A 55,503-nucleotide genomic window follows, 5' to 3' on the forward strand; every position below is an offset into this window, starting at 1 on the left:
GTAGGCGCCGGAACGATTGGCATCTGTGTAGTAGCCGCCCTTCGTGCACTGGATATTGCATGTAAAATCGTTGTTGTATCCAAATACGATGTTCAGACGAAATTAGCCCTTCACTATGGCGCTGATGAAGTCATTGGTTTGAAGGGAAAAGATTACAAAAGTATTTATGAAATTGCCGAAGCTCTAAAGGCAAGGGTGTTAAAACCGGTCATCGGACCCCCCGTCATTCAGGGAGGAGCTCATATCGTTTATGAATGCGTAGGAAACAGCCGAAGCGTCCATGATGCGCTGCGCTTTGCCCAAAGCGGAGGCAAGGTGGTTCTTCTAGGCTTGGCCGGAATTCTGGACCACATCGACTGGACAACGGTTTGGCTGAATGAATTGGATGTCAGGGGAAGTTTTGCATATAGTACGGAGGAGTTCAACGGAAAACGGATGAGAACCATGCAGATTGCCATAGAGTTAATGAAGTTGGGAAAGGTGGACTTGTCCCCTTTGATCACTCATCGGTTTCCCCTTGAAAAATATAAAGACGCTTTGTCCACAGTTGTAAACAAAGGCAAAGAAGCTTGTTTGAAGGCGGTGTTCGAACCTTAGAACAGATGCAGGTATGGGATGTCAGGAGGGAATATGAAATGGAGAGTTTTACTATTTATGGAAGTTACAACAGTTCCTTTCTTGAGCGGTTGGCGCAGGGGATAAAAAACAAGTTTCAATCGGAAGGGTATCGGTATTACTCCGAACCGATTGATCACATCCGGTTGGTATTCAACTTCATTGACCCCGACCATCCCCGGCCCTTTCGCAGGAAAGCACAAGCTACTTTTGTCGTTTCCATTATGGAAGGTCATAAAACAGAGGAACCGGTATTAAAATCCGCTTATCCTTATCTGGTCCGTTCGCTGTCCAACCATCTGGTCTACATATGTCACGATCATGAAAATACCGATGTCTATTTTATTACCCCTGAGCAGGGATGCTACAAAATTAAATATCATCCGGGCGAAGAAGATTCCTTTTACCGTAAGTTCTATGAAAGGCTTGATCCGCTCGCATCTTCGCAGCTTGTGATCAATAATCAGTTTTACGATGATTTGCCTGAACAACTGTGGAAGGGGGACGAGAACACAGAAAAACTGAGCAAGGCCGGAAAACGGTTGGATCAAATGAATTTACTTCCGGCTCCCTTTCCCATTCAAGAATATTTATCTTCCCGCGATCTCAAGCATTTAAAAAGGCTTTACGGCATCGGAGGTTTAAGCTATGGAAATCTGAGCAGCCGGAAAGATAACCGCAGCTTTTGGATGAGTGCCGCGGGGTGCAATAAGGCGAATTTGAAAAAAATCGGTCAAGATATTCTGCTGGTAAAGGGGTATGATTCCGATTCAAAAGCGATGCAAATCAGTGTTCCTTCAAATCTTACTCCCAATCGGGTATCCGTCGATGCGATTGAACATTGGATGATTTATTCCGAGCATCCGGACGTCGGCGCCATAATTCATATCCACGCATGGATCGATGGGGTCAAGGCAACGGAAATCAATTATCCCTGCGGTACCATTCAACTCGCTCAGACCGTGGCAGAATTGATTAAACAAGAACCTGAACCTGCCAGAGCGATCATCGGTTTGAAGAATCACGGCCTCACCATCACAGGCCCTGATTTGGACGATATTTTCGAACGGATTGAAGGCCGGGTTATGCCTCAGGTTCCGATGGTTTAAACAGAGTACGGAGATGCTGGTTCGATAGAACCTTTTTCATAATTCCATCGGATCGATTCGATATCAGATAAAATCATCCAACATCACTTTCCTTTTTTTGCGATCATGGTTTCTGCTCATTGACCATTTTTTTTGCTAGCTCTCTTGCGAGTCGGATAAATTCGTCATGAGTGATCTCGCCATCGAAGCTCTTTGAAACGATTTCTTCTTCCTCTTTTGTGAGGTATAACCCCTCCATCGCCAGACTCGCTTTCGCATTTTCCATCGCCTTCTTGAGATCAAATTTCATCCCGTTTCACTCCTTGCCGAAGTCTCTCTACTCCCGATCCAGCGCCCGGTATTGGATCGCTTCCGCCACATGGTGGGGATGGATCATGTCGCTCTCCTCCAGGTCGGCGATGGTGCGCGCCACCTTCAGGATGCGGGCATGGGCCCGGGCGGATAAGCCCATCTCCTCAAAGGCGTTCCGGAGGAGTCGCTCCCCTTCCCGATCCAGGCGAGCATATCGTTCGATCTCCCTTGCCCCCATCTGTGCGTTAAAAAGAATCTTCATCCCCCGATACCGTTCCCGTTGTATCTCTAAGGCCCTCATCACCCGTGCCCGTATCTCCCGGGAAGATTCCCCTTCCTCCTTCTTCTCAAAGACTTCATAATGCACCCGTGGAACCTCCAAATGAATATCGATCCGATCCATGAGCGGTCCGGAGAGCCGCCCCCGATAACGATGCACCTGGGTGGAACTGCAGGTACAGCTTCTTTCCCCATCCTCGAATCCGTAGAAACCGCACGGACAACCGTGCATGGAATAACTCAGATATTTTTGTAACCCGTGAGACAAGTTTGACTACAACGAAATGCGTTTTAAATGCCGATACACCCGGAAAAAGATTGCGAAAGGCAAGGCTTGAAAAGAACATGACGCACCGCGAACTGTCTGATGCTACCGGATTGTCCGTCACAGCTATTAGTAATCTCGAAAGGGATAGATTTAAACCCACCATGCCGAATCTCCGTAAGCTATCCACTGTATTAGGCGTGCCGATTTCCTATCTTGGGTGCTTTGAAACCCTGCCTGAAAATACGCTTGGTGAGCGGATCAGGAAAGCACGGTTGTATCACGGGTATTCCAAGAAAGAGTTTGCAGAGATCATAGGGGTGGATGTTAAGTCTATTCAATCTTGGGAAAAGGATTTGCGCATACCGATAGATGAGTATCTATCCAAAATCAGAGAATATTTTGTGATATTGGATCGGCCATTTCAATAGATTTTTTATCCGCATCCCATCGAATATATCCTTTTTGTTGCAGGCTTTCCAACGCATTCAAAATTTTTTCCATACTTCTCCCTGTACGGTACTGTAGTTCTATAGCGGAGGGAAAACGGCCTTTAATCCGAAAGATATTTCGGATGACGATGAGTATCTTTCTTTCTGTATCGGTTAACATTATTTATTCCTCTTTCACAATGGAAATGATCCGATCCTGAAACAAAATCTGGGCAGAATATCCTTCCGTGGTGCTCACCTTCACAACATCCCCTACAAACAAAATTTGGGCGGCAACTTTCATCCCGACGAGCACGATTACTCGTCCCATTCCTTCTCCTTCAAACACCAGTATTTCTCCGTTAATTTTGGTGCCGATCTTCCAGTTAAATGCTTTGGTTTCTCTTTCGTTTCCATACATAACAATCCCCTCCACTTCAGTATTCGTTAGATACTATCCAATATCCTGCTTTATTTGGGACGGGGGTTTAATTATCGTAATTGTCCTCGGAAGAGAGGGTTCATATGTGATTATCCCCTTTTTCTTAAGCCTTTCTAGGTGCCCATGTACAGTGCTGGACGAACTCAACCCCACCATCTCCCCGATTTCCCGTACTGTTGGCGGGTAGTTATGTTTTTCGATGTACGTTTGGATAGCTAGCAAGACTTCCTGCTGCTTAGCGGTTAAATTCTGTTTTGTTGTGCGCATGGTAACCCTCCTATGCAGAACGTTTGTTTTCATTATAGATTATTTTTTCACAAATTGCAATCTACATCTTCTCCAACGCCCTCATCTGTTCTTCGTGTGAAGGATCGATGTAGATCGCCGTTGTCTGGATGTTCTCATGTCGTGCCAAACGCCGTATTGTCTCTATGTTCACACCTGCATTCGCCAGGTTCTTGCAAAAAGAGTGGCGGAAACGGTGTGGTGTGATCTTCTCCATGCCAGCGAGTCCGGCGTATTTGTTGAGCATAACCTGAATTCCCCTTGCCGTGAATTTCCCGGAGCGTTCCGATACAAAAAGATATGGAGAAGATCCCTTTGGATGAGTGGAACGGATTTTGAGCCACTTCTTCAAGTTTCTGCTGTATTTTTTAATCAGTACAACCGTCGCATACTGTCCTCCTTTTCCTTCCCGGATGGTAACAATAATGTCTCCATCTATTTTCACATCCTCGACCTTCAAATCCACCACTTCGGATACCCGAAGGCCTGCATATAGCATGAGATCAATAATGGCTAGATTCCTAATCCTCTTCCATTCGTTCTTCTCTAATTCCACGTAACTGATGTAACGTTCTTGCTCCTCTTTTGTAAGCCATTTGGGCACCCCCTTCTCTCCCATCTGGTCCGCTAATCGTACCTTTTGAATCTTGATTCTTACCATGGGATTATCTTCAACAACTCCCGTTTCCACCAGATATGCAAAAAAGGTTTTCAGTGACGCTATGGCTTTATTAACCGTCGCTTTCTTTCGATTTAAGGTATGAGTTAAGTATGATAAATACTCTTTAACCGTGATCGGCTTGATCGAATCAATAGTTACCTCTCCCTCGGTATCCTTAATCCATACCATAAACTGTGTGAGAACCGTCTTGTATGCGGCAATGGTTTTTACGTCCTTTCCTTCGTTATGAGACCACTCAAGGAATTCTTTTACAATCGAATGGGTTTCCATACTATCCCTCCCGAATATTAAGGGTATTCTACGAAGTGTAAAACACAGAGGTAAAAATGGATTCTACGAATAATTAAAAGGTGATTTGTTAGGATTGTTCTAAGACGGTATGTTCTGCGAACAAAAAAATACCCCTCACTTTTTTAGGCGAGGGGGGTCTCATCAAATCGCATCAAGAATAATCTTTGATTCGATCTCCTTGGCGAGCTCGTCTGCTGCTCCGAAATCTTCTTTTTCGATTAAAGCAATCATCCTTACGGCTTCTTCCTGGAAACCTTTTTTCGCGGAAATTGCCACCATCCTAATATATTTCAGGTCCGGAGCGTTTTTGGGACGGAGATAGTATATGAGATTATGGTTTCCCAAGCTATCTGTAAATACATATACGGGTTGGTATACCATTCCTTCTTTTATTGCCCGTTTGATCATGTTGTTTAATGACTGCATCACTTTTCTTTCATAATCCAATCTTACACACACTTCTTTTATGATTTCATAACTGTACAAACCTCTGGGACTAGACATCTTTTCGAACATTTTCTTCTGCCATGATCCGCGAGCTATTTTCCCCATATCATCCCCTCCGAATCAAATCGCATCAAGAATCATCTTAGACTCAATCTTCTTCGCAAGTTCATCCGCGCCTTCCAAGTCTTCTTTTTCGATTAAAGCGATCATCTTAAAGGCTTCCTCCCACAAACTTTTTTTCACGTAAATTGAAACCATCCTAATATACGGAATATCTTTAGCATTTTGAGGACGGATATAGTGAAGAAGCTCATAGTTTTTCATATCATCTTTAATTAAATATACTGGATATACTGGGTTGTATACCCATCCTTCTTTTATTGCCCGTATGATCATATTGCTTAGTGAATGTATTTTTTTTTCGTAGACCCGCATCGGGATTACTTTGCCAGATTTTGTTGTAGACAGTTCTTTTAAGATTTCTGAACTGTACAAACCTCTAGGACTAGACATCTTTTCGAACATTTTCCTCTGCCATGATCCGCGAGCTATTTTTCCCATATCATCCCCTCCAAATCAAATCACTTCAAGGATCATTTCAGCTTCAATATCTTCTAACAGTTGTTCCGCCGATGCCAATTCACCTTTGGCTATTAAAACCAATACATTCTCGCTTTTCCTCAGATATTTTTCGTCCTGGTGTCGAAGTTTCCACCTAATAGATTTTATAAAAACTGGGGTAGCTTTGTTAAGAATTGGAATATCAGGAGAATCCGGACGCCTTAAATAGTGAACGGAATACTCCACTATTTTTTGTTGCCTAGGATATATGTGAACTTGTGGATAGGGGATTCTTAGATATATCCATCCCCTTTTTTGAGCACGCTCGATTAGTTTCTTGAACTTTCGAGAATTAGAAAAGAAAGTTTCACCCCAATATGGTTCATCCCAATCAAATTCCGCCAAGCCATAAGGACTTGTTAATTTTTTGAACACTTTCTTCTGCCAAGGTTGCCAAAGCAGCCACAAATTAATCCTCATTGTTTTACCTCCTATTTCTTATTTTCTTATATCGAAGCCTGGATCAGCAGAGCTTCGATCTTTTTCATGGCGTCTTTTCCGTATGGTACGCGCTTGACTTTTACAAACTCCCTAAATGCCCGGCGGGCATAAAAAGTGTCCATACCGACTTCATATTTTCCGTATGGTGTATAAAGAATGTGCTTTTCAGTTGTGCCAACCAGAAGAAACGGTTCATCAAAGTCGATGAACTCGATATGGACATATCGATGATAATAGTCAGACTTCAAAATCTCCTTCAATTCATCGACATCAATCCCGCATTTTGCAGCTTTAAGAAGTTTTTGCCTCTTTTCTCTGTATTCAAGATAATTTTTTAACCGAAGAACACGTTCTGGACCAATCATTAAGATCAGAACATCTTTTAGCCTCCATAAAAGATCAAGATCGATCGTTTTTCCCTTTATTTTTTTTCTTGTATTGGATCTTACCTGTGAACCTTTACTCCACCCGGCACTAGTGTACACAAGAACTTTCATGGCAACCACTTCTTTTCTGTGGATGAAGGAAATCTGTACGAATAATCCATCTTTTTGATTACTATCGCATTTTCCATGGATCGACACGCGACCGTATGCTTTTTTTTTAATAATTTTTATCGCTTTCTGAACATGGACTAGTAGGTTTGGGCAAAGGTTTGTATTTCTCTGGTAGTTTGCTAAATTCTTTAATAGTTTTTCACCAAAATCTTCAAGTTGTGTCGTTTCCACAACGTGGTCTGTTGCTCTCAAAAGGCTCATTACCAAATCCTCCTTTTTTTAAAGTTTTTCTAACATTTTTTTACTTCAATCTCCGCCTTTAAGTCCATCATGAATACTCCCGCCACTTATAGAAGTGGGGGTTTCAGGTGTGTCGAACGGGATTACCGAACGATTAACACCTGTGGAGTTGACACGTTGACGGACTGGTTACCGTCTAACCCCTCTATCCCATTCGCGAAGGCATTTGGGACTACTTTTCGCATGATATTCGCCGAGCCATTCACATCTGCATTGATGATGATGTTTTGTGCGGAACGATACAGTCCTCGGCTGATCCGCCCCTTTTATGTTTTTAGAAAATGCGATTCATCCCCTTCTTATAGAGGAAGGGGTCTTCTCGCTAGAGATGATAAAAACCCTTAAAATGTGTTTTAAAAAAAAACCACTTCTCTTAAAACAAAATTCGTTTTAAAAGAAATGGCTCTTATTTTTGAATTACTAATTCCTTTTGTTTTTCTTCTCCCTGTGTTAGGAGAAAAAAATAAAGAGAATTAACGTTCCTCTCCCCGGTGTGGGAAAAGAAATAAAAGAATAAATTATATATACTAATTCTACCTCATCTAATATCTGTTTTCAAGCGAAATGTTTTTTTGAACGCTTCTTTTTATTTCCTCGTATTCCACTCAGTTAGGTTTGATTTATTCTTTTCTAAAATCCTGAGCATATTGAACGGCTCTTTCAACAATGCCATCTCGCTGTTATGATTTATACTCTGCAAAACCCCGTTTTCATACCTTGAAAGGGTAGCATGACTCCATCCCAATGCTTTTGATAACTGTCGTTGGCTTAACCCGTACATTTCCCTAATCTGTTTTATTTCATCGGGAGTTAATAAATTCTTTCTCCTCCTATATTCGGAATACAATCTGTCATAATTCCGTTCCTGCATTTTTCTGTCCGGAATGATTTTCTCACAGAGGTTGCACTTAAGATACTCAGCTTGAATAGTTATTTTCTCACCTCTTACGTCATATGTTTTTTCTTTCAAAACTGGAACACATTCAGTGAAATTAAGACATTCCGGGCAAAATTTTTCTACCATTTCGATCGCTCACATCTTTTAAATCAAAGTCTGGATCATCAAAGCTTCGATCCTTTCCATTGCATCTTTTCCAGTAGGAACATGCCGTGCTCCGGTAAGATCCTTAAAAGCACCACCAGCACTAAAAGCATTTCCCTTATATTCTAATTTCCCAAATGGTGTATAAAGTAATTTTTTCCTTTTTTTCTTGGCAATCATCTCTTTGTCAATAATTTCTACTAAAAGCAAACAGGGGCTTTTAAAGTCTGAGGATTTTACGCCATCTTCTCTGAGGTCGCTTACATCAATGCCGCATTTTTTAGCTTTCCGCAAACTTTCCCTTATCCGGCGGTGCAAAATATAATCCTTGATCTTTCGAAACCGCCTTTCTCCGTATATTCGTGACATATGATCGTTCCAAGGAAAAGTATTATCAATGTCCTTGGGTTGATAATCAAAAGGGAAAAAATTAAAGCCCCAAGGAAAATAATTAAATAAGAATTTTATATAATTTATTTCTTTAACAGAAATATTTTTACCTTCTCGAACCTTTTCTACAGGTTCTACAGTCAATAAAACATTCATAGATATTATATCTTTTCGGTGGATGAAATCAAATTCAGCGCACGTTCTTCGCTTTGCCCTTGCTGAATTACCATGTGCGCCTCTAACTCTCACTTTACGCGCACCTTCCTTTTGGATGATTTTCATGACTTCATCTACGTCATCAGTCGTAATTTCTAATATTTGTCGTTTTCGTTGTTCGCACTGAAATGCTTCCAGTTCATCAATTATTGCTTTCCGCACATCTTCAAGTTGAAAGCTCTTTGCCATGAAATCTTTCCATGCCATCTTTATCTCCCCCATTTTTTTAGTTTTTAGATTTTTAGTTTTTAGATTTTAAATCGAAGCTTGAATAAGCAGAGCTTCGATCTTTTTCATAGCATCTTTTCCATAAGGAACTCGCCGCGCACCGGTGAGATCCCTAAATGCCGCACGCGCATCATAGATGCGGTTTTTACTCTCGAAATTTCCGAATGGTGTATAAAGAATCAACCTTTCGGGAGGTCCATTGAAACCAATCAAAAGAAGACATGGTTCCTTAAAGTCTACAAACTTGATCCCGTCTAACAAGGGAATACCTTTAATTCTCCTTTTGATCTTTAAGGATTTTTTTAGTTCGCTTATGTCAATACCGGATTTTGCGGCTTTAAACAGCGTCTCTCTCTTCCATCTGAATATCAGATAATCTCTTATTTTATTGGCGCGATTTGCACCCAACATATCCATCATCACGTCCCAGAAGTTCGAATCCCAGAAGTTCGAATTTTCGACAGTGAAGATAATTTTTCTATTTAAATGGTATTGATTTCTGGAGACTCTTGTGGGCCATCCACCTTTGGAATTCAGAAATGCTTTAACTGCAAATCTTTCTTTTCGGCGAACGAACCAGATATCAGCCCTCATCTTAATAAGATTTTGTCCGTTATCACATTTTCCGTAAATTGTTAAATGTCCGTTCTGGTTCTCTCGTATAATTTTAATGATTTTGTTTATATCTTTATCCGTTATCGGGCAAACATTAAGTCCATCTTGATAAACGTTTAACTCTCGAATCAGTTTATCCCAGAATTCATTTAGTTGGGTGATTTTCCCTACGTACTTTATCTCCTCCGTTGTTTTGTTGGGGAATGGTACAGATTTAATAATCATCTTTTCAACTCCTTTAAGATTCCACTAGGAGCTTTCGTAGATATTGATAAGCTCCTAGTTTCGTTTTTTTTATTTAATTTTTTAAATCGAAGCCTGGATCAGCAAAGCTTCGATCTTTTTTGTGGCATCTTTTCCACGCGGCACGCAACGGGCGCCTGTGATATGCCTAAATGCCACACGCGCATCATAGATGTGCTTTTTACTCTCGTAATTCCCAAATGGTGTATAGAGAATCCATTTTTCGGTAGGCAGTTCAAAACCGATAAGAAGAAGACATGGTTCCTTGAAGTCGATAAACTTTATTACGTCTGATATGCGAACGTTGTCTTTAATTCTCCTTTGGATCTTTAAGATTTTTTTTAATTCGCTTATGTCAATACCGGCTTTGGCTGCTTTAAAGAGCATCTCTCTTTTCTGCCTGAATAAAAGATAATCGCTTATTTTGTTTATGCGTTTTACACCAAAGATTTTTTTCATCAAATATAAAAAGTCTTCATCATCTATGCTCCTAAATACATTGGATGTCAATAAAAGAGACAAATCAAAATGTTTATTTAAATATTTTTGACTTTGGGCAAATATTTCCGGCGATTTTATTTGGATAAATACTCGAACCGCAAATCTTTTTTTTCGGCGAATAAACCAGACTCCAACCCTAATCTTCCTAAGTTTTTCACAACCATTACTTTCACCATAAATAATTAAATGCCCATTCTGATTTTCCCGGATTATTTCTATAATTTCTTTAACCTCTTTTTCCGTTATCCTGCAAACATCAGGTTTGTCTTGAAAAACGTTTATCTTTTGTATCAGCTCATCTCCGAACTCGTTGAGTTGAGATTCTTTTCCTACATATTCTATTTTCTCCCATGTTTTGTTAACAAATGCCTCTGATTTATTCATTTTTTCACTCCTTTTTTTTAAAAAAAATTCTATCAGGAGCTCCTGGAGATATCCAAGAGCCCTTACTTTTAATTTAAATCGAAGCCTGAAGTAACAGGGCTTCAATTTTCTTCATGGCATCTTTTCCATAAGGCACACGTTTGACATTGACTAACTCCCTAAACGCCTCTCGTGCATAGTGAATCTCCATACTGGCTTCGTATTTCCCGAAAGGAGTAAGAAGAATGTGCTTTTCGGGTGTGCCAACTAAAAGAAACGGTTCTTCAAAGTCGATAAATTCAATTCCAGATCTAATTTCGTCGTTAGATTCAATCTCAGGATGACACTTATAAAAATAATCGGACTTCAAAACTTCTTTAAATTCGCCTACATCAATCCCACACTTAGATGCTTTAGTCAGTTTTTCTCTTTTTCTCCTGTATTCTAGATAATTTTTTAATCTAACGAAACGTTCAGAATCAATCATCAAAATCAAAACATCTCTCAATTTCCAAATAAGATCCGGATCGATCGTTTTGGCCATTATTTTCTTTCTGGTACGCGATCTTACCAATGAACCTTCACTCCAACCGACTTCATTGTACCCGGAAACTTTTACAGCAACAATTCCTTTTCGGTGGATAAATCTAATCTGAATAAATAGTTTGTCTTTTTGGTAATCTTTGCATTTACCAGTGATTGATATACGACCATACGATCTGTTTCGGATGATTTTAATTGCTTTTCGCATATCAATTGACTGTATTTGGCATTGATATGTGTTTTTATAGTAAACTGCTAAATCTTTTAATATTTTTTCGCCTAAATCTTCTAACTCCGTTACTTTCACAACGTGGTCTGTTTCTCTCAAACGGATCATTATCAAATCCTCCTTTTTTTTAAAGTTTTTCTAAAATTTTTTTCGCTTCAATTTCAGCTTTTAAGTCTATCAAAAAAGAAATGATTCGGCGGAGCGTTTCATTTTTTTCTTCCGAATCTGCGAAATCATAAGAGTGGATATTATCACACAAGCGTTTCGCATGGAAGTACATATCCAAAGGGATGGGATCGGGGTATTCAGGCGTTTCGACTGTTCCTCCTTTATATCCATCGACCATTCCTTTGATGTGTCCGTCATTAACTATCCATTCCCCGAATACGGTTACCCCATATTCGAGTTGTGCAAGATTTCCTTCCCAAGAAACATCTTCTATCCGCATGAATATTTCGCCTTCTGTCGCAAAAGGTATATCTTTATATAGATTTGTTCTGAAAATTTGATATACCTTTCCTGTCCAACTACCGGTAAGAAGTTGCATTGATATTACATCTGCTGTTTTTATGGCTATTTTGCCCTGCCTGATCCACTCGCCATTATTTATACTGATGGCGATGTTTTTATGCTGAGGTCTCCATCCAGCTACAAATTCCCCATTTTGAAAACCTTCTACTATCTTTTTGATCTTAAAATTTCTTTTGGGAAGATGAAGAATTAGTTCCAGGTTAGCTGCTTTGCCTCTCATTGTTTATTCCTCCTTTTTTTTTAAAAAAAAATAAAATATTAAAGTTTAGGGCTGGGGAAGATGGCCAGCATCAGTTAGCGCGTATGATATTTTGGTATGCGCATACCATCATCCTTAAAATATATTTTAAAAAATAAAAAAACCACTCCTTTTAAAATAGAAACGTTTTAAAAGAAATGGCTTTTGTTTTTTCTTCTCCTTGTGTTAGGGGAAGAAAAGTGGGATTTAGCGATCTTCTCCCGGTTATAGGAGATGATTATTAGAAGAATTAAATAAACCGTTATTATTAATATACTTTACCGGACTTTTACCGTCAAGTTTTTTTTTTAAGAAAACCTCTTGAGAAAAAAGAAATGCGACATTCCTCCCCAGCCTACTAAGACTAGAGATTTCTGCCGCATTAAGATGATTATTAATTATATTAATTATAACGAAGCCTGAAGCAACAAGGCTTCAATTTTCTTTAGTGCATTTTTACCCGATGGCATACGGTTGATATTAACAAATTTTTTAAATGCCTCCCGAGCACTGGTAGTATTACGGTTAACGTTATGCTTCCCGAAAGGGGTGTAAAGGATGTTATTTCTATAACCTCCCACCAAAAGAAACGGCTCTTCGAAGTTTATAAAAGTAATTTCTTTTTCTTCGGGAAAATAACCATCAAGAAAATATTTCTTTAGATTCTCTTTTAGATTCTCTTTTATTTCGCTAACATCAATTCCCCATTTGGCCGCTTTAAACAATTCCTCCCTCATTATACGATATGCAAGATATATTCTAAGCCTATGGAAGCGATCATAACCAAGCATCAATTCCACAACGTCTTTTAATTTGTAATTATAAAATAGATCCGTGTATATTTTATTTCCTATAATTTTCTTTCTTACAAAGAAAGTTTTTCGCGTGAGTATACTTCGCACGTAATCAACATCTATGCGCACTTTCAATGCAACTTTCCCCTTCCTGTTGATAAAGTCGATCTTCATAAACAGAGTCTTTTTTTGATTAACATCACATTTGGGTTGGACTGAAAAACGCCCGTATGCATTTCTACTGATGATTTCTATAGCTTTCTGTATATCCTCAGATGTGAATTTACAAATATCGGCATTTCTCTCGTGGTTTGATAAATCTTTTAACATTTTTTTACCAAAATTATCTAGTTCGTTGACCGGAATAACTTTTTTGATTTTATTTACAAAACGAATCATAGAATATACTCCTTTCTTTTTTTATTTAAGTATAGGCACGTTCCGTCTGATACATCTTAAGATGTATAGAATGGAACGTGCCCATTTCATTTTTTTAGATCTTTTTTTTAGATCTTTGTCATCGTTAATATCGCGGCGATTTCTTCCGGTGTTTCAGGTATTTTTTCCCCGGTTGCATTCTTAAATATTTCTTCTATTTTTCTCTCCGCAGGAAAAATCCATCCTTCAAACCGGAACGAACCATACGGCTTTGGGAGAATAAAATACATGACATATTTTCCGTTATTTATTTCTGATCCCCTTATTACCACTAGCGGACAGCCGCGACGGCATATGGCGGTTTCAATCAGGAAATCGTTACGATGGAACGGAAGAACGAATTCCCATTGTTTTAAAACATTGCGGATCTTTTCCCTAACTTTACGGAAAAAGATATATCGAATGACCCTTATTTGCCTTTTGAGCCCCACGAAGCACTCGTATAACGACATGATGTCGCAGTCATTATAGGAGATCAAAGGGAGTTCCTTGAATCTCCGGCGAGTGATCACGCCATGCGAACACACATTTTTTCGCGTTACTTTGACGCACACTGCCGTTTTCTCTTTCCGACGAAGGAAGGCGAACTGAACGAACGTTGAAACTGCACGGTATTTGTATGCGGTAGAAACCGCCCCGCCGATAAGTTCAATTTTTCCGCTTTGATGTTTTTTCATTTTTTCGATGGCCCATTCGACATCTGCTTCGTCCAAAAGACGCACTCGGGCGCGCTTTTGGACTTGGTTTATGGAATCCATCAGGTCTGTTTTAATTTGGCTTAGATTATCGTATATGCTTTTATATTCCATTTTTTTCTAATCCCCTTTCTTTTTTCACGACATCAAAGCCATGACCAAAGCCGCTTCGACAGCTTCTTCGTCATCAGAAAGATCCATGCCGGTTAAACTCAGGAAAAGTTTTTTTGGATCATCAACAAGCATCGACATTCCTATTTCTCCGCGTTTCGGAAGTTCATAAACTTTTCCCGAACGCAATACAACAATCGGTCGCAAATCATGCCATATTTCTTCGCTTTCTTTGTTGACTTTTTTTAAAATGATCGCGCACGCTTCAGATATCGAAATCTGGTCTCTCCGAAATTTCAACATTCCTTCGTATCCCATTTTTCGCACGTAATCTCTGTATTCTCTAAACTGAATATACAAATAAATTTTAAACTCTCGTTCGTCATCGGTTACCAGCTTGTGATGTGACGTTTGTTTCATCACTATCGTTTTATATTTCTGGGGAACTGTTTTCGAAAAGATAGAGCAAACATATGAACCCCAACGCTTACGGTATTCAACTTTGATTTCGTTTTGATCAAGCGGTAAATATACACGCGCCGAATCATGGCGAAACAACCAACGAAGGCGCAAACGAAGACCTAAAGCCCGCAAAGAGTACGGCTTGGCATAGCCAATATTATAGGCCATCCTCATAATAGATTCGTTAATTTCCTTCTTACTCTGCATGTTTCGTAGATATGAACCATGACAATCTTTCGTCATTTTTTTTACCTCCTTTTTCTTCTTTTTAAACAAGGTTCTAAATCGAGGCCTGAAGCAATAAGGCTTCGATTTTCTTCATTGCGTCTTTTCCACGAGGAATTCTCTTGGCCCCGGTGATTTCTTTAAAAATGCGTCTAGGGCTACAATCCAACTTATTTTTAAGTTCAAATACCGCAAATGGCGTATAAAAAAGACACTTATTCTGATATCTCATCCAATTGAATTGCAGTAAAAGAAAGCAGGGTTCTTCAAAAACTATATAATCTATTTCATGGTATTTTTTTTCAAGACTGCTCACTTCGATCCCATGTTTGCGAGCCTTGTCTAACGTGTTTAAAACAAAAGAGTGTAGATAGAGAGTGTCATCGCGATAGAAAAATTCCACTTCTTTCTCCGCCTTCCTCTCTTTAAGAAGAATAAAAGGACAGACCGAGGCCCGTCCTTTTTATTCAATCTTCACTTTTTTCGCCCATGCCGGTACATTCGCCCACACATCTTTATTAGGACGAATAATACCTACCACCATTGGGACGGGAAGGGGTTGATCCGGCCAAGGAGTTAAACCGTCGGTCAAGACAACAATTACGTCCGGTCTGGGCCGAAGCTTAGCCGCCGCTTTGGCCGATTCCCCCATGTCCGTTCCTCCTCCACCGCGGGCATCTTTCAACGCGCGACGGAAAGCTGATTTACTGCTGTCCGTAATCTTATGCGCACCGTATGCCGCCGCGTCAGCATATACCAATGATAAATCCGCAAACTTAAGAAGCCCCTGGACTTCACTCAAAAGCTCCTCGAGCTCTCTGTCGGATACGCTACCGCTGGTATCTACTACAACCGCAACATTTGGACGGCGCCGGATCATCCCGGGAAGCAGGTATTCTGTCGTCCGGATTCGGCGGTTCGGTCGCTGTAAGGAATAATCCTCCGCACCGCTTTTCGTCGCACCCGAACGAATGAGATTTCGCAGCATGAGCCTCCAATCCACTTTCGGAGGCTCAAGGACAGTTTCTACCCACCGGATCAACCCGCCGGGCACGTCTCCACGCCCCTTTGCCGCTTCTGCAATTGCGTGGGCAACCTCCCTTCGGATCACCTCAAGCCGTCCGGGGGTAAGTTTCCCTTCCGATTCGGCATTCTCCCAAGGGGCAGTGCGACCGGTTGCGGCGGAACCGCTCACCCCAGCCCCTGGTTTCGCCCCTCCAGTGCTGGCTGGGCTGGAAGATTGGTCTCCTTGGTCTACCGACTGACCTCCACCTTGCTGACTTCCACCTTGCCCCGAGGTGCCGCCAGATTGATTTCCGGATTGACCCCCCTCTTGTCCAGAGGTGCCGTTGGATTGATTTCCGCCATTACGCAAAATGGCGTTTTTCATAATCCATTCGGCGTACTCCTCTGCCAAGAGATTCTTCGGGAATCCGAAGGGCTCAGGAAAGAGGGCTTCCTTTCCGTCGATCTCAGGGAGTTGAAAACCATCTTCTCTGAGAATCTGGTTGATTTCCAGATCCCCCGCAATATTTGCCACTTCATGCGGGTATTCTTTGAGCCGTACGAAGTGGACCTGCAAAAGATGAAGGATTTCGTGGTAAAGTACCGCCGAAATCTCTTCTGTTGTCCATTTTTCGACGTTCTTAGAGTAATAAAGAACACCCGTTTCCGATACCGCCATCGTTTCTACGGTTTCACTCTCTATAGGGAGGAGAGAGTATACTGCCGAAGCAAAGTACGGACGTTTTTTTAGCAGTCTAAAAATGGCTGCGTCTAATTTTAAATTCATTCTTATCCTCCTTTTTTGTGTATTCGGGTTTTATGATTGAAATAGACGAATCATTTTCCAGTTAAAATTCATAAATTTAATTTCACAAGTCGCCAGTTTCAATAAATACGTTCAATGCATTGACCAATTCCTTCGCTTGTTTTCTTGTCAAATGCATCCTTGTATAAAGCATTACATCGTCGGGGATGTCGTATCGCACCCAACCAGTTCCACCTTGAGGTGTCTTGCTTGCCATAATCTTCGGGTCTGCATCATCGACACCTAACCAAATAGCATCTTCAGTCGCCAATGATGATTTTTGCAAGGAGCATTTTACCCCGTACAAATCAGTAAAACTAATGATTGTGAATCCTCTGTTCGTTACGCTTTTTTCCATTACAAACATCTCCCTGCCACGTTTTATTAGATACCATATTCTGGTTATTATGGATGCTCGAATTTTCATTCCGACTCAATAATCGAAATAGCATATTTTTAAAATCAAAAGCCCCCGTTTTCGAGGGCTTTTTTTGTTAATTCATCATCCCGGCTTCTTTTAGAAGGGGGACGAATTTTTGGAGGTGCGGAAGGATGTCTTTGAGATGTTTGTTCATTTCAGACTTTAGATTCCCTTCCGCCTTTGACTGCCAGGCTTTCAAAGCCTGTGCACCTGAAGCCCCGATAGCAGGGCTTCCTTGCTCAGCGGTTCTCCCTAAAACCTCCCATGCGGCCATCCAGGACTTAATATTGTTATGCCGGATTGCCGCAGCGACAACCGAGTTTACGATCGCATAATCCCGATCGCCTCGCCCGGTAAGATGGAATGTCTTCGGATCGCGGAGAAACTGATCGGGATCGGGGAGATCCACCTCCCTTACGAAAGTGAAAAATTCCAGCGCAGTTCCGCGCCCAACGGCGCCGGATGCCGCGACAAGCATTTCGTCTTCACCCATCTCGGCGGCTTCCAATGCCGCTAAGGCAGGCACTAGAAGCGACGCCCAAGATCGCGGCGTAGGAAACGAAGGAAACGCCGGATTTTCAATTTTTGTTTTTGAAAGGAGGTCGGGACGGCGTTTGATAAAAGCGGACACAAGGGCGTTGTACTTTCCTTTGCCTGCTTCCCATCCTTCCGGCAACACGGGCGGACGATAAAAAAATCCGCTCATGATTCCGTCGGCAAACTCGCTTGCGTCCATGTTCCACTCGACATGAACAAAGCGGTTCGCCATAGGTGGGTCGAGCTCGTAACCGCCAACAGCTTGATCCGGGGGGTTTGCTGCCGCCACGACACGAACGTCGGTGGGAAGCTGCATGTCTCCCAGCCTCTTATTCAGCACCAATTGTAGGAGTGGCGCCTGTACGGCTGGAGGGACGGTTGTAAGCTCGTCCACGAAGACAATTCCCTTCCCCTTTTCAATGAATTCTTTCGCCCACGCCAACGGGGCGTGGCGGGTGAATTCCCCTTCGAGCCGTGGAAGACCCATTACATCTGTCGGGTCCATAGAGGACCCAATGAGGGTCTTTACGGGGATTCCAAATTCCTCCCCGAGACTTTCCACGAAACTAGATTTTCCGACGCCCGGTTCTCCCCACAGGAGAACCGGGATGTTGGCCTGCAAAAGAATAGAAACAAGATTCTTTTTCATTTAAATCCTCCTTTTTTTATTTAAATTTTCATCATAATCTCCCTGGCTCGGGAGATTTTTTCAATATTTTCTTTTAACCCGGACGTTACTCCGGGCTGTTTCCAATCCTCAAAATCACCATCCGAGACGGCTAAACGAATTCCCTCTTGCACCATCGCGGGGTATTCGTTTACCATCTCAGCAACAATCGGGACGAAATCCCCTAGCCAACCGGTGAAAATGATGTCCCAATTTAGCCTCTCATACATCGAGACGTGAATCACGCCTCCTGTACGAAAATAGCCGAAGTTTTCATCCTCCAAGTAACGGAGCCTGAAATCTTTGGCTCCGCTTAACCCTCTATGGACGGTGATTTTCCAGGGATTAATCCTTCCCCGGTGAAGCTTTTCCCCTTCTTTTTTCCAATCCGGATAAGCCGCATCCATGATTGGAAATAGAAGAGTTACATCGGGGGATTTTCCCCCGAGCTTTTTGATAAGGAGTCTATCATTGTCAATAGAGACTCCAACAGACCCCTCTCCATAAAAAACTATTTTTTTCATTTTTTTGGGACGCTTGAAGCGCCACTTCACCTCCTTTTTTTTTAAAAAAATAAAAAAAGCCACTCCTCTTAAAACAAAATGCGTTTTAAAAGAAATGGCTTTTGTTTTTTTACACTAAAATGAACTTTGTTTTTCCTCTCTCTGTAATGAGAGAAGAAAAGAAATGAATGACTATCCTCTCCTCGAATGGGAGAAGAAAAAAATGGTCTAAATCCTATACTTTAATTTTATTATATTAGTTAGCTGTTGTCAAACAAAAAAGAGCAAATAGCTCCCGGAAAGTTATGGTTATTTATTTTTTTTAAACAACTTTTTCTATAACGAAGCTTGGAGCAACAGAGCTTCGATTTTTTTCATAGCATTTTTGCCGTATGGTACACGACGGGCTCCTGTTACTATTAAGAAAGCATTTCTTGCGTCTTTTGTGAATCTTTTTATTTCAAATTTTCCATACGGTGTATGAAGAATCCGCTTTGTGATTGTACTAACTAAAAGGAAACACGGTTCTTTAAAATCAACTAAGTGCTTTTCTCTAATGTTTGCTCTCAATTCGTCTACTTCAATACCGCATTTTGCGGCTTTTAACAACATTTCCCTTCTCTTTCTGTACGATAGATAATTTCTGATTTCTTCTGAGCGTCGTAATCCCATTACATCTCCTATAACTTCCCACATATCTTCAAAGGATTTTCTATTTGTAAAGAAAACGGTTCGATTTACGCACAATCCTTCAAAGATGTAAAAGTACGCTCTTACCCCAATTTTCCTCTTCCGTCGAAAAAACTTAAAATCTACGTTTACCATTTTGATAATCTTTCCTTTATCTTCCTTACCACATTTTCCTAATATTTTTACATATCCGTGAGTATTTTCCCGAAAGATGTTCATTACTTTGTCTACATCTTTTGGCATAATACGACGAACATCGGTTTCAGTCTGGTAAGCGTTTAATTCTCTAAAAGTTACAGTCTGGTAGGCATTTAATTCTCTGAGCAAGTCTTCACGAAATTCATTAAGCTGTGAAATATCACCGACAAATTTCAGTATCCTCCATGTTCCCATTTTTAATCCCTCCATTTTTTTAAAGAAAACAGGGACTTTCGCCCCTGTACTGTTGTAATAAAATAATCAGGGTGGTTTCTGATTGTTCCTTCGAATAATCTTGTGAATTGCATGATGCTATCCCTGAACATTTTACTCTAACCCGTGTTATACTTTAAGTGGTTGACGTTCTCCCCAGCCCTAAAGGGCGGGGATTCTTTCTCGCTTATCACGAGCTACACCACATATGCGGCTGATACCGCACACCGATGGGGGACGCCATTACCCCAACTACTGGGCCTAAGCCCAGATACTTGCGCCGGATATTGATTGCACCAACGCCATCCCGATGGTAGGAAAAACCGCATGTGCACTTGAACTCCCTGCCTTTCGGTTTGTGTCTAACCCCACATACCGGACATTCCTGTGAAGTGTAGGATTCATCCTGCAATACGGTTTTTAACCCTAACCTTTCGGCTTTGTATTGGATGAAGTATCTTGTCTTCCCAAAAGCCCATTGGTGCAGTTTCTGGTTTGCGACCGACCCATAATCAATATCCTTCCGAATATCCCGCACATCTCCGATCACTACCGTCTGAATCCCTTCTCGATACAGGATTGAGACAAGTTTGGTAGTCTCTTTGTGCAGAATATCATGGATTTGGTTTCTTATCTTTGCAAGCTGTTTCGCCTTCGAGCGAATCAATCTCCTCCAGCGACGAGAACCTTTCTTTTTCTTGTCGATTTTGCTTTGCAAAAAAGCTTTTAACTTGTTTTGGTATCTTCGTTTCGATCTAAGAAGCCTGCCGTTAAAGATATAGCTTTGCTCCCCATTATAAACAGCTGCGATATGAATTTCGCCCAAATCAATTCCTGCCGTTTTATCGCCTTGAGTCTGTTTTAGATTTGGCTCATTCAGATATGTCGCTCTTAATTCGTATTGTTTTCCATCCCAACCGATTTCGACAAGTTTCGGCTTTTCGAATTGCCACGGCAAAACAAGCGGGTTATTTCCTTTTCCGTTGGAAAGATAAAGAAGTCCATCTTTGATCCGGATGGCATCTTCTTTCCATTGGATTCGAAAATATCGTCTACGTCGTTTTGGTGGCTTTGCTTTTAAATCCGTTTTTCTTCGTTCTCTCCATGATTTCAGCGAAGCAAAGAAAGTTTGAACGATGGCTTGCGTCGATTGAGAGTGTAGATTCCGATTCTTAACCATTTTCATCATCGCATTCGGACTCAGCCATATTCCTTTTTTCCGAACAACACGCCAGAATCCTACCAATACTTTCGTGTAGGTTTCTCCGGCGTTCCTAGCAAGATTATCTAACTCTTTGGTTTTCCCTATTTTTAACTTCCTAACAATATACATTTTTACACCTCCTTTCGTGGCAGGCGCCTTATATCCCCAGCCCTAAAGGGCGGGGCTTTACGGCGCATTTGGTAAAGGTGAGAAAGTTTAACCTCAACATTCTCGTATCCATCCGGCAACATATGGGTATCTTTTCCGTAGCCAAATGTTCCCGGTACCCTTAGCTCTTCGTCCCGCGGTGAAATCAAATGCCCGTCGGGTGTTTTTACCATGGTAGCTGTTTCGTTTTGATACTTTTCCAGATACTCTCCTTCAACTTCAAAGAATTCCAGGAATTCCCTTGGGCAATCCTCCCCGTTGTTTTCCTGATAGGGGGCAAGTAGAGTTTTTACCTGATCCGGAGACTTAGAGATAACCGCAACCTTAAAATGACTCATCTAACATCTCTCCTTTTTTTGAATTTTAAATATAAAAAGGCGATTCCCGCCTTTAGCAGAAATCGCCATTTTCAACACAATAAGGGTCTAAACTATCAGACCCGTTTTTACAAAAAAAAGTATGCGCATACCACCGTGTTTGTGGTATTTCTATAATTCCTTCTCCCGGTGGTGGAAGAAGGAAAGGTTACACTATTATCCTCTCCCTGTGATGGGAGAAGAAGAATTAGAGCTCAAACTACTGTAGTATTATTATAATCTTTCTCAACTTATATTGCAAGCTTTGTTATACAAACCAAAAGCCTCCGCCGATACTGGCGAAGGCTTAGCATATCGTTATATATTATCCAAAATTTGCTTAGCTTGATACAGGTCTTCTCTTTCTTTATTTATTTTCATTAACACTTCGAGGATGCGGCGAAGCGCTTCTTCTCGCTCTTCGGGATGTTGGTAGAATGGGTTTTTGTGAAAATCTACAATCTCCACGGCACGATCAGCAATTTCGTAGATTTTCCACGGTATCGGCTTATGATACAGATTTGTTTCGACGATCCCTGAAGAACCGTCTACTTCCCAAATGCCAAGACCGGACACTCCTGTTACCAATGTATTGTATGCTCCTTCCCAGGTTGCATTTACGATGTGGATGTGAATGTCCTCTTCAATGCCTATATTGCCGATATATTGTACTTTTCCAACCCAATTTCCTGTTGGGGTGTAATGCGCTAAAATATCTCCTGTTTTTATGGAAATTTCTCCTCTATACTTTAACAAATCTATTCTTTCTCCTTGATTAACCGAGATACTCGTTATAAATCTTGTGCTGAAAGGGAACCAATCGATAATTAATTCCCCTGTGTTCCCGAAATCAGCGAAGCCTTCCTGAATTTTTCTTATCGTTAGGATGTGTTTTTTAGGGGTAAAAAGGTTTAGGTTTAAATTATAGCCCTTTATCATCAATATTGTGCGGCGCGGTGACCCCAACCTCTTAGGGCTGGAGGCGCCTTTCCTCCTTTCTTTTTTTTTGGTAGATATACTGTTCCAAGAGCCTCTACTTTAACTAGTGAGGCTCTTGGGATTTTTTTGACCTCTAACACCTTTTTGATTGTTATAAGGCCTTTTATCCAGAAGATTTTTCACTGAATTGACCTTACCTGTTAATCTTTTTCTCGGCGGCTTCCAGCGCCTTTCTGTACCTGTTAACTTTGGAGCGAAAATAGCGTCTAACTTCGCCAAACGGTATCCATATTCCACGCTCCTCTATTTGCGCGTAGACCCTATTTAAAACGATTTCATATTTATCCTTCTGAGGAGGGTGCCCCAATTTTTGACCAAGACGTATATACTCGCTTCTTAAAAGTTCAGCAATCCAAACTTTCTGCCGTTCCTTCAGATGCGACCAGGTTTTGTTTGTTTGAAGCAGCCGTCCGTTAACCCAAACGTGATTTTTCATAATCTACCTCCAATAACTGTTAAATTAATGCGCTTTAAAGTTATACAACGGTCGAATTACATCCACAATATCCAAAGTATCTTTCGTGTTGGCGATAATCTCCTCCATCGGCTTATAGGCAAATGGGGATTCATCAATCGTTGTCTCGCATACGGATGTGGAATAGATCCCCTTCATCGCCTCTTGGAATTCTTGCAATGAAATTTTCTCCCTGCTGGCGGAACGGCTAAATAGCCGTCCTGCTCCGTGTGGGGCGGAATAATTCCAGTCCGGATTCCCTTTTCCGATGGCGATAAGGCTTCCGTCACGCATGTTCATCGGGATAATCACTTTTTCCCCTTTTCTTGCGGAAATGGCTCCCTTGCGAAGAATCATGTTTACTGTGTCAATATAGTTGTGGATGGTAGTGAATTCTTCAACAAGCGTTAATCCCATTGCTTTAATAATTTCATCCGCCATCGCTTTCCGGTTAATCTCCGCATACATCTGGGTAATTCTCATGTCGTGAATATAGTCCCGAAAGGATTCCCCCTCCAAATAGGCAAGCTCTTTATTGACTTTTGCAGGTTGCAATTTCTTAAGCTCCGTTTGAATCTCCTTTTCCCTACCTTGCGCCTTTAATTCTTGAATCAAGGTTTCTTTCTTATTTTTGAGATTCATGAGCTCCTTATATGCGACCTCCTGGTAGTATTCTGCCACTTGTTTCCCAAGGTAGCGGCTTCCGGAGTGAATCACCAAATACAGGTTTCCATCTTTATCTCGATTTAGTTCGATAAAGTGATTCCCTCCCCCGAGCGTTCCCAAGCTTCGTTTTGCCCGATCCATATCGATATGACGCCTGCTCTTTAATCCTGCGAAATTGATGTGTTCTTCGTATGGGTGCGCTTTGTTGCGAATTTCATAGCCACTAGGGATTTTCTCGTGTACAATTCGGTCCAGTCGCTCCAGATCCACATCTTTCTCTTCCAATTTGCTTACATGCATTCCGCACCCGATGTCTACACCAACCAGATTGGGAACAACCTTATCCTGGATGGTCATGGTGGTGCCGATCGTGCACCCTTTTCCGGCGTGTACGTCCGGCATAACTGCGATACTGGCACCTTTCGTGAATTCCTGGTTGCATAGCTCGATAAGTTGAGCCACTGCCTTCTCTTCGATTTGGTCTGCAAACACCTTGGCTTGATTATGTTTTCCCTGTAAAATTATCATTTTAATCTCTCCTTTTTTTGAACTGTTATTTTGTTTTAAGAAATATAGTTCCAGGAACCCTTACCTTAACAGGCAGGGCTCCTGGTAAATTTAGATATTAAATTTCGAATACTCGTAGAGCCTTTTCATCCAGAAGATCCTTCGCCACATCCACTTGATCGGAAATTCGCTCCATTTGTTTCGATATATTTTCTATTACATAATCTCTAATCAAAATGGAACGCATTTTAAATTCTTTCTTTTCTTTGGTCTTTAAGAATTCATTGATGAAATATTCGGATATGCCGGCTTCTCCATCGGTGATGAAAACGATATCTGCTTTATTAAAGCGGCTTTGGTTAATCGTTTCCATCGCCAGTCTAAGCGGCGCTTCAAAACTCGTGCCGCCAACAGGCTCGGAAGTTGCCATGTCCACAAGATCTTTTGCTGTCATCTTCCCTTTTTTGTAGATCGCAATGTTCGCTTTAGTGTTAAAGGGAATATAGGCGAAATCCCTGTGTTGTTTCCTTGCGATTGAGGCTAATGCAAGTGCAAAACCTTTCGCCTGCTCATCCGGATCGCCATCCATACTGCTCGACTGATCCAAGCAAAGGATGATCGGGCCTTTCCCCGTTTTCTCTTTTCCTTTATTGTCGTAAATGAACGTCTGCCCCTCAGCAAATCGGCGAAGAAAATCTGTTCTTGCGTGTTTGTAATTCGCCAATTCCATCGGTAGAAGACGTTCCACTTCATTCCCGAGATTTACTCCGGATCTTTCTATTGCTTCTGTGTGCTTTGCTTTCTGTTTCTTCTGGGCAATTTTCTTAAATCGCCCCGCCCATTCCGCGACCTTTTTTATTTTCGGTTGCTTACTTAGTTTTTCAGCAACCGCAATCTGGTCACGCAACGGAATACGACTCAGTTCCGCTTCCTCATTGCCTGCATTTATTCCGCCAAAGAGAGATTTCAAATTTTCTTTTGCTTCTTTGGTTTCCTTAGCGGCGGAAGCAAAGGCGGACTGGAGGCTGGAGGGGTTGGACTGGATGGAATTCAAAATCGCTTTTCTTAACGCCTCCTCCAGTGATTCTATTTTTTTGTTTCTTTTATTTTTCCCGTCTTGGTCTTTTCTGCGGTTTTCTTCGTCTTGTTGTTTTTGATATGCTTTCTGAAAATTCTTCAACGCATTTTGGATTTCTTGATTTCTTTCTTTCTCCTGATTGAACCATTCATACACTTTTTCGGTGTATTTTACGGTTCCGATTGCAGACGAAATGTCATCCAAACGCGTCGTCTTCCGTATATCATGAAACGATTCATCGTTCATGATCCGTTCAATGATATTTTTGTTCGTCTCTACCTCCGCATTCACTTCTTGCTTTAATTCCGGCCTCATTTTATAAAGAGAGGCCCACACATCCCCCATCAGGGGGTAAAGCAGAATGCCGGGAATGCTTTCTTTGCCTAACTGCTGCAGCTTCGAAGACATATTGTAGATTTCCTCGAATCGACGCCGATCAAAAGCATCGGTATTTAAAACAGAAGTATCGGCATTCAAAATCGTTTTCATTTTTTTACCTCCTTTTTTTAAAATTAAAATCAAGCCCCCGGCATTTTAGTCGGGGGCTAAAAAAAGGCGCAAACCGCCTCTTTAAGATTTTTTTACAATGAGCGCCAAAACTTCGAACGATTGAGGGTATACAGATCCGACTTGTTCCCATGCCCCGCAATGTGGACACTCAATCCAAAAATCCGGAATCACTTCTCCCTCGTCATTTGTCTGCAAATAATCCTCTTCTTTCCGCTCGTAACGAAATGGCTTTTCGCATTCAAAACAAATAAGAATATGCGGTTGATCGAATGACATGCCCATCCGGCCAACGAGCGCTCTTTCATCGCGATGTAGAAGAAGCTGAATCGTTTCCTCCTTTATCATGAAACACGCCTCCTTTTTAAAAAAACATCTAAAATTAAACCTCTAATACCTTGTCGACCGCATCTTGTTGACTTCTTTTCACTTTATTTATTAAATCTGTGATCTCCTCCTTTTTATGGGGGTTCCCATTTAATATTTTCTTTGCCTCCTCCAATAGATTTTTTAATTTCTCCGTGGTTTCTAGACCCAAATCCACATTTGGGTCGTCATAAAACCTTTGCATTATTTCATTCAACTCTGCATTCATTTCCTTGATACGTCTGGTAACCGTATCAAAGGAATTTTTTTCGACAATCTCCATAGCAGTATTTCTCTGATCCGGAGATTCCCAGAGTACGTTCGCAAGGATAATGAGATCCTCACGAATAACCTCCGTTCTACCCTCCATATGAGCTTTGGCCTGCAGGAGAGAAAGAGACTGTTTAAAACGGCGATCAGAGGGGTGAATCCCTTCGTCACCCAACTCCTTTTTTATCTCAAACAGGGTTTCGTAAATCTCCTCCCCTATCGAGACAAGAGAGCACAAGAATTGTTGCTCCTGGAGCTCGCTTAGGGATATTTTTTCAGGCGAAAGAGGTTCCGATCCCTTAAGCATGGAAACGAAAGAATCCCTTTCTTTTACATACCCTACTTCGAACCGGAGCAGGAATCGGTCAAACATCGCTTCCAGCCCCTCCCCTTCTTCGGGGTATTCGTTACTGGCTCCGATAAGGGAGATGAGCGGCGTTTTGATCGGGTATCCGTTGTTGTAAAAAAGCCGCTCGTTCATCAGAGTCAGAAGCGAGTTTAAAATAGCCGAGTTTGCCTTAAAGACTTCATCTACGAATCCCAGATGGGCTTCGGGAAGTTTGTTTGCCGTATTTCTTTTGTAAATACCTTGTTCCAGTTCCTTCAGAGAAACTGGACCAAATAGTTCTTCCGGGGTGGAGAAGCGGGTTAAAAGCCATTGAAAGTATTGAATCCCTTCAAAGGCTTTCGCCATTTCCATGACGATTGCGCTTTTACCGGTTCCCGCAGGCCCAATCAAAAGGACGTGCTGCCGGGCCAAAAGCCCGACAAGCAGCCCTTCTACAACGCTTTCCCTCTCAAAGAATTTTTGGGAGAGATAGTTTTTTAGATCAGCAATTTTTTGCATTTTTTTAACCTCCTTTTTTATTCTTCATCAAACATGAAGGTGACTGACAACTCCCCTTCTTCTTCATGAAGGCGAACGAAAACCGGAAGCCTTTCTTCACCGATTCTTTGGAGAAATTGGGCATGATCCTTTTTCTCATCAAAATTGACGAAGAAATTAAAAATCGTACCCATTACTCCTTTCCGATCCCCGCCAACACTTTCAAATAGCGTGCGGGTGAACGCAACGGGAACTTTGAAACCTGTTTCTTTGGCGTACCTCGTCACATCGACGAGGACACCGTCTTCAAGAGCCTGTTTTCGATGGATATAATCCATGAATCGCCCCTCCTGTCTTTAATCGATTTCCCTTTACGTTCCGGTTGTATGGCCAATCCGGTATGAAAATTTCCAGATTGCGCTTTACAGAACGTAAGGAGGTTATTTCATGAGGGCTATCCTCGATGGCACCCCATACACCGGTTAAACCGCGGACGACTTCCCCCTTCGGTTTCCCTTCGGTGTGAAGTATGGGAGCGTCTGGCAGCCCGTGTTTATAAAGCCAAATTTCCGTTGCCCAGCGAGTGTGTTCGGGTCTGGCGGTCAGATATATAATATCGTTCCTGAACCCATACATCGCCAGAACAAAGGAAACAACAGGGAGGATCGGTTCCGCATTAAGAAAGATCCTCCCGTCGTTCCAAACTTCTTCGGGAACCGGGGCCGGGTATGATCCCGTGTCGATCCCCATTTTTTTAAGCTGGCCGTTGGTATCGGCCAGCGTATTATCTAAGTCTACAAGGAGTATTTTCTTCATTTTCAACTACTCCTTATAGGCGATTTAAAAGTTCGGCTACATGGTTTTTTAAACTATCCACGTAACCGTCCAGCATGGCAACATCACCTGTTACCAAGCTTTTATATTCTTTATAATCACCGATGACGCGCCTTGCGTCCTCGATGATTGCTTTTAGTTCTCCCTTTCGAACCTCTCCTTCTATGCCAGTGCGGCATTGGTAAAGGAGGTTCTCGATGTGTTCTCGGAGCTTTTTACTCACCATACCGCGGTTCTCTGCGGTATTGATGAGGGGGACTTTGAAACCTTCTCCTTTATCTAGTGAGTTCAAAAAACTCACCAGCTTAAAAAGAGTGTCGGTATGGCTGGCTGGGATGAAGTAGACCCCTCCCGTGGGGCGGACGGGCGTTGCGGCCATCGATTTGATGATGTTTGCAACCATAACCCGAACCGCTTGAGCGGGGTAGGTCGTCCGATAGATGTTGAACAACCTCTCCGCCTCTTTTGCTAAGACTTCCGTTTCTTGGCTTGTTGCGGAGAAGGAAAAATGATTGATTTCCTTTTCCAGAAACATCGTGGCAGCAGCGGGATCGTACCAAAGGCGTTTTCCTTGCTGATCAACCTCTTCTACCACAATGTTCCTCTGGATCATTGTCTTGTCAGCATAAACTTCCCGAACAAGGAAGTTTCTTTGACCATTTTCGATTTTTTTGGAGCTTTCAACCTCCTTCGTGGCCCGCCGAAACGCGTCGCTCGGGCGGATTTCGTTCGGGAGGTACTTCTCCTCAAGACCGGCGTTAATAAGTTTTTGCCGGAGCGCTTCTCGGGAGACAGTGTGTTCTCCGATCGAATACCACGTCAAATAACCAATTACATCCGTTTCGGGGGTTTGAACCGCGGCTAGATTTTCCAGTTTCATTTTTCCACCCCCGCAATCTTATACGAGATACCCAAAAGCGAGAATAGACATTCGTTGGAACAGAACCAACTTTTCCCGATGCTTGGGTATTCGTACCCAGATAAAATTTCTTTGCCGCAATTCAAGCATTTGCCGATTACTTGAATAGCGACTGAATGCTTCTTGTCTTTCATTTTTTTTCTTCCTCCTTTTTTCTTTTTTTTAAAAATAAAAAAGGCGATCCCTGCTTTTAGCAGAAATCGCCATTTTTAACATAATTAGGGCCTGAACAATCAGGCCCGTTTTTAACAAAAGGTATGCGCATACCACCATTAAGGTGGCACTTTTTATTCCCTCTCCCTGTAGTGGAAGATGGAATTTACAACAAAACATGTGTTTTTTTCTTCCGGAGCGGAAGAAAAAGAAAAGATTATAATGCTTTGATTTAATTATATATTAGATGTTAAATTTAAGCAACTATTTTCTTATTATCGTTCCCTAAAAGAATAGGCGGGGTTTTCCGCAGAACGGTCTCATCGGTAATGATACATTTTGCCACGTCGCTTCTGGACGGGATCTCATACATCACATCCAGCATGATCCCTTCCAGAATGGAGCGTAAACCCCTTGCCCCCGTCTCCCGTTTAATCGCCTCTTGCGCGATTCTCTTGACGGCATCCGGGGTTACTTCCAGTTCTACGCCATCCATTTCCAAGAGTTTCTGATACTGCTTAATTAAAGCATTCTTCGGCTCTGTCAGAATACGGACCAAAGCCTCTTCGTCGAGAGGGGACAAGGTGGCGATTACAGGAAGTCTTCCGACGAATTCGGGGATTAAGCCGAATTTCAAGAGGTCTTCCGGCACAACGAGGGAGAGATACTCTCCTTTTTTCAGATCTTGGGAGTTTAGATCTGCGCCAAAGCCGATCACTTTCTTACCGATCCTGCGTTTGATGATGGTTTCCAGACCGTCAAATGCTCCCCCTACAATGAAGAGGATATTGGTGGTGTCGATCTGGATCATTTCTTCTAGCGGATGTTTTCTGCCTCCATACGGCGGAACGTTGGCAACGGTGCCTTCCAAGATCTTCAGTAATGCTTGCTGGACTCCCTCTCCCGATACGTCGCGGGTGATGGAAGGATTCTCCGATTTGCGGGCGATCTTATCGATTTCATCGATATAGATGATGCCGCGCTCCGCCTTTTCCACATCATAATCGGCGGCCTGGATCAGCTTGAGCAGGATATTCTCCACATCCTCCCCGACATACCCCGCCTCCGTCAGCGAGGTGGCGTCAGCAATGGCAAAGGGAACGTTCAAGAGTCTCGCTAAGGTCTGGGCGAGCAACGTCTTTCCGCTTCCCGTCGGCCCTAACAGCAGGATATTGCTCTTGGAGAGCTCCACATCGTCCTTCTTCGTCCCGGAATAGATCCTCTTATAGTGGTTATATACGGCAACGGAAAGTGTCTTTTTAGCCGTCTCCTGCCCGATTACATATTCATCGAGGAATTTACGAATCTCGGCGGGCTTCGGTACTTCCTTCAGATCTGCCTCATATTCCGATTCTAATTCCATTTCGATCGTTTCATTAAGAATTTCGATGCATTCATCGCAAACGTTTACACCAGGGCCCGCAACCATCTTTTTAACTTGATTTTGATCTTTGCCGCAAAAAGAACACGTTAAAATTTGTTTTTTGTTCATTTTACCATCTCCTTTTATAAAAAAATATTTTACATATGGATTGTATTAGAGTTAATTTTAAAAAAGCAAGTTTTACGAAAGAAAAAAAATGGCGGGAAAACCCGCTTTTTTTTAATCAATGCCTATGTTCTTTAATCTTTCTCGTGTTTTTGCTAATTGGACGAATTCCGCAAAGACCGCTTCTCCGTATTCTTCGTCAGAACCACGTTCGGAAAGATCAATTTTCTTCAATGTATCCTTTATCTCATCTAATGTAAACAGTGGTTCAGGAGCTTTATACAGTTCGTTCATCAAGAGCATCTCCCCTCTTTAATCCTCTTTTTTTTAATCCTCTTTTTTTTTAAAAAATAAGCTTAGGCGGAAGGAATTGGCGCATTAACAATAAAAGGGGTAAGCGCAACAAAAACGCATACCCCTTTTTGTCCTATACGTGCACTTTCTTATTTTCTTTAGAGGTTGTCTTAACTTCCAAAAAGGATTGGAAATCAATCTCCTCTGGGATTTTTTGTCTCTCTCTCATGCTTCTAATTATTTCGTGATCAATCGCCTCCTCAAGAGCGGCCATTAGGAAGAGATTTTCTTTCATCTTCCCGCAATTTTCACATTTGTACATGGGGATGTTGTTCACTTTAATAGAAACCTTTTCATCTGCAATTTCATAATCGAAGGTTTCTGTGTCTAAAACAACTTTCATTTTCCCGCCGCACAAACACTTTTCATCCGGTAACTCTTCCTTGTATTTTTCCGCAGCCATCCTTAAAAATTTAGCGACACTATTTCCTGCGTACAATGCGGCTTTTAATTTAATCATTCGATTCTCCTCCTTTGTTACACGGATCTCGGGTATAGTGAATTCTCTAGGATTATTCGATTTCGGGCGTCCTACTTTTGCCATCAATTTCTACCCCCTTTAATCATCTTAATCCTATTATACCCTAAATCCATGTTTTTTGCACGACAAAATTTTAAATATCGTCTTCTTCTTTCTGATTCTTACAAAAGCAAATCCGCTTCTGATAGTTATTCTCCCATTTATACTCCTTTGATCTTGGATCATAGACTGTAATAACATCCCAACATTTAATATCAGTAAATTTACATACCAAATGAATCGGTCGGAAAATCTTGGAACTTATCTTTAGATGGTATATAATGAGTAACGTGGTTTCTCCATCCTTCACGTTTCTCTCTATGCACCATCCATTTTTCAGAGCATCAACAATCTGATACTCTGAAAAAGCACGAAAAAACTCACGTCTTTTTGCATGTCTATAAAGATTTAACTTAGCACTTCCCTTCTGCATATATTTCCAAAACCGCTCTAACTCTCTTTGCCCAATTAGGGCTTGGGTTTGCTGGATTTTCTCGTGTTTTGCAGCTTTCAATCTGCATTTTTCCGGATTTTCGCAACCCATCTCTTAACCTCCCCTCAATAGGCGAAAACTCGTTTTTCCCGTTGTCTGTTATACGAGCCCTTACCTTTTTTATTTCGGACGACCTGCGTGACAGGCCTCCTTGTCCAAGCCTCTCTTGGAAGGTTCGGTTTCTTCGTCGATTTCGACATGATTCTCCTCCTTTCCCTATCTTTGTAGATAAGGAATTATTTTTTGGGGTGGAATTTCCAGTAGACGAGCCAAGAATTCTACATCCTCCGTCTCGGCTTCTTCCTCTTCCAATTGCATGAGGAAGTAGAGTTTCTCCACCGCACTCTCCTTATCCACCTTTCCCCAATCATACTTCCACCGGAAATGGCGGGCTGGGGCGGCGTTGGAGAGGATGCGCCTGAATTCTTCCACTCCTTTTGTCCGGATAAATTCGTCCGGGTCTCCTTCGGGAATGAGGGCTACTTTCACGTCGAATCCCAATTCCTCCAAAGTTTTCGACGTGTGATATGCCCCATATCTACCGGCGTCATCTCCGTCATAACAGATGATGACTTTCTTGGTGTAATCCCGGAGAAGATCGGCCATTTCAGGAGTTATTGATGTCCCCTGGGACGCAACCACGTTCGCGATCCCTGCCTGATAAACGGAAAGTGCGTCCATATATCCTTCCACCAGGACGACTTCTCCGTTCTCCATGATAGCCTCTTTTGCCTTGTTAAAGTTGAAGAGGCTCCTTCTCTTGTGAAACAACGGGGTATCCGGGGGAAGAAGGTATTTCGGCTTTCCTGTTCCCACACTTCTCCCGACAAAGGCAACAAGGCTGCCACCCACATCCTCAACAGGGAGCATGATCCGGTTATAGTACCTGTCTTGGTACATCCTCTCGTTTCTTACAAGGAGACCGATTTCGGTCATTTCGACCGGATCGTACCCCTTCTCAAGAAAATATTTTGTGAGAGCATCCCGTTGGCGCGGAGCGTAACCTATCATTCTGTCCCGAATCGTTTCTTCTCGCACCCCGCGTTCAAGAAGATATTGAAACGCCTTTTGTCCTCCGGGGGAGATCAAGATTCGATGGTAGAATAACGCGGCAAGAAGAAGAGCTTCAATCAAACGGATTTCCTTCTCGGGAGGAATCTCCATCCCAGCCCCCTCTTTGATCGCTCCGATCTTTTTTAGAAAGAAACCAACGTCACCCCCGTTTCCACATACGGGGCAATAAAAGACCTGCCCCTGCCTGTCAACCTCTAACGTCGGCTCTTTACTAATGTGAAACGGGCACAGTCCCTGATAGACGTGCCCGTTTTTCCTCCGAAGGGGGATATATCGGCTGATAATGTCTACGATCTCCATGGGAAGCCCTCCTTCATTTTTTCAAACGTGAGCGCCTCCAGCAGGCGTTTGTTGCCAGAGGCGCTCATTAGAAGACTCGCGATCACCGCCTCTTTTGTGAGGCGGTCTTTTTCGATGAGCCTTTTGAGAAATTTTTCTTTCGGGCTCATTTTTTCCCTCCTTTTTTTAAGGCATCCGCAAAGCAATTTTCTTTGGGGTGCCATAATCTATTTTTTTGAAGAAACGAGCGAACCGGAATTTCTTCCAGTTGTTTATATTTGTTAATATTAGGAAATAGCTGGAAGTTAGACCTCTGAAGTCTATTTTCCATTCGCCCATTTCGACATCAACCGTCTTCCTTTTTGCGAGTACCGTCAAGGTGACGGTATACGCAAAAACTTTTTTATCCGGATATTTCCGCGATAGTTTCTCTATCGCCTCTTTTGTGAACCTCAACACCTTCCCCTTATCCGCGTAATAGAATATGAAAATGGGGTTATGCTGGAGTTCGATACCGTCTTTCGTAACGACATACGTAAAGTAGCGATTCAGACGGCCACCTCGAATCTTATTGATGGCCTCTAAAACGCCAAAGAACACAAGAGGCCCCAAAATTCCAAAAGTGTATGTTGAAAACGCAATAACGTACACTAAAACGACCAAAAGGAAAAAAGCCGTAATTTTTGATAAAATCTTTTTCATTTTTTTACCCTCCTTTTTTTTGAAAATGAAAAGCCATCTCCTAAAACAGAATTAAATGGGATGGCTTTTGATTTTGTCTAATTTTTTATTTTTTTATTATGGTTTTACATATGTCCCAATTCTTTTAAACTCGTGAATCCAATCTCCCCGACGATGATATGGTCGAGGACATTGATATTCAGGATCTCGCCGCCTTTAACGATTCTTTTGGTGAGTTCGACATCCTCTTTACTCGGCGACGGGTCACCGCTGGGGTGATTGTGAAACAAAATAATACCTGTCGCGTTGTTCAAGAGAGCCGAAACGAATACTGATCGCGGATCGATCAGAGTATAATTAATCGCCCCGACCGAAACAACATGGACTCCCGTGACTTTGTTTCTAACGTTCAGCGACAGAAATCCAAATTTTTCTACTGGCGACTCATGAAGGTGCAAAACCTTTCGGATCAATCCTTCCGCACTAACAGGGTTGTCTATCACCTTCTCGACATCATACAGCCCGCTGGCTTCCCTTATCAGGCGGACCGAAAAAATATTGATTCTGGTGGACATTTTTAAGCCTCCTTTTTTGTTTTTAAAAATAAAAAAAACCATTCCTCTTAAAACAAAATGCGTTTTAAAAGAAATGGCTTTGTTTTTTAACAATAATAAACTTTTGTTTCTCTTCTCTCCGTGGTGAGAGAAGAAAAGAATTAGAACATTATCCTCTCCCTGTAGTGGGAGAAGAAGAATAGAAAGAAATCTACGTTATAAATTTACCATACAGAGTGTATGTTGTCAATCGCTAAGTGATGCCCTTCCCTCAATAAATTAAGAGGGATTGCTGCCCCACGCGCTCCCCTGTTTTTTTCTAAAAGCGTATATATATTCTGTTATGTGTACAAAAAAAAATACCTGGAGCGATAGGCTATGGGCTGTTTTTTTTGATAAAATATAACTATAAAACAAAAGAAGGTGACAGGGATGAAGAAACAAATTATAAAACGGTTCGATGAAGAACTTAGCTTGTTGAAAGATGGATGGTTTGACGGCGAGGGAAAAGCGTTAGATAAAAACGGAGTCAAGTGGTTCACTGATCTTTTCAAAAGTTTTTATCCCGAGGAACTCCCGATGCCGTATGTCTTCCCCACCATTGACGGCGGTATTCGACTTGAGTGGTCCATCGGTCCGCATGAAGTCTCTTTAGAATCAAATCTTAAAACTAAAAACGGATACTGGCATGTTTTGAATGTCGAAAACGAACAAGTGGAAGAACGTGAACTTTCTCTTGACCGGAAAAAAGATTGGGATTTTATCTCTGAACGTATTGAGAGTTTTATTACAACCTATCGAAAAAAAGGTTAGTCCAGAATATGGACTAACCTCCTTCTATCGCCTTTCGGCATCACCGCAAAATTGAGCGCCTATATTCATGCCTACACTCAAAAAAGAATAGTGCTCAACCCCTTTGGGAATCAAAGCTCTGTATTACATTATCACACACAATTTTTAAAAAATCAAGAGGAGGACAAAAATGGCTATTATCAATATCGAAAAATTGGCGAACGAGAACGGTTTGGAACAGGATCGGAGATTTCGATCCTGGGCCAGACTGATACGGAACAAGGATGACTTGGACCTTTCCAGGGAAGGGGGGAACGCCATCCTGAGCGATTTTGTTAACTTTAACAAAACGATCGCCGTAGAACCTGGACAGTTTCTTCTCATCGCAGTGGAAACGGGTTCCGTGAAATACCACAGCTATAGCTACAGATTCTTTAGAGTTGCCGAAGATAATACGGTTCAAAAAATCTCAAAACCGGAACGCCTTGCTTTCTTCGAATCCCGAAAGGACGAGATTAGCGAAGAGTACCTGGCTAAAGCCGAAAACAGCATTCCGTTCGCATGGGCTTTGTATTCCTACTTACTCTTTACGGAAGAAAAGCCGATCAGCCCTCTTGCGAAATTTAGCGATGAGGAACTGATTGAAGAACTAAAAAAGCGCAATTATATCGTGGAACGGAGGGACTAAGATGGAGAAATTTTTTGTGGGTCAACAAGTCCCAACAAAATGGGGTATTCCACAGCAATACTCGGGCGGACATCTGGAGGCTACCCCGGATGGTTTTTTCATTGTTCTTGGTCTCCCGCGCATGGAAAAAGAAGAGAAAGAATACCTCCGGACCGGAAAGATCGCTGTGCGGATAATTGAAGAAGATGGAATGCTTCTTACGCTTATCCGATTCGGATCATCTTCTTTAATCTTCGAGTTGCCGTTTGATCCGACTCGATACAGAGATAATCGGGTGGCAAAGCTGAAAGGAACCGTAAATACGGTTCAGATCTTCGGTTTGGATACTGATACAGTTCCGGCAACGATCCAAGTCCTCCGATTCGTCTCAATTCCACGGAAACTCCTGGATCGATGGTATGGTAGCTGGGATCGTGCTGCTTTGATGGAAGGATTCTCAGCACGTTATTCGGAATGGCTGAAATATTTGTTCACGTATACCACGCTCCAGCTATGGGGGCAAGCGGTTCATATCGGTAATCTCGGGGAGATTTGAAACCGAAAGCTATGTAAAGCGTACATATGTTCTGTTTTGTGGGCAAAAAAATACCCGGAGCGTTAAGCTCCGGGTGGTTAAAGATAGGAGTGTTTGGTTATTTATTAATAATAATTATCTCACTCCCATCTTTTCTTTTAAATTTGACCCTTGGATAAGTCGCACCGTCGTGGTACGACCAATCCATACCGGAGTCAAGGACTTCAGCGGAAGCAAACACCTCCCAGCCTTCAGGCATCTTATACAAGACGCCCTCCTCCGTTTCGATCCATTGGATGGTCCCGGTGTCCTCCTCATATGTCGAAACAACCCAATGGCTAAAGTGCAGTCTTACCCGGACTTGAACATATTGGGCATCAACGCTCCAGTATAGATCAAGTACGGCAATTGTTCGCTTTCGCCATACTTTTTCTTCCTCAATTACTTCTTCAAGATATAGTTCTCTAATTTTCTTTCTCTCTTCAACAATAATTTCCTTATCTACCTCCTCCTCCATTTCTTTAGAGAAGAGATAAAACGCCTCTCTAGCCCGAATTCCCTCCTCTTCAAGCAAAGACAACTTCTGGAATACTTCTTCGCAAGAATACACTACCCCGTTCTGGAAGAGGTCAGCGATCTTTTTAAATTTCTCGTACATTTTATTCCTCCTTTAATTCTTTTTTTTAAGAGCGGCAAGAGAGATTTCGATTTCCTTCAGCTTCTCTTCCAATCTCTTTTTCTCTTTCTCTAATCTCTTTTTCTCTTTCTCTAATTCTTGAATCCTTCCTTCAATCTCTAATTCTTGACTCCTTCCTTCAATCCCAACATACTTTTTGGAGGCTTCGATCGCCTCTTCCGCGTTAGGATATTGCTCGATGACGATTTTTTCGTCATTTATTTCAACAACAACTCCATACCAACGGGTGGCAGAACGATTGCCGCCCCCGGTATAATAATCCGCCCCAAATTCTACAGGAACACCCACTTTAATCCCGTCTACGAAGTAGAAATAGTTCCCGTGTGCCGGCTCCATAAAGAGACGCGCCAACCCGCCTGGAGCCTTTGGATCTTTCCGGATGATCGCCATCCAATTGCGGCCCCTACGGTGAGATTCGTAGACAGGGACGTTCAGCATAGCTCCTTGTTCTAAACGGCTTTCAAATTTTCGCATACGCTCTTCCATTATATCGTCACCTCAAAAAAAAGGGGGCATTTCGCCCCCTGATTTATTTTGCGTACAGCATATCTCCATTCGGCAGGTTATAAGCCCACCTACCCGAAACAGGAAGCCGGATCATCCCAGGGATTTCTTCCGGGTATGTCCAGGTCTCCCAGTTTCCTTGAAGCTGCCGCACGAAAGCAACCAAGGCTTGTTTTGGAGGAAGCGTATAAGTCGCTTCCTCAATGATTTCTCCATCGGAGCAAAGGCGGAAAATCGTCGATACCGCCTCACCCAACTCCTTTTTCTTTACGGAGAGATCAGCAAGCGCGTTTTCGACTTCCTTTACCCTCTCTAGTAGAATTTTTTTTTCGTTCTCCAGCACCTTTACCCTTTCCAGTAAAACTTTTTTTTCGTTCTCCAGCATGTTGATTCTTTCATCTAACTCACTTATCAACTCACTTACCCCCTTTGTTTCCGAGACCGAGATTCAAATCTCAACGTCTCTTTTTTCTTGCCATAATGGGAGAGAACATCTTCTCCCCAACCAAGTTTTTTTAGGCTGGAGGCGGGGATGGTAAGATATTCCCACGGGTTCTCCCCTTCGATGGCGATGTCCTTCGCCATTTCTTTTAATTTTTCGGGGGTAAATTCCCATGAGACGGATGGGTAAAAATCCCATACTTTGTCTCCTGCTTCAATTGGGCTCACCTGTTTGACGAAGAGTTTCAGCTGCTCCTTTTTTGCTTTTAGAACAGCCTCCAATCGTTCAATTTCTTCAGCGATTTTGATCGCCTCTGCGTGGCCAGGAACTGGTACGACCGCCATGTAAATTCCTCCTTTTTTTAGTGGAATTTTTGGTAGCATTCCAAAACAAATGGGCAAAACTTGCACAAGGCCGAAGGTTTCGGCGGAAAAAATGAATCCCTTTCATCGGGAAATATTTCCGCAAGGAAAACCTTGTCTTCGATTTCTTTTGCAAGTTTGAGCGCCCATTGTCTGGATGGTTCAATGGTTTCTTCGGTGAACAGGGCATAGGGGTTCGGATTTCTTTGCTGGAACCGTAAGAAGTAAAGATACCCGATCACCGATGAAACCTTTTTCATTTTCATCAGCGCCCATGCGTAAAGGGGTAACTGATGATTTTTTAGTGCGTCGTAAGGTCTTCGGTTCGTTTTCCAATCAACAATGACCGGAACACCCGCCGGTCCGGTATAATAGTACAGGTCGGTGAATCCTTGGAGCACCGGACTATTCGGCGAATCTTCGAGAGGAAGTTCAAAATGGGTTTCCACTTTTCCCATCCCCTCTCTGACAGGAGCCCTTTCGACGAACCATTGAACCTCTTGTACCGATACTTCAGGGTGAAATTCCGACTCCGCCAGTCCTTGGATGATGGCAACGTCTTTCTCTTCCCCCTGGATGATGAGCTCAATCGCCTTATGAACCGCCTTTCCCAAAGCCAGGGGTTTGGTCACCGGCTCCTCTCTTCCCTCCACATATTTGAGGTAAAAACGGAAAGGGCAGGTTTCGTAAAGTTTGAGGCGAGAGTAGGAGAAGATCATTTTTCTTCTCCATCCTCGGCAGGGGAAGATTTATTCTCTTTAGAGAAGTAATCTTCCATTTCACACCAAAGACAAAGCCCCTTGCGGATATCCAGGTCTCCGTTTAGAGACCCATAATATCCGCCCGTTGCGACACCATAAGAGGTGCCGCAACGTTCGCAAATAAGATTTACAAACAGACGTGTCACGAAACCCACCTTCTTCCGTCAGCCAGGAATTCCTCTTGGTCAAGGAGCATATCGATGTATTCATCTGATTCTTGATATTCTAGCTCCTTGTATCCGTATTCTTCCAATTTTTTCGAGACTTCCTTTACGTCAGCCTGAATTTTTTGCTCAATTTTCTTTAAGAAGATGCTGACGAAAGGGTAGTCATCTTGATACAAACGATCCGAATCAACCACCACTTCCATCGTATTGTAGTGGTTATAATAACTCCCAATGCGGTTTATTCGGATCTCAACTCCAGATGCTTTAGAAATTCTTTCCCAACGGCGAAATTCTTTTTCTGTCAATAGCCGTTTAAGGAGTTTATCTGGGTCGTTTAGTTTGCCATAAAACGCAACCCCATCCCCTTGGCTGTGGGAAAGCCTCCAATATACCTCAACGCCCCCGTATCCGAGATCGTTGAGAACTTCTTCCATATATTCAGTAATGATTTGGGGTTCGTAATTTAACCCCCATTCCCTATATAGATTCCTTGCCCTATTTTTCGCTTTTTCTGATAGTTCCTCATAGCGAAAGATTTTTACTTCAATTTTTACTTCAATGGTTCTCATTTTTTTTAACCTCCTTCTTTTTTTGACGTTCTCCCCAGCCGTAAAGACCGGGGAGAACGGCGAATTGTTTTAATTGGGACGCGTTTTATCTACAACTTAAAACGGTAGATCATCATCGCTAATCGCAAGCGACTCGCCCGCTAACGGGTCTGAAGTATTTTCTCGGGCGGAAACAGTATTCCCGTTATTTTGTTTGGGCTGGAGGAAGCGGACATTATCCGCTACAACCTCTGTAACATAAACACGGCGGCCTTCCTGATTGTCGTAGTGCCGTGTCTGGATACGGCCCTCAACGGCGGTTAGATGTCCTTTCTTGAGGTAATTGGCGCACACTTCCGCCAACTGTCTCCATGTTAGAATTTGGATAAAATCTGCTTCCCTTTCCCCTTGAGAGTTCGTAAAGTTCCGCTCCACCGCCAAGGTGAACCGGGTCACGGCCACCCCAGACGGGGTGTAACTAAGTTCCGGGTCTTTCGTCAGACGCCCGATTAAAACAACATGATTCAGCATTTTAATCTCCTTTCTTTTTCAGCCGGGCTTATCCCGCCCGGCGGGGAGTTTTAAAAGAGTTCAAAACGGGTTTCAAAATTGAAATTCCCGTTTCGCGCTCTCTTTTTTTGATCAGTAAAATTGCTTTTTCTTTCTCGCTGGAACGGATTCCAAATTCAAGGAGTTTCTTGGCTTGCTCGATTTCTTTCCGAACAAACTCGTTCCATTCTTTCCGGACAAGATTTTTTGCTCTCGCCGCAAACTCCCTGTCCCGTTCTTCCAATGCGATCCAATCCGGCCTTCGGCTGTAACCTAAAAGCCTGTATTGCCTCGTTGTGAGTGTTTCCGCCTCGTGCTTTCTGGAAACCTTCCGACCGCCGTAGTGCCGTTTGACGACTTCGGCTTCGGGGATGCCTTCTAAAAGTGAGACGAAGCGGAACACCCCGCCCGATTCCCCACAAAACCAACACTTGAACACCTGGGCTTCGGTGTTCAAGGAGAGATAATACCTTTTTTGTTTGTGAGGTTTAGAATCCTCATGGCAGAAAGGACATTTCGCGAGTGTTTCCTTTCTGCCGTAAGTTTTTGGATCAATAATGATCCCGTGTTGTTCCGCAATTTCAAGTATAGAAGGGAGCATTTTTATGCCCCCTTCACGTCTTGAAGCACGTTAAAACCGTTCTCCTCCCGGTAAACCATTTTGAAAGGCTTATCCCGGGGGATCTTTTTTACTTTCTCCTCATCACGTGAGACAAGGAGCAATTCTTCTCCCGTTGAGACGTTCCTTACATTTAAAATAAAGTAAGGAACCCCCTTGGGTGTTTTCTTTCCCTCCTCTTTTACAAGAAGATACATCTCCTCTTGAGATGAAGCGGATTCCGCCGGAGTAACCTCACTTTCTTCCGATTCCGTTTCGTTCGCCAAAACGGATTCCAGGATGTATGTCAATTCTCCCTTTCCGTTTGTAACCGTCCGGTATTTCATGCGGAACGGTTTATCGGCGGGGATCTTTTTCGCCTCATCCATTGACTCCCCTTGAGGAGCGAAGAGAACGAGTTTTTCCCCGGTCGTCTGATTGACGACCGTAATAAACAGGTATTTTACTCCGTTACCCTTTTCTTTCTCCTCCATCCCGAGGAGCTTAAACTCATTGACTTTATCTCCTTCAGCCTCTTTCGAAGCAGACTCTTCAATCGAAGAAGTCTCTTCAGAAGAAGAAGCCGCTTCTGCTGTTTCCTCGATGGTAAGCGGGCTGGAGTCAGGGACACTATCCGCATTATTCAAAACGACTTCTGTATGCTTCGGAGTATCCTCTTCACCCATTTCTTCCGGAATATAAAATCCGGAAAGAATTGGGAATTGACGACGCAAGGCAAAGGTTTCTGCCACCTTTTGAATCATGACAGCCGGATATTGCTGCCATGTTTGGGAGGATGCGTTTGCCTTGAAATATTCGTCGAATTCGACGAATACGACAACAGGATCAAAGCGCTTGTGTTTCAACACGGCATAAGAGCCGATAATTTTTCCACGCTTAGATCCGAACTTGTGATGAACCAACGCCTTAGTTGGTTCAATCTCTAGATCATCCCCCTCCCTTGCTACGGAGGAGATTGGCGGCCCCACGTAGTCAGGTGACATAGTGGCCGCTTTTAACATGGCATCCCTCGTGACAATAAACTTGACTTGAGGTTTGCCCGTTTTTTTGGAGACGTATTTCGAAAAAACCACATCTCCTTCGATAGGATTCAGACCTGAGATTTCACAACGCTCGATGAAAAGCTCCGATTCTTCCTTCGTTCCCCCTTGAGGGAGCACAAAGAATTTCCAGATAAGCTCTTTTTGCTTATCCGAAAACTGGATCTTTTTTTCCATCTTTCTTCCTCCTTTTTGATTTATTTAAAAGCCTTCACCCAATGAAAAAGGGTATAGGCTTATAAACAAAAAAAAGCGATCCCTGCATTTAGCAGAAATCGCCATTTTTAACAAATTAAAGGCCTGGTTTTACAGGCCTGTTTTTTTACAAAAAAATATGCGCATACCTTCTCTTTCGAGAAGATTTTTGTTTTCCTTCTCCCTGTAATGGAAGATGGAAAAATCATACTACCTTCTCCTCCCCGAATGGGAGAAGAAGAGTTTGAGTCCAAATCACTGTAGTATTATTATAACCTTCTCTATTTTTTATTGCAAGAGGAGCGAATAAGATATTCCGTGTTTATTTTTAATTTTGCGCTCATATGTTCTGTTAAATGCTAAAAAAAATGCCGGGGTGATTTCCGGCCTCAGCCATAAATATTTTTGTAGTGATATGCCTCTAAAAAGAACGGCGGAAGGTTACGCGCCATGACCATAATTTTTCCTTCCGGTATCATTCTCGCTTCAGCCGCCGTTAAAAGTTCAACACGCGTATCTTTCCTTGTGGTGCTGTAGCCTGATATTCTTGACGCATACTCGGCGGTTTCCCCGGAACTTCCCGGATAATATATCTTTGTCTTGAGGTTGTTAATAATATCCTTCTGTTCGTGCTCGCTGTATTCCCTCGATAGTTGTTCTATACCCTGAAGTGCAACACATAAGGATATCTTCCTGGATCTTAACGTTGCAGCCATTTGTGCGAACCCCGGTATTTTACCAATGTTCGGAAACTCATCAAGTAGGAAGAAGATCGGGTTCCCGTCTATATCTGCAATGTGCTCGATGGATTGCCAGAAAAATGTTGCCATGAGCGGTTTTAGAATATGCGCCTTTCGTTCCGGTATCCTTACAAAAATGACTGTCGATTTCGTTCGGATTGATTTAAAAGAGATTGTGTTCTCTTTCTTAGCAATCTCGCTTACATCTGGTCGCGCGAATATTTGTACTGAAGATGTGAGAACTGTACGGATAGAGCCTGCCGTTTCAGGGGATTCGAGTGATTGTGTGTAGGTGAGATAACGGTCTAATGCGGTTCCGCCGATGTATTCGATGATCTCTTTCTTTGCTTCTTCCGGTAGATAAGTGACAAAGTTTGCCGCTTCGTCTATCGTTCCAAGTCCTCCTTCACTTAGAAATCTGCGAAGGTATCTCGCCGTTTCTTTACCTCCACCTTTTTCTTTGAGGCCATTGGTTATATGTCTTATCATCTTCACCATTTCATCATTCGAAAACCTTGATAGCGCTTTGGTCGCGTATAACGAGGCTTCCCAAAGAGGTTTGGCAAAGTTTATCCATTGGGTATCCCCCCCTCTACCTTCAGGGTCATAACCGTTTTTAAGCACGATATCCGCGATGTCTGCGATCTCTGCTTCCGATTCGATCAGTCTCAAAGGGTCATAGCCGGAAGATATTTCGGGCTGGAAGGGGGAGAAGGTGTAGGTTTCCCATCCTTCTTTTCGCAGTTTTTCTGCTGTGAGTGATTCAAGCTCCCCCTTCGGATCGGTCACGATAACAGATGTATTTTTTGGCAAAGATAAAAGATTTGGGATAAAAAATGTACTGCTTTTCCCCGATCCGGTCGGCCCGATGATCGCGATATGCTCAAAGCTGTATCTGGCCGATAGTCTCACAGGTTCTAACCCTCTCATTTTCTTCTTGCCGCCAATGATCACTCCATCGTTTCCGAGAAGTGTTTTTGCTTCATCCAAGCTGCCCCATTCGCTTGTTCCCGCCGATGACGCTGTTCTATTCTTGATCCAAAGGTCTCGCCGCCATCTTTTGTACGTCGGATAGAAATGCTTTATTACGTTTCTTACGCCTATGGCTATAAGTAGTAAAATGATGACCCCTACACCAAGAATGATTCCATCTCCATTTTGAAGCTTTCCCACGCCTGTTATGGTTCCGATGAATCGAAAAATAAGTTTAAACCCGGCAGTCAGAATACCATCATTTGTTTTCGTGAACAGCTGAAGCAGGATGCCATATATCAGGCTTTGGATGAGAAGATAGATGATAATCGCTAAAATAACGGCTATTGCGATTAACTTTTTCTTTGGATTCTTCTCCATTTAATCTCCTCCTTTTACCGTCTCTTAAAAAAAAGAAACCCCGTTTACGAAATGGGGTTTCTTAATTTGAAAGTGATTTTGTTATTAACTTTTTTCGTCTCTTCTTTTGTCTCTTCAATTTTTTGCGTCAATCCCGTGCTTACAGTTTCTTGTGGCTTTCCTCCTTCTAATTCCGCAAGCAACCGTTCTATCTCTGGCGTGATTTTTGATCTTTTCATCGAATCACGCGGCGCCCGTTTAGGAATAGGCGCCGCTTCCTCCTTTCTTTGTTAGATTTTTGCCTTTGTACCCGCTTTTCCCGCTGAAACACCAATTCGTTCGAGGTTATCTAATTCTTTTTCCAAATCATTGAGTGATCTTTCTTCTTTTTCGCTATCTTGATATTTCTTACGTTGTTGAAACGCGTGGAGAAGAATGTGTTGTTTATCTTCCTCAAAATCTTCTAGATATTTATAAATATTTATCTTAGCGGGCTCAAGCCATATCGATTTCTGTGTCTCGTGTGATATTTTATAGAACCCGCTATCACTTAATTTACCTGCCCTATAAACCTTTCCCTCGATATTTTTCATTACTTTTTTCTTGCTACCATAACCCATGTACTTGTACTCCCAGTTCCACGAAAGTAATGTTTTCTCACTATCATCTTCTTCTGCGAAAGTATAATATCCGTATTCCGCTGCATAACGCGATTGAAACGCATTTTGTCGCACGTATATTAATCCTTCGTTTTCTGCAATTGCATTAAATATATTTTCGATTGCTCTATCGTAATATTCGGGCATGATTGACATTTTTATCCTGGATTTATTTGACACTACAGATATACCATATGAAAACGCTACTCCTACTTTTAAACCGTCTTTACTTACCTCATAGGAATTACGCCGACCCCAAAGGTGCTTTGTCCAACTTGGCTGTTCGATTTGTGGCCTTTCCTTTTTTCCGGTGTGCATTTCCTCCATCTCTTTTGTCGTTTTCTCAAAAATTTTTTTTAAACGCTTAATTTCCCTTTTTACATCATTATAAGTTCCCTTTGTTATGAATTCTTCATCGACAAATAATCGCACATCCCCACCTTCCAGAGGCATCGAGATTGAATATCTATCTTTTATTTTAGCCGTTATTCCGTATTTATGGCCTTCTTGAACCATTTCCTCTGCAACCGGGAATTTTTTTAAATCAATAAAATGGCCAAATAACTTAATTTCATTTTCCTGACTTTTTTCCTGCATATATCTCTCTCTTATTTTTCTCAAAACACGTTCCTTTTCTCGCTCTGTCGTAAACGGAGAAGTAAGAACCCCCATATATTCCCGTTCATCCATTTTTTATTCTTCCTTTCCCTTTTTATCCCTTTTTGTCCCTTTTTATAATTTTAATCCCTTCCCTGTTTTTTCTTCCGAAACATCGATTCTCTCCAGATTATCTAATTCTTTGCCCAATTCGCCTATCTGTTCTCCCTCTTGCGAGTTTGTTATTTGAACCTTCGGCGCAGGAGGGAGGAAGTAATATGGTGAGCGGCAGTGATAATCGGTGGCCTTCTCTTTTGCAGCCTCGATAGCATTGTTTAAGTATGATGGAGGTTCCACATCCCATTCGCCGTACTTAAATTGATGTATTGCTTCCATTTCCGCAAAGGTGGCTGGGTGGCCGTACTCAACATAGTGCGAGTATGATCCCAAAAAGCTCTTGACCGCTTGGTAAGTATCCGGCAAAAGCCCTTCTTCTCCATAGTCATATATTGCTTTTTTTATTACCTCCTCCTTGGGGAGAAGGTTTTCGGCTGTTTCAACCAGCTTTTTGGTGCGCTCTTCCCCCTCCCAGACATTTTTTATTCGCCACACAGTGATCGAAAAGTCTCTTCTGTGATGGCTGGCGTCGATTACAATGTCACCTTGTTCAACAGCAAAAAGTGCGTGTTCGCGGCAAGCCAGGTCACCGCGATTTCGAATGTATACGGCTCTTTTCTTGGAACCGTCCGCATTGCATACTATTCTGGAACTCCCCGTATTTGTATAACCGCCGCCGGATTCCCAAATGGCAGGAAGCCCCTTATTTGTAGTGTCAAGTTTTACCTTTTTTACTTCCATTAACATCCCACTCCTTTCGCGTTATATCTTTAATCCTTTTCTTGGCTTTTCTTCTGCAACATCGATCTTTTCCAGATTGTCCAATTCTTTTTCCAATTCGCCCACCGGCTTTGCTTCTTTCACAATATCCTCAGGTATTACCTCTCCAAGTTTTACCGATTGCGAGTGCGTCATTGCAACCGTTGCTCCAGTGCCTGGTTGATAAAGTGCTACCGCTTTTGTAGTCCCATGATATGCCATTGTTGCCGATGCCGCCAGCCAATTCGGCATTCTCCCGGATAGTATGACTTTCGATCCCATTGGCAATTCCGGCGGAAAAGCATTATCTAAGTCCTTGGGGTTTAGCGGCTCGGATGGATCGTTTTGTTCAACCTGCACGATATGCCAATCTTTATTCTTTAGCACTGTCCATTTGAGATTTTCTCCACCCCCCATTCCACTCGGTTTTTTCATCCCGATTGGAACGTATCCGTCCGGTGAGTTTACCGATACCGAATTCGGGTGTAGTTCGTGCGTGATAGAAGCCACAAGCCACGCAGGTGCCGCTCCATTGATTTTTATGTGCATTCCTTCCGGAACAGGCTTGTTATGCATGATCTGTGATAATTTAACGAGATCTTCTCCCGTCCATACGATTTGCTCCACTTCTTTTCCGTTTGGTAACGTCCTTTTTATAGGTTTTTTCCCCAATTCATCCGCCAGCTTTGAGATTTCCAAAACATTTTCCATTTTTTTGTCCTCCTTTAACTCATTTTCTTTTAATTTAGATTCTGGATTTATCGCCTTAAAGAATGCAACTGCGGATGCAAGAGCCTTGTCTGCGGGATTGAATTGGTCTAACCCATTTAATCCTGAGTATTTAATTCGGTTGATATGCGGGTCGATCCCATTTTGGCGCAAGATAACTGATACACTGTTAAGTGAGATAGGGTGTGGTTTATACTGTTTGCGGTTTTCCGGATCGTCCTGTATTACCTGATCAAATAACCTTTCTACGTCAATAATTCCCTTGTCTACTACATGGATCGAATTTTTCATATGCTTCATATAAAATTTCCAGAAATCGTCTCTCATCTCCCTTCTTGTTTTGTATTCCCTTAATTCTCCTAAAACCGGTAAGACTGTTTCTCTTACTCTTCTGTTTTCTATTTGATCTTTTTCGGCGATTCCGGCAAAACGATCTATTTCTTCGCCTTCTTCGTTTAATACAACGGCTCCAACCGCATAAACCTCACCATAAGGCCCGTCTGATTCAACATTAAATGAAAGTATCTTTGCCATTTATATTCCTCCCTATTTTTTCGTTTACTTTTTGCGGTTTCCCGCGATCCCCCTTTCGGGGGATTTCGTCCGGTGACCAGCCGGACTCGTCAGGCGGGTTGGACTTTATAATGGGAAGCGGAGCGGTATGACGTGGTGACATCTGCCCTGTGCCATAGAGTATCTACTTATCCGGTTGTCGAAGTGTTCAACCGACCGGTTTCCCACATTGGATTGGAGAAGTTTCATGATTTCTCCACTAATGCTGGGTTTAAGTTTCCCTATGAGTAGTTTCCTTTCCTTGTTTTACCTCCCCCTTAAATATTTTTCATTATTGCATATGCTTCCATTTTTTCGTTCCAGATTCGCTTGTTTTTCCTCGCTGGAACGGGGAAGCCGAGATCCTTAAGATGAAGCCACGCGTTTCTATTGCGGTCATCTTTTTTTGTTTTTATCCATCCTGTCGGTGTCCCAATCCATACATTTATTACCTTGTCGAATTTGGCTACCACAAGCCCACCCTCATCTTTTCTTACAAAGTTAATAGAATCAGTAGGGGGCTGAGGCAAATGCCGGATGAGTCTTCTTTTTTTAATACGGTCATATCGCGCCCATCTTTTAGGAAGCGTAATTCTGTATGCTGTTTCTTTATCATCTTTTTTTATGACCAAGTACGGGTTGCTTCCGTAGGCCACTTTTTTTGCTATTTTTCTTGCCGCGAATACATAAATGTGTTTTCTAAATCTCCATGTGTACCAAGACACAAAAAGGTACGTCGTTTCTGCTTTATCCCAGTAAGATCTCGCCACATGCCCGCCGTCGCCTTCCGCATATCCAAAAGGGGTTCCGGTAATTTCGCGAACAAGTCTTTCAATCTTTTCATTCGGAAATAGCCGAGCTCTCGCTCCTTTTTCCGCTTCATCCACGGCGGAAATAATAATTTTCTTTGTTTCTTCTTCCGTATAAAAATTAAAACGTTTCTCAACTACCATTTTTTCTTCCTCCTTTTTTTTGCTTTTTTTGTTTTTTTTTAAAAAATAAAAAAGGCGATCCCCGCTTTTAGCAGAAATCGCTCTTTTAAACACAATAAGGGTCTGAAAAAAACAGACCCGTTTAACAAAAGCTATGCGCATACCACCATTGATGGTACTTCGGTGGTACTTACTTTGTTCCCCTCTTCCTGTAGTGGAAGATGAGACTCAATACCTTATCCGTTTCGCTCCGAATGAGCGAAACTAATAAATTACAGATTATAATTTAATTTTATCCTATCCATTGATCTTGTCAAGCTTCTTTAGCCCGTTTTAGGTATCTTTCGTGGAAATATGCCTGGCATTTCGAACAATATTTGGGACTGGTTTTATTTTTATGTGAAGATACCGGATAATCCATCGGTCTTCCGCATTGAGGACACAAATCTTTTTTTGCCCTTTCTTTCGCATATTTTCTCCGTTTTTCCCGATCCCTGCATTTGGGCGAGCAGTACAAATGCCTGGGATGTTTGGGCACAAATTTGGTCGTGCAATCCGAAGCCATGCACAGGCGTTTTTCCATCCTGTCCAGCCCCCTTAATCCCTTAACTTTCCAGCAATATTCATTAATATTATCGGTATATTGATGTTACGCTCAAAAAAGATCGGCTTTCCTTCTCCTATCGCATATGCTTTTGCTTCCCACATGGCGATATGGGACACAAACCGGGTCAGGATCACCAATATATCGCTTTCGTTCAGCACCCGATAGAAATCCTCGTCGTTTTCCTCTCCGTTATGGGTGAGTATACTAAAGGGATACTGGAGCTCTCTTGCCTGCCTCCCCCGTTCTCCACCGATGATCCCAATTATTTTCCCGGCGAGCGCAGAAAGGTCAATTGCCTCCGTTTGTTCGATTTCAATTCCTGCATCTTGTGCTTCTTTTATCTCCGGTTCCTCGTCTTTTTCGTCCAATGGTCGTGATTTCAATTCCTCTATTAGCTCACGTATAAAACTTTTAAGCTCCTGTATCTTCCGGATGTCCCTTGGATCTCTTTCGTAGATCTTTTCCCCACTTTCCTCCAAAAGGCGTATCTTCTCATATGCCCGGTTTAGTTTTTCATCTCTTTCTTTAATTTGGATTTTAAGCTCTTCTATAGAGTGGACGTATCTTGTGATCTTTTCTTTCAGCCTTTCGTTTTCCTCGGTCAATTGATGAATCCTTTGAAAAAGGAATTCGTTATCTCCCTTTCCCTTTCTGATTACCTTTCCAATCCATTTTGTGCGTAGGGGTTCCAAAGCTTCATCCAGAGGTAAATGAAGGACAAAAAAGCGGGTGCGTAGTTCTCCGATCTTTTGTATATCTATTTCCGGCACCCAAGCTAGCGGTCCAAGATCAAGCAGGTGATCATAGACGATCTCCCGATTAGCCGCCTTTAGAAATGCCTTTTGTTTGTTTGGTTCCGTTATCCTGATTATTACCTGTTTTCTCAGTTTGCCCTCGGTTTGTTCCTTATCTACAGGTTCGCCAACCGCTATTAGCCCCTGGATGAGTTCATCTTTTTTCAGTTCCTGGATAATTTTGCTGAAGTGTTCCACTCCATAGGAGAGAAATTCTTCCCAGAATTCCTCCTCATGTTCACGGAAGATTTCATGCCTTTTCCTATGGCCTTCCTGCATCTTTTCATATTCTTCAGGGGGGATTCCTACGTTATATTGGATTCCGATGGTTTGTATGGTCTCCTTACGCAATTCATCGTAGTAGGTGAGGCTGGAGGGAAGGATTGCTTCTCCGCATTTCGAGCAGGGGATGGGAAAGATTTGATGAACTACTTCATCCATTTTTTGCTCCACTTCCCGATATGGAAGTTTCCCGTAGTCGTAGATTTGTTTTTTCTCTACATTATTGCACCTTTTGCATTTTCCGACCATGAATACTTTTATGTGTATGGGTGCACCGAAAAAGGATTTGTCCATTTTGCCACCCCTAAAATAAAGAAATGTCTTTTGTTTTTATTGTACTATATTTTTTCCTTCTGTTCATCTCATGAGAAGGAAAGAGGCTATTACCGGAGAAATAATGAGGTATGTAAGAAAAAGGAGGAACACCCGAATGAGAAGATTTATTGTGTTTTTCTCTATTTTTATCCTGTTTGCTGCATGGTTTGCCCAAACTGATCATGCCGAACCTTCTCAAAATATGATTCGTGTTTATGTTGATGGAAACGAAATTGCTTTCGATGTATCTCCCAAAGTGGTGAATGGTCGGACCCTAGTCCCCCTCCGACGAATCTTTGAAGCGCTCGATTCAGAGATTACTTGGGATGGTGCAACACAAACCGTTACCGCAGTTAAGGAAGATACAAAGGTAGTTCTTACTGTGGGAAAGACCAAAGCCAAAAAAGGTGACAAAGAGTTTACTCTTGATGTTGCCCCAACAATAACCAACGGTCGGACTTTGGTTCCCCTTCGTTTTGTTGGAGAAGCCTTGGGTGCCACGGTCGGGTGGGACGGGACATCGAAAGTGGTGACAATTGATTCCGCTCCTAAGAAGGAAGTCAAAGTGTTGGAGGTTGTTGACGGAGACACGATTAAAGTGGACTGGGACGGTAAAGAAGAAACCATTCGTTTCATCGGAGTGGATACTCCTGAAACCGTCCATCCTACCATTGGGGTGGAAGAATACGGAAAAGAGGCTTCTGACTACACCAAATCAAAGTTGAATGGACAAATGGTTCTTATTGCTAAAGATATAGAAGAAAGGGATAAGTACGGAAGATTGCTCGGATATGTATTCCTTGCAAATGGAACCTTTTTCAACGGAGATCTTGTTTCAAACGGATATGCGAATGTGTCCACGTTTCCGCCTAATGTGAAATGGGTGAAGCTATTTACCTTTTTGGAAAGTGAAGCGAGAAAAGCAAATCGAGGATTGTGGGGTTCTGAAAAAAAATCTCCCGACGCCACGAATAAAGGTGACACCGGGAAAGTAATTATAGAATCTCTTGATCTTAATGATGAGATTGTGATCATCAAAAATAGCGATACAAAAGATATAAACATGACAGGATGGAAACTGGTAAGCACAGAAGGAAATCAGACCTTCCAGTTCCCGGATGGATTCGTACTGAAAAAAGGAGCTTCTGTTAAGATAGTAAGCGGCAAAAATGCCGCCCCAAGAAACGGAGTGTTGGTCTGGACGAAGGCATTTATCTGGAACAATGAAGGGGATAAAGCTGAGCTTTATGATTCGTCCGGGAAATTGGTTAGCCAGGCCGGGAAAAATTGACGTTCCCCCAGCCATAATCTTTCTCGCTCATCACCAACTTTATGCGGCGCTGGAGACCCCTGCTTTCAAGCAAAGGGAGGAAAGCGCCGCAAATTTATCCCCCCGTAAGGGGGAGGGGGCGTAAGCCCCCTACGCCCGTAAGGGTCTAGTGACGGGCTGGGGCAGACTCTGCCCAACCTCCCTCCTCGCCAATGTTACCGGGCGGCCTTCTCCCGGTAGCCAGGCTACAGCGTACCTCCCCCAGCTTCGCTTCGTGACCACCGGGTTGCAGGGTCTCGGGTCTGGAGGAGCATCCCGGAGTGCGAACCTCGGCTCTCCCCGATAACGTAGGACCCTCATCCCCTTATCCTTCAGGTCAGACCCTGAGGTTGGTCATAGAGAGGCTTTTTTTGGGCCTACGGCTGAAACCAGGAAGACAAGCCACCGGCTTCAGCCATGGGGTCTATGAGTTCTAAGACTTAGGCAATGCCTTTACAATTTCAATGGTCTCTACACTTACCCTTACAAGAGATTTTATCATATTGACAATATGACGCGGATTTCCTTGCTCCTTCAACCACTCATTTGGATCATTCGTAATACCGCTTTTCTTGTCCTTTGTGATTTGGTAGCGTTCCATAACCCACTCGATCGGCGATCTTCCGTTTACAACGTATTCATATGCTTCAAGCTGAATGCCGCGCAGTGTAATGTGCTCATTGTAAACAATCGTCGTTTTGTCCGGTTTTCCGTCAGGTGTTTTTCCGAATCTCATTTTTTCGATCGTATACGTTTTTAGATCGTTCAAATCTCCTTTGATTTCCTCCTCCAACGGCCAAGGCTCGACGGTTTCGTAGTTTAGGTGGAGCTCAGACAATTTACGCCCTGCACTGCTAAATGCCCAGAAATCTTTCGCCGAAGATACGAACGGAATGCGTGGAAGCGCCTTTTTTAGATCGTTTCGGTAACGTACCCGGTACTCCGGCGAATGCAGGAAGCCATAAACGAAGTAGAAGATATCCTCCTTTGTCACGCTATCCCCGTACCTGCGGCGATATTCTTGTAGCGCCCAGTCGGTGATGTTCATACGGCGGATGTACTTTCGTCCGGATGGGGCGGTGCCGATGATTTCACCCTCCATTTTTCCTGCCAAGGCGTCGGTGTCGGAGACGGGTTCGTAGGTGTAGAGGGGAAAGGTCTGGGCACCACCGTCAATCATGTTTACGTCAGGGATGCAATCTACAATTAACGCAGTAAAATCTTTTGTTCCTCCAGCCCCCTTCATAACAATCGCGACGTTTTCCATGTCTGGTTCGGGGAAAATCTTGGGCAAGAGATAAGTAGCTCCGTTGAATACTTTGCTGAAGTACAGCCACTCTTTAACAAAAGGTCGGTATACTGATAGAGTGACAAATCCTACTTCTTCGAATCTGTGTGAAGAACCCCTTAAAAGTTCGCCTTTTAAATCTAGAGACCACCCGATTTTTCCGGGGTCATTATTTATTTGGAGTTCTAGATTGTCCTGCGTAATTTTTCCAGCCCGAACCAGTTCAACGTGACGGTTAAATTCATCAATCATGCGGCGCATGTTGTCTGCCAACTCCAACTTGGAGAAGTTATAAACCCACGCATCACGGTGTGTTTTTACCCCGCTGGAGTACAGCTCGAATATTGTCTCCTTATCCCCATTCTGCTTTGCCCCAATTACAGGGAACGCCTCAAAATCCTTGCTTCGCTGATTGATCCAATCATGCGCCTTATTCGGTTTGATGCGCTCCCACACCACACCGCCGATATGCCCGTACTCCTTCAACCGTGCCAGCTTCTCTTCGCGGCTGAGGTAGTCCCCGATGTCATGGTAGTAGATCTCCGCGGGGCTGGCCTTAGAAACGTCCTTGACGAGCACGAGTAACGCCACACCCGCACGGCTGCCTTGGCCGAAGATCTTTCCACCTTCTTTACGCCAAGCTTCACCTGAAAGGCGAGCGTTTCCACGAAGATTGAGGACGTAGATCTTCGCAAATTCTTCAGCGAGGCTCTTTCGGAGTCCACTGGCGGCGTTTCCGTCGAGAAAACCGCTGTTCGTCACGAATGTGATCACACCTTTGTCTTCAATCCGGTCAGTTGCCATCCGAATAGCGCGGATGTACGAGTCGTAAAGGGAGTTCTTGTTTGTTGTCGATGAATAAGCTACATAGGTCTGGCTTATTTTCTCGTCCAGCTTGTTGTATTTAACGGACTTAATCCCTAGGTTCTCCTCTTCTTGTTTGGCAAACCAAGGGGGATTAGATACGATCACATTGATCTTCGCTTCTTTTTGTTTTCGCATCAGTTCCGTGTACTGCTCCGGAAACAGGTCTGTCTCCATCGTCTCTTCAGACTCCATGAGTTGAAATGAATCGATCAGCAACAAATTCTCGAACGGCTCATGCTTTCCGGTGATGTCGAAGTACGTGCTTTCCACGTTGGCCAGAGCGATGTAATACGGAAGAAGCAGAATCTCGTTGCCCCAAATTTCGCCTTCGCGATATTTTCGCTCCAATGCCTCTTTCGGGATCAGGTGCATCAATCTGGTAAGAAATGTTCCCGTACCGGAGAATGGTTCCAGGATTACCACGCCTTCATCGGAAAGGCTGAGGCCGAATTCGTCATGCAATACCCGATCGGCGCTTGCCACCAAAAAATCCACAACCTCTACAGGGGTATAGACGATCCCTAAACGATCGGCAAGTCTTGGAAAAGCTGATTTAAAGAACCGGTCGTATAAGCGTCGAAGAAAATCTTGCCGCTCAGCTTCCTTGTCCATGCCGCGTGCACGGTTTTTCACACTTCGATAAAAGCCTTCCAATGTGGCCGTTTCCTTTTCGATAAAAGCTTTAAAAACGGCAGCAACCCGTTCGAAACTTCCGGATACGGCATTCTGCTTAAGAAAATCATAGTTTTCGAATAAAGCGTCGAAGATCGGTTTTGTGATGATGTGCTGCACCAACATGCTCCGGGCGTCATCTTCTGTCACTGTCGGATTGGTAATTTGACGCAATGACTCTACATAACCGGAGAATGCTTCGCGTGCCTCTTCTCCGAATTTACCATCGGATTTAAGCGCTTCATCAATATGACGTTCAATGCGTTGGGCTACCTCCGCAACGTCTTTCGCCCAGTTTTCAAAGTAATTTTTTTCACCTACTCGTTCCACCAGGACGCCGATAATCTTGCTTTTGATTTCTTCAAATTGTAAAGGAAGAATACCTTGCGTATGATCCATGATTAAAATATCGTCTGATTCTTCA

69 protein-coding genes and 1 pseudogene (2 of these 70 only partly in view) are annotated in these 55,503 nt (G+C 42.7%); 7 read left to right on the plus strand and 63 right to left on the minus strand.

The genetic code is table 11. The features are described 5' to 3' along the window. Both THEAE_RS0111185 and THEAE_RS0111190 read left to right on the plus strand, forming a co-directional pair. A protein-coding gene (locus THEAE_RS0111185; protein ID WP_028987526.1) for a zinc-dependent alcohol dehydrogenase crosses the window boundary here: on the plus strand, positions 1-597 show its 3' portion. 633 nt of this gene lie to the left of the window's left edge; only the last 597 of its 1,230 coding nucleotides appear in the window; its start codon lies beyond the left edge, outside the window; the stop codon is at positions 595-597. A gap of 38 nt (positions 598-635) precedes the next feature. Continuing rightward, entirely contained in the window at positions 636-1,724 is a 1,089-nt protein-coding gene (locus THEAE_RS0111190; RefSeq protein ID WP_028987527.1) for a class II aldolase/adducin family protein, read from the plus strand. A gap of 103 nt (positions 1,725-1,827) precedes the next feature. Here THEAE_RS0111190 and THEAE_RS0111195 read toward each other — a convergent pair whose 3' ends face one another. Together THEAE_RS0111195 and THEAE_RS0111200 are read right to left on the minus strand one after the other, a co-directional pair. Beyond that, a complete protein-coding gene (locus THEAE_RS0111195; RefSeq protein ID WP_028987528.1) occupies positions 1,828-2,013 on the minus strand; it encodes an antitoxin VbhA family protein in 186 nt (61 codons plus the stop codon). A gap of 27 nt (positions 2,014-2,040) precedes the next feature. Further along, positions 2,041-2,526 carry a magnesium chelatase subunit ChlI family protein gene (locus THEAE_RS0111200; RefSeq protein WP_052329937.1) on the minus strand — a complete coding sequence of 162 codons (486 nt, stop codon included), beginning with the start codon at positions 2,524-2,526 and terminating at the stop codon, positions 2,041-2,043. Between the two features lie 86 nt (positions 2,527-2,612). Here THEAE_RS0111200 and THEAE_RS22630 point away from each other — a divergent pair, with 86 nt between their 5' ends. Beyond that, a complete protein-coding gene (locus THEAE_RS22630) occupies positions 2,613-2,990 on the plus strand; it encodes a helix-turn-helix domain-containing protein (protein ID WP_281169607.1) in 378 nt (125 codons plus the stop codon). Here THEAE_RS22630 and THEAE_RS20735 read toward each other — a convergent pair. The 43 genes and pseudogenes from THEAE_RS20735 to THEAE_RS0111425 form a co-directional block, all read right to left on the minus strand. Next, positions 2,950-3,171 carry a LexA family protein gene (locus THEAE_RS20735; RefSeq protein ID WP_052329940.1) on the minus strand — a complete coding sequence of 74 codons (222 nt, stop codon included), beginning with the start codon at positions 3,169-3,171 and terminating at the stop codon, positions 2,950-2,952. The genes THEAE_RS22630 and THEAE_RS20735 overlap by 41 nt on opposite strands. 3 nt (positions 3,172-3,174) lie before the next feature. Continuing rightward, on the minus strand, positions 3,175-3,411 hold the full coding sequence (locus tag THEAE_RS0111210) for a hypothetical protein (protein ID WP_028987530.1): 237 nt from the start codon (positions 3,409-3,411) through the stop codon (positions 3,175-3,177). Between the two features lie 33 nt (positions 3,412-3,444). Further along, positions 3,445-3,699, minus strand: a complete 255-nt coding sequence (locus THEAE_RS0111215; RefSeq protein WP_039944438.1) for a LexA family protein — start codon at positions 3,697-3,699, stop codon at positions 3,445-3,447. A 61-nt stretch (positions 3,700-3,760) separates the two neighbouring features. Continuing rightward, entirely contained in the window at positions 3,761-4,669 is a 909-nt protein-coding gene (locus THEAE_RS0111220; RefSeq protein ID WP_028987532.1) for a tyrosine-type recombinase/integrase, read from the minus strand. Positions 4,670-4,831: 162 nt separating this feature from the next. Further along, positions 4,832-5,242, minus strand: coding sequence for a hypothetical protein (locus tag THEAE_RS0111225; RefSeq protein ID WP_028987533.1), 411 nt, complete (start codon positions 5,240-5,242; stop codon positions 4,832-4,834). Between the two features lie 15 nt (positions 5,243-5,257). Next, positions 5,258-5,698 (minus strand): hypothetical protein, encoded by a 441-nt coding sequence (locus tag THEAE_RS0111230; RefSeq protein WP_028987534.1) that lies wholly within the window; start codon positions 5,696-5,698, stop codon positions 5,258-5,260. Between the two features lie 15 nt (positions 5,699-5,713). Continuing rightward, positions 5,714-6,178, minus strand: coding sequence for a hypothetical protein (locus tag THEAE_RS0111235; RefSeq protein WP_028987535.1), 465 nt, complete (start codon positions 6,176-6,178; stop codon positions 5,714-5,716). A 26-nt stretch (positions 6,179-6,204) separates the two neighbouring features. Next, positions 6,205-6,957, minus strand: a complete 753-nt coding sequence (locus tag THEAE_RS0111240) for a hypothetical protein (protein WP_028987536.1) — start codon at positions 6,955-6,957, stop codon at positions 6,205-6,207. Between the two features lie 122 nt (positions 6,958-7,079). Further along, a pseudogene (locus THEAE_RS23895) lies at positions 7,080-7,256 on the minus strand (RNA-guided endonuclease InsQ/TnpB family protein); the annotation flags it as partial. A 326-nt stretch (positions 7,257-7,582) separates the two neighbouring features. Then, positions 7,583-8,020 carry a type II toxin-antitoxin system MqsA family antitoxin gene (locus THEAE_RS20740; protein WP_052329942.1) on the minus strand — a complete coding sequence of 146 codons (438 nt, stop codon included), beginning with the start codon at positions 8,018-8,020 and terminating at the stop codon, positions 7,583-7,585. Between the two features lie 18 nt (positions 8,021-8,038). Next, the gene (locus tag THEAE_RS0111250) at positions 8,039-8,851 is read right to left on the minus strand and encodes a hypothetical protein (protein WP_028987537.1); all 813 of its coding nucleotides are present in this window, start codon (positions 8,849-8,851) and stop codon (positions 8,039-8,041) included. A 48-nt stretch (positions 8,852-8,899) separates the two neighbouring features. After that, positions 8,900-9,712: a hypothetical protein gene (locus tag THEAE_RS0111255; protein ID WP_028987538.1), complete on the minus strand. Its 813-nt coding sequence runs from the start codon at positions 9,710-9,712 to the stop codon at positions 8,900-8,902. Positions 9,713-9,793: 81 nt separating this feature from the next. Beyond that, a complete protein-coding gene (locus THEAE_RS0111260) occupies positions 9,794-10,615 on the minus strand; it encodes a hypothetical protein (protein WP_028987539.1) in 822 nt (273 codons plus the stop codon). 73 nt (positions 10,616-10,688) lie between these two features. Next, on the minus strand, positions 10,689-11,474 hold the full coding sequence (locus THEAE_RS0111265; protein WP_028987540.1) for a hypothetical protein: 786 nt from the start codon (positions 11,472-11,474) through the stop codon (positions 10,689-10,691). A 19-nt stretch (positions 11,475-11,493) separates the two neighbouring features. Further along, the gene (locus THEAE_RS0111270; protein WP_028987541.1) at positions 11,494-12,117 is read right to left on the minus strand and encodes a hypothetical protein; all 624 of its coding nucleotides are present in this window, start codon (positions 12,115-12,117) and stop codon (positions 11,494-11,496) included. Positions 12,118-12,542: 425 nt separating this feature from the next. Next, on the minus strand, positions 12,543-13,328 hold the full coding sequence (locus THEAE_RS0111275; protein WP_028987542.1) for a hypothetical protein: 786 nt from the start codon (positions 13,326-13,328) through the stop codon (positions 12,543-12,545). Positions 13,329-13,435: 107 nt separating this feature from the next. After that, positions 13,436-14,176, minus strand: a complete 741-nt coding sequence (locus THEAE_RS0111280) for a hypothetical protein (RefSeq protein WP_028987543.1) — start codon at positions 14,174-14,176, stop codon at positions 13,436-13,438. A 24-nt stretch (positions 14,177-14,200) separates the two neighbouring features. Beyond that, the gene (locus THEAE_RS0111285) at positions 14,201-14,878 is read right to left on the minus strand and encodes a hypothetical protein (protein ID WP_028987544.1); all 678 of its coding nucleotides are present in this window, start codon (positions 14,876-14,878) and stop codon (positions 14,201-14,203) included. A gap of 37 nt (positions 14,879-14,915) precedes the next feature. Continuing rightward, positions 14,916-15,263 carry a hypothetical protein gene (locus THEAE_RS0111290; RefSeq protein WP_028987545.1) on the minus strand — a complete coding sequence of 116 codons (348 nt, stop codon included), beginning with the start codon at positions 15,261-15,263 and terminating at the stop codon, positions 14,916-14,918. A gap of 60 nt (positions 15,264-15,323) precedes the next feature. Then, complete coding sequence (locus tag THEAE_RS0111295; protein ID WP_028987546.1) at positions 15,324-16,652, minus strand: vWA domain-containing protein; 1,329 nt, start codon at positions 16,650-16,652, stop codon at positions 15,324-15,326. 82 nt (positions 16,653-16,734) lie between these two features. Next, complete coding sequence (locus THEAE_RS0111300; protein ID WP_028987547.1) at positions 16,735-17,028, minus strand: hypothetical protein; 294 nt, start codon at positions 17,026-17,028, stop codon at positions 16,735-16,737. A gap of 136 nt (positions 17,029-17,164) precedes the next feature. Continuing rightward, the gene (locus tag THEAE_RS0111305) at positions 17,165-18,277 is read right to left on the minus strand and encodes an AAA family ATPase (RefSeq protein WP_028987548.1); all 1,113 of its coding nucleotides are present in this window, start codon (positions 18,275-18,277) and stop codon (positions 17,165-17,167) included. A gap of 20 nt (positions 18,278-18,297) precedes the next feature. Continuing rightward, positions 18,298-18,819, minus strand: coding sequence for a hypothetical protein (locus THEAE_RS0111310; protein WP_156920605.1), 522 nt, complete (start codon positions 18,817-18,819; stop codon positions 18,298-18,300). Positions 18,820-19,134: 315 nt separating this feature from the next. Then, positions 19,135-19,881 carry a hypothetical protein gene (locus THEAE_RS0111315; RefSeq protein WP_028987550.1) on the minus strand — a complete coding sequence of 249 codons (747 nt, stop codon included), beginning with the start codon at positions 19,879-19,881 and terminating at the stop codon, positions 19,135-19,137. A gap of 208 nt (positions 19,882-20,089) precedes the next feature. Next, positions 20,090-21,232 (minus strand): RNA-guided endonuclease InsQ/TnpB family protein, encoded by a 1,143-nt coding sequence (locus THEAE_RS20745; RefSeq protein ID WP_156920606.1) that lies wholly within the window; start codon positions 21,230-21,232, stop codon positions 20,090-20,092. A 2-nt stretch (positions 21,233-21,234) separates the two neighbouring features. Further along, positions 21,235-21,609, minus strand: coding sequence for a hypothetical protein (locus THEAE_RS0111325; protein WP_028987551.1), 375 nt, complete (start codon positions 21,607-21,609; stop codon positions 21,235-21,237). 336 nt (positions 21,610-21,945) lie between these two features. Further along, positions 21,946-22,383, minus strand: coding sequence for a hypothetical protein (locus tag THEAE_RS0111335; protein WP_156920607.1), 438 nt, complete (start codon positions 22,381-22,383; stop codon positions 21,946-21,948). A 376-nt stretch (positions 22,384-22,759) separates the two neighbouring features. After that, complete coding sequence (locus tag THEAE_RS0111340; protein ID WP_028987553.1) at positions 22,760-23,062, minus strand: hypothetical protein; 303 nt, start codon at positions 23,060-23,062, stop codon at positions 22,760-22,762. 24 nt (positions 23,063-23,086) lie between these two features. Then, positions 23,087-24,274, minus strand: coding sequence for an RNA-splicing ligase RtcB (locus tag THEAE_RS0111345; protein WP_028987554.1), 1,188 nt, complete (start codon positions 24,272-24,274; stop codon positions 23,087-23,089). 97 nt (positions 24,275-24,371) lie between these two features. Next, a complete protein-coding gene (locus tag THEAE_RS0111350; protein ID WP_028987555.1) occupies positions 24,372-25,820 on the minus strand; it encodes a vWA domain-containing protein in 1,449 nt (482 codons plus the stop codon). A gap of 81 nt (positions 25,821-25,901) precedes the next feature. Next, positions 25,902-26,186, minus strand: a complete 285-nt coding sequence (locus THEAE_RS0111355; protein WP_028987556.1) for a hypothetical protein — start codon at positions 26,184-26,186, stop codon at positions 25,902-25,904. Positions 26,187-26,220: 34 nt separating this feature from the next. Further along, entirely contained in the window at positions 26,221-27,321 is a 1,101-nt protein-coding gene (locus tag THEAE_RS0111360; protein ID WP_039944441.1) for an AAA family ATPase, read from the minus strand. 17 nt (positions 27,322-27,338) lie between these two features. Then, positions 27,339-27,638 (minus strand): DUF6573 family protein, encoded by a 300-nt coding sequence (locus THEAE_RS0111365; protein ID WP_028987558.1) that lies wholly within the window; start codon positions 27,636-27,638, stop codon positions 27,339-27,341. Beyond that, the gene (locus tag THEAE_RS0111370) at positions 27,607-28,116 is read right to left on the minus strand and encodes an HAD family hydrolase (RefSeq protein ID WP_028987559.1); all 510 of its coding nucleotides are present in this window, start codon (positions 28,114-28,116) and stop codon (positions 27,607-27,609) included. Before THEAE_RS0111370 ends, THEAE_RS0111365 begins: the two co-directional genes overlap by 32 nt. A gap of 13 nt (positions 28,117-28,129) precedes the next feature. Next, entirely contained in the window at positions 28,130-29,014 is an 885-nt protein-coding gene (locus THEAE_RS0111375) for a DUF6744 family protein (protein ID WP_028987560.1), read from the minus strand. A gap of 448 nt (positions 29,015-29,462) precedes the next feature. Next, positions 29,463-30,698, minus strand: coding sequence for an ATP-dependent protease ATP-binding subunit ClpX (clpX, locus tag THEAE_RS0111385; protein ID WP_028987561.1), 1,236 nt, complete (start codon positions 30,696-30,698; stop codon positions 29,463-29,465). A 111-nt stretch (positions 30,699-30,809) separates the two neighbouring features. After that, positions 30,810-30,989, minus strand: a complete 180-nt coding sequence (locus THEAE_RS0111390) for a hypothetical protein (RefSeq protein ID WP_039944442.1) — start codon at positions 30,987-30,989, stop codon at positions 30,810-30,812. Between the two features lie 133 nt (positions 30,990-31,122). Further along, positions 31,123-31,593 carry a hypothetical protein gene (locus tag THEAE_RS0111395; RefSeq protein WP_028987563.1) on the minus strand — a complete coding sequence of 157 codons (471 nt, stop codon included), beginning with the start codon at positions 31,591-31,593 and terminating at the stop codon, positions 31,123-31,125. A gap of 70 nt (positions 31,594-31,663) precedes the next feature. After that, the gene (locus THEAE_RS0111400) at positions 31,664-32,113 is read right to left on the minus strand and encodes a DUF4258 domain-containing protein (protein WP_028987564.1); all 450 of its coding nucleotides are present in this window, start codon (positions 32,111-32,113) and stop codon (positions 31,664-31,666) included. A gap of 165 nt (positions 32,114-32,278) precedes the next feature. Continuing rightward, entirely contained in the window at positions 32,279-33,436 is a 1,158-nt protein-coding gene (gene dnaG, locus THEAE_RS20750) for a DNA primase (protein ID WP_052329944.1), read from the minus strand. Next, positions 33,424-33,585: a hypothetical protein gene (locus THEAE_RS23025; RefSeq protein ID WP_156920609.1), complete on the minus strand. Its 162-nt coding sequence runs from the start codon at positions 33,583-33,585 to the stop codon at positions 33,424-33,426. Before THEAE_RS23025 ends, dnaG begins: the two co-directional genes overlap by 13 nt. A 16-nt stretch (positions 33,586-33,601) precedes the next feature. Next, positions 33,602-34,117, minus strand: coding sequence for a hypothetical protein (locus THEAE_RS0111420; RefSeq protein ID WP_028987565.1), 516 nt, complete (start codon positions 34,115-34,117; stop codon positions 33,602-33,604). A gap of 104 nt (positions 34,118-34,221) precedes the next feature. Further along, on the minus strand, positions 34,222-34,671 hold the full coding sequence (locus THEAE_RS0111425) for a JAB domain-containing protein (RefSeq protein WP_028987566.1): 450 nt from the start codon (positions 34,669-34,671) through the stop codon (positions 34,222-34,224). A 411-nt stretch (positions 34,672-35,082) separates the two neighbouring features. Between THEAE_RS0111425 and THEAE_RS0111430 the strand changes: the two genes are divergently transcribed. The 3 genes from THEAE_RS0111430 (at position 35,083) to THEAE_RS0111440 (ending at position 36,665) form a co-directional block, all read left to right on the plus strand. After that, positions 35,083-35,463: a hypothetical protein gene (locus THEAE_RS0111430; RefSeq protein ID WP_028987567.1), complete on the plus strand. Its 381-nt coding sequence runs from the start codon at positions 35,083-35,085 to the stop codon at positions 35,461-35,463. Positions 35,464-35,632: 169 nt separating this feature from the next. Next, positions 35,633-36,130, plus strand: coding sequence for a hypothetical protein (locus THEAE_RS0111435; RefSeq protein WP_028987568.1), 498 nt, complete (start codon positions 35,633-35,635; stop codon positions 36,128-36,130). Position 36,131: 1 nt separating this feature from the next. Next, the gene (locus tag THEAE_RS0111440; protein WP_028987569.1) at positions 36,132-36,665 is read left to right on the plus strand and encodes a hypothetical protein; all 534 of its coding nucleotides are present in this window, start codon (positions 36,132-36,134) and stop codon (positions 36,663-36,665) included. 97 nt (positions 36,666-36,762) lie between these two features. On the opposite strand, the gene THEAE_RS0111445 is transcribed toward THEAE_RS0111440, so the two are convergent. The 17 genes from THEAE_RS0111445 to THEAE_RS0111535 all read right to left on the minus strand — a co-directional run bounded on the left by THEAE_RS0111445 (position 36,763) and on the right by THEAE_RS0111535 (position 50,922). Further along, positions 36,763-37,302: a hypothetical protein gene (locus THEAE_RS0111445; RefSeq protein WP_028987570.1), complete on the minus strand. Its 540-nt coding sequence runs from the start codon at positions 37,300-37,302 to the stop codon at positions 36,763-36,765. A gap of 12 nt (positions 37,303-37,314) precedes the next feature. Continuing rightward, the gene (locus THEAE_RS0111450) at positions 37,315-37,827 is read right to left on the minus strand and encodes a hypothetical protein (protein ID WP_028987571.1); all 513 of its coding nucleotides are present in this window, start codon (positions 37,825-37,827) and stop codon (positions 37,315-37,317) included. A 43-nt stretch (positions 37,828-37,870) separates the two neighbouring features. Continuing rightward, positions 37,871-38,260 carry a hypothetical protein gene (locus THEAE_RS0111455; RefSeq protein ID WP_028987572.1) on the minus strand — a complete coding sequence of 130 codons (390 nt, stop codon included), beginning with the start codon at positions 38,258-38,260 and terminating at the stop codon, positions 37,871-37,873. A gap of 5 nt (positions 38,261-38,265) precedes the next feature. After that, entirely contained in the window at positions 38,266-38,631 is a 366-nt protein-coding gene (locus tag THEAE_RS0111460) for a hypothetical protein (protein ID WP_028987573.1), read from the minus strand. Positions 38,632-38,648: 17 nt separating this feature from the next. Further along, positions 38,649-39,368 carry a PD-(D/E)XK nuclease family protein gene (locus THEAE_RS0111465; protein WP_028987574.1) on the minus strand — a complete coding sequence of 240 codons (720 nt, stop codon included), beginning with the start codon at positions 39,366-39,368 and terminating at the stop codon, positions 38,649-38,651. Continuing rightward, on the minus strand, positions 39,365-39,556 hold the full coding sequence (locus THEAE_RS0111470; protein WP_028987575.1) for a hypothetical protein: 192 nt from the start codon (positions 39,554-39,556) through the stop codon (positions 39,365-39,367). The genes THEAE_RS0111465 and THEAE_RS0111470 overlap by 4 nt, the downstream gene beginning before the upstream one ends. Next, entirely contained in the window at positions 39,553-40,146 is a 594-nt protein-coding gene (locus THEAE_RS0111475; RefSeq protein WP_028987576.1) for a hypothetical protein, read from the minus strand. The genes THEAE_RS0111470 and THEAE_RS0111475 overlap by 4 nt, the downstream gene beginning before the upstream one ends. 96 nt (positions 40,147-40,242) lie before the next feature. Beyond that, the gene (gene ssb, locus THEAE_RS0111480; RefSeq protein ID WP_028987577.1) at positions 40,243-40,656 is read right to left on the minus strand and encodes a single-stranded DNA-binding protein; all 414 of its coding nucleotides are present in this window, start codon (positions 40,654-40,656) and stop codon (positions 40,243-40,245) included. Between the two features lie 28 nt (positions 40,657-40,684). After that, positions 40,685-41,275 (minus strand): hypothetical protein, encoded by a 591-nt coding sequence (locus tag THEAE_RS0111485; protein ID WP_028987578.1) that lies wholly within the window; start codon positions 41,273-41,275, stop codon positions 40,685-40,687. A 2-nt stretch (positions 41,276-41,277) separates the two neighbouring features. After that, positions 41,278-42,510: a recombinase RecT gene (locus tag THEAE_RS0111490; RefSeq protein WP_028987579.1), complete on the minus strand. Its 1,233-nt coding sequence runs from the start codon at positions 42,508-42,510 to the stop codon at positions 41,278-41,280. A 407-nt stretch (positions 42,511-42,917) separates the two neighbouring features. Further along, the gene (locus THEAE_RS0111500) at positions 42,918-44,621 is read right to left on the minus strand and encodes a type IV secretory system conjugative DNA transfer family protein (RefSeq protein WP_028987580.1); all 1,704 of its coding nucleotides are present in this window, start codon (positions 44,619-44,621) and stop codon (positions 42,918-42,920) included. A gap of 44 nt (positions 44,622-44,665) precedes the next feature. Continuing rightward, positions 44,666-44,839, minus strand: coding sequence for a hypothetical protein (locus tag THEAE_RS23030; RefSeq protein ID WP_156920610.1), 174 nt, complete (start codon positions 44,837-44,839; stop codon positions 44,666-44,668). 51 nt (positions 44,840-44,890) lie between these two features. Continuing rightward, a complete protein-coding gene (locus THEAE_RS0111510) occupies positions 44,891-45,949 on the minus strand; it encodes a hypothetical protein (protein ID WP_028987581.1) in 1,059 nt (352 codons plus the stop codon). Positions 45,950-45,991: 42 nt separating this feature from the next. After that, positions 45,992-46,714, minus strand: a complete 723-nt coding sequence (locus THEAE_RS0111515; RefSeq protein ID WP_028987582.1) for a hypothetical protein — start codon at positions 46,712-46,714, stop codon at positions 45,992-45,994. Between the two features lie 21 nt (positions 46,715-46,735). Further along, on the minus strand, positions 46,736-47,995 hold the full coding sequence (locus tag THEAE_RS0111520) for a CRISPR-associated protein Csx3 (protein WP_028987583.1): 1,260 nt from the start codon (positions 47,993-47,995) through the stop codon (positions 46,736-46,738). A gap of 296 nt (positions 47,996-48,291) precedes the next feature. Continuing rightward, entirely contained in the window at positions 48,292-48,966 is a 675-nt protein-coding gene (locus THEAE_RS0111525) for a hypothetical protein (protein WP_156920611.1), read from the minus strand. Positions 48,967-49,542: 576 nt separating this feature from the next. Next, on the minus strand, positions 49,543-50,922 hold the full coding sequence (locus THEAE_RS0111535; RefSeq protein ID WP_028987585.1) for a DUF2325 domain-containing protein: 1,380 nt from the start codon (positions 50,920-50,922) through the stop codon (positions 49,543-49,545). A 136-nt stretch (positions 50,923-51,058) separates the two neighbouring features. Here THEAE_RS0111535 and THEAE_RS22080 point away from each other — a divergent pair, with 136 nt between their 5' ends. Next, positions 51,059-52,234, plus strand: coding sequence for a stalk domain-containing protein (locus THEAE_RS22080; RefSeq protein ID WP_052329946.1), 1,176 nt, complete (start codon positions 51,059-51,061; stop codon positions 52,232-52,234). Between the two features lie 451 nt (positions 52,235-52,685). On the opposite strand, the gene THEAE_RS0111545 is transcribed toward THEAE_RS22080, so the two are convergent. Next, positions 52,686-55,503, minus strand: partial view of a type ISP restriction/modification enzyme gene (locus THEAE_RS0111545; RefSeq protein ID WP_039944445.1) — the 3' portion only. 1,904 nt of this gene lie beyond the right edge of the window; the window shows 2,818 of its 4,722 coding nt (coding positions 1,905-4,722); its start codon lies off the right edge, out of view; the stop codon is at positions 52,686-52,688.

Source organism: Thermicanus aegyptius DSM 12793 (genome assembly GCF_000510645.1).
Classification (GTDB): domain Bacteria; phylum Bacillota; class Bacilli; order Thermicanales; family Thermicanaceae; genus Thermicanus; species Thermicanus aegyptius.

Bases quoted from the DNA above. Each gene is read 5' to 3' on its own strand.
- THEAE_RS0111190 (WP_028987527.1), top strand. From the start codon at position 636: ATGGAGAGTTTTACTATTTATGGAAGTTACAACAGTTCCTTTCTTGAG.
- THEAE_RS0111195 (WP_028987528.1), bottom strand. From the start codon at position 2,013: ATGAAATTTGATCTCAAGAAGGCGATGGAAAATGCGAAAGCGAGTCTG.
- THEAE_RS0111200 (WP_052329937.1), bottom strand. From the start codon at position 2,526: ATGCACGGTTGTCCGTGCGGTTTCTACGGATTCGAGGATGGGGAAAGA.
- THEAE_RS20735 (WP_052329940.1), bottom strand. From the start codon at position 3,171: ATGTTAACCGATACAGAAAGAAAGATACTCATCGTCATCCGAAATATC.
- THEAE_RS0111210 (WP_028987530.1), bottom strand. From the start codon at position 3,411: ATGTATGGAAACGAAAGAGAAACCAAAGCATTTAACTGGAAGATCGGC.
- THEAE_RS0111215 (WP_039944438.1), bottom strand. From the start codon at position 3,699: ATGCGCACAACAAAACAGAATTTAACCGCTAAGCAGCAGGAAGTCTTG.
- THEAE_RS0111220 (WP_028987532.1), bottom strand. From the start codon at position 4,669: ATGGAAACCCATTCGATTGTAAAAGAATTCCTTGAGTGGTCTCATAAC.
- THEAE_RS0111225 (WP_028987533.1), bottom strand. From the start codon at position 5,242: ATGGGGAAAATAGCTCGCGGATCATGGCAGAAGAAAATGTTCGAAAAG.
- THEAE_RS0111230 (WP_028987534.1), bottom strand. From the start codon at position 5,698: ATGGGAAAAATAGCTCGCGGATCATGGCAGAGGAAAATGTTCGAAAAG.
- THEAE_RS0111235 (WP_028987535.1), bottom strand. From the start codon at position 6,178: ATGAGGATTAATTTGTGGCTGCTTTGGCAACCTTGGCAGAAGAAAGTG.
- THEAE_RS0111240 (WP_028987536.1), bottom strand. From the start codon at position 6,957: ATGAGCCTTTTGAGAGCAACAGACCACGTTGTGGAAACGACACAACTT.
- THEAE_RS20740 (WP_052329942.1), bottom strand. From the start codon at position 8,020: ATGGTAGAAAAATTTTGCCCGGAATGTCTTAATTTCACTGAATGTGTT.
- THEAE_RS0111250 (WP_028987537.1), bottom strand. From the start codon at position 8,851: ATGGCATGGAAAGATTTCATGGCAAAGAGCTTTCAACTTGAAGATGTG.
- THEAE_RS0111255 (WP_028987538.1), bottom strand. From the start codon at position 9,712: ATGATTATTAAATCTGTACCATTCCCCAACAAAACAACGGAGGAGATA.
- THEAE_RS0111260 (WP_028987539.1), bottom strand. From the start codon at position 10,615: ATGAATAAATCAGAGGCATTTGTTAACAAAACATGGGAGAAAATAGAA.
- THEAE_RS0111265 (WP_028987540.1), bottom strand. From the start codon at position 11,474: ATGATCCGTTTGAGAGAAACAGACCACGTTGTGAAAGTAACGGAGTTA.
- THEAE_RS0111270 (WP_028987541.1), bottom strand. From the start codon at position 12,117: ATGAGAGGCAAAGCAGCTAACCTGGAACTAATTCTTCATCTTCCCAAA.
- THEAE_RS0111275 (WP_028987542.1), bottom strand. From the start codon at position 13,328: ATGATTCGTTTTGTAAATAAAATCAAAAAAGTTATTCCGGTCAACGAA.
- THEAE_RS0111280 (WP_028987543.1), bottom strand. From the start codon at position 14,176: ATGGAATATAAAAGCATATACGATAATCTAAGCCAAATTAAAACAGAC.
- THEAE_RS0111285 (WP_028987544.1), bottom strand. From the start codon at position 14,878: ATGACGAAAGATTGTCATGGTTCATATCTACGAAACATGCAGAGTAAG.
- THEAE_RS0111295 (WP_028987546.1), bottom strand. From the start codon at position 16,652: ATGAATTTAAAATTAGACGCAGCCATTTTTAGACTGCTAAAAAAACGT.
- THEAE_RS0111300 (WP_028987547.1), bottom strand. From the start codon at position 17,028: ATGGAAAAAAGCGTAACGAACAGAGGATTCACAATCATTAGTTTTACT.
- THEAE_RS0111305 (WP_028987548.1), bottom strand. From the start codon at position 18,277: ATGAAAAAGAATCTTGTTTCTATTCTTTTGCAGGCCAACATCCCGGTT.
- THEAE_RS0111310 (WP_156920605.1), bottom strand. From the start codon at position 18,819: ATGAAAAAAATAGTTTTTTATGGAGAGGGGTCTGTTGGAGTCTCTATT.
- THEAE_RS0111315 (WP_028987550.1), bottom strand. From the start codon at position 19,881: ATGGGAACATGGAGGATACTGAAATTTGTCGGTGATATTTCACAGCTT.
- THEAE_RS20745 (WP_156920606.1), bottom strand. From the start codon at position 21,232: ATGTATATTGTTAGGAAGTTAAAAATAGGGAAAACCAAAGAGTTAGAT.
- THEAE_RS0111325 (WP_028987551.1), bottom strand. From the start codon at position 21,609: ATGAGTCATTTTAAGGTTGCGGTTATCTCTAAGTCTCCGGATCAGGTA.
- THEAE_RS0111340 (WP_028987553.1), bottom strand. From the start codon at position 23,062: ATGAAAAATCACGTTTGGGTTAACGGACGGCTGCTTCAAACAAACAAA.
- THEAE_RS0111345 (WP_028987554.1), bottom strand. From the start codon at position 24,274: ATGATAATTTTACAGGGAAAACATAATCAAGCCAAGGTGTTTGCAGAC.
- THEAE_RS0111350 (WP_028987555.1), bottom strand. From the start codon at position 25,820: ATGAAAACGATTTTGAATGCCGATACTTCTGTTTTAAATACCGATGCT.
- THEAE_RS0111355 (WP_028987556.1), bottom strand. From the start codon at position 26,186: ATGATAAAGGAGGAAACGATTCAGCTTCTTCTACATCGCGATGAAAGA.
- THEAE_RS0111360 (WP_039944441.1), bottom strand. From the start codon at position 27,321: ATGCAAAAAATTGCTGATCTAAAAAACTATCTCTCCCAAAAATTCTTT.
- THEAE_RS0111365 (WP_028987558.1), bottom strand. From the start codon at position 27,638: ATGGATTATATCCATCGAAAACAGGCTCTTGAAGACGGTGTCCTCGTC.
- THEAE_RS0111370 (WP_028987559.1), bottom strand. From the start codon at position 28,116: ATGAAGAAAATACTCCTTGTAGACTTAGATAATACGCTGGCCGATACC.
- THEAE_RS0111375 (WP_028987560.1), bottom strand. From the start codon at position 29,014: ATGAAACTGGAAAATCTAGCCGCGGTTCAAACCCCCGAAACGGATGTA.
- clpX (WP_028987561.1), bottom strand. From the start codon at position 30,698: ATGAACAAAAAACAAATTTTAACGTGTTCTTTTTGCGGCAAAGATCAA.
- THEAE_RS0111390 (WP_039944442.1), bottom strand. From the start codon at position 30,989: ATGAACGAACTGTATAAAGCTCCTGAACCACTGTTTACATTAGATGAG.
- THEAE_RS0111395 (WP_028987563.1), bottom strand. From the start codon at position 31,593: ATGGCAAAAGTAGGACGCCCGAAATCGAATAATCCTAGAGAATTCACT.
- THEAE_RS0111400 (WP_028987564.1), bottom strand. From the start codon at position 32,113: ATGGGTTGCGAAAATCCGGAAAAATGCAGATTGAAAGCTGCAAAACAC.
- dnaG (WP_052329944.1), bottom strand. From the start codon at position 33,436: ATGGAGATCGTAGACATTATCAGCCGATATATCCCCCTTCGGAGGAAA.
- THEAE_RS23025 (WP_156920609.1), bottom strand. From the start codon at position 33,585: ATGAGCCCGAAAGAAAAATTTCTCAAAAGGCTCATCGAAAAAGACCGC.
- THEAE_RS0111420 (WP_028987565.1), bottom strand. From the start codon at position 34,117: ATGAAAAAGATTTTATCAAAAATTACGGCTTTTTTCCTTTTGGTCGTT.
- THEAE_RS0111425 (WP_028987566.1), bottom strand. From the start codon at position 34,671: ATGTCCACCAGAATCAATATTTTTTCGGTCCGCCTGATAAGGGAAGCC.
- THEAE_RS0111430 (WP_028987567.1), top strand. From the start codon at position 35,083: ATGAAGAAACAAATTATAAAACGGTTCGATGAAGAACTTAGCTTGTTG.
- THEAE_RS0111435 (WP_028987568.1), top strand. From the start codon at position 35,633: ATGGCTATTATCAATATCGAAAAATTGGCGAACGAGAACGGTTTGGAA.
- THEAE_RS0111440 (WP_028987569.1), top strand. From the start codon at position 36,132: ATGGAGAAATTTTTTGTGGGTCAACAAGTCCCAACAAAATGGGGTATT.
- THEAE_RS0111445 (WP_028987570.1), bottom strand. From the start codon at position 37,302: ATGTACGAGAAATTTAAAAAGATCGCTGACCTCTTCCAGAACGGGGTA.
- THEAE_RS0111450 (WP_028987571.1), bottom strand. From the start codon at position 37,827: ATGGAAGAGCGTATGCGAAAATTTGAAAGCCGTTTAGAACAAGGAGCT.
- THEAE_RS0111460 (WP_028987573.1), bottom strand. From the start codon at position 38,631: ATGGCGGTCGTACCAGTTCCTGGCCACGCAGAGGCGATCAAAATCGCT.
- THEAE_RS0111465 (WP_028987574.1), bottom strand. From the start codon at position 39,368: ATGATCTTCTCCTACTCTCGCCTCAAACTTTACGAAACCTGCCCTTTC.
- THEAE_RS0111475 (WP_028987576.1), bottom strand. From the start codon at position 40,146: ATGAGAACCATTGAAGTAAAAATTGAAGTAAAAATCTTTCGCTATGAG.
- ssb (WP_028987577.1), bottom strand. From the start codon at position 40,656: ATGCTGAATCATGTTGTTTTAATCGGGCGTCTGACGAAAGACCCGGAA.
- THEAE_RS0111485 (WP_028987578.1), bottom strand. From the start codon at position 41,275: ATGCTCCCTTCTATACTTGAAATTGCGGAACAACACGGGATCATTATT.
- THEAE_RS0111490 (WP_028987579.1), bottom strand. From the start codon at position 42,510: ATGGAAAAAAAGATCCAGTTTTCGGATAAGCAAAAAGAGCTTATCTGG.
- THEAE_RS0111500 (WP_028987580.1), bottom strand. From the start codon at position 44,621: ATGGAGAAGAATCCAAAGAAAAAGTTAATCGCAATAGCCGTTATTTTA.
- THEAE_RS23030 (WP_156920610.1), bottom strand. From the start codon at position 44,839: ATGAAAAGATCAAAAATCACGCCAGAGATAGAACGGTTGCTTGCGGAA.
- THEAE_RS0111510 (WP_028987581.1), bottom strand. From the start codon at position 45,949: ATGGATGAACGGGAATATATGGGGGTTCTTACTTCTCCGTTTACGACA.
- THEAE_RS0111515 (WP_028987582.1), bottom strand. From the start codon at position 46,714: ATGGAAGTAAAAAAGGTAAAACTTGACACTACAAATAAGGGGCTTCCT.
- THEAE_RS0111520 (WP_028987583.1), bottom strand. From the start codon at position 47,995: ATGGCAAAGATACTTTCATTTAATGTTGAATCAGACGGGCCTTATGGT.
- THEAE_RS0111525 (WP_156920611.1), bottom strand. From the start codon at position 48,966: ATGGTAGTTGAGAAACGTTTTAATTTTTATACGGAAGAAGAAACAAAG.
- THEAE_RS0111535 (WP_028987585.1), bottom strand. From the start codon at position 50,922: ATGGACAAATCCTTTTTCGGTGCACCCATACACATAAAAGTATTCATG.
- THEAE_RS22080 (WP_052329946.1), top strand. From the start codon at position 51,059: ATGAGAAGATTTATTGTGTTTTTCTCTATTTTTATCCTGTTTGCTGCA.